Raw genomic sequence first — 57,299 nt, forward strand, 5'->3', positions numbered from 1 at the left:
GCGCTCGGCAACATGCCGCCGGCCGAGTTCGCAATGAAATCCACGCTGGAAAAACGGGCCGCCTAAGGCCAGAAACGAAACTCAGGACTCTCCCTCAGGCTGGAGGAGAAAAGGGTCTCAGGTCACCAGTTGCATCATATGTTTTGCATAACTTAGAACTCTTTGTGCGCTCCGACGAAGCAATGAAATCAGTGGTTTAGCCACTGCGAAAGTCCGGTGCGAAATCTCGTCCAATAGATGCTCTTGAGGATGCTGCGGTTCCCGGTGACGCGCATGCGCAAGCGTCCGCTTTTGGCATGGCGCTGAACGTCAGGAATAGAGGCGCGAAGCAGCCGTTGGTCGCTGGCGACGGAAATCTTCTTCGATCACCGCGCATTCGACTGGACTGCTGGCGCGAAGAGAGCGTGTGTGTCACCGGCGCTAAGGCGCGCGGGTCAGGCAGGACGACGATGGCAGCGAAGCGGAAGGATCGGAACGAGCGCGCGGATGCGGCGGGGTCGGCTGGCGTCGAGCCGAAGCTCGATCGTGTTACCAGGGCTTCCCAGCGCTCGCGCGGCGAACTGGTGCCAGCCTTGTCGGTGGCGATCCGCGTCGCGCGCGCCGAGATCGAGGAATGCGCGCTGATCCTCAAACACGCCAAGAGTTTCGCCGATGGCGGACGGTTGAAGGCTGCCAACGAGGGTGTGCTCGATGTCGAGCCGAAGCTCTACGAGGTGCAGCATCTCCTGAACGCCGGGACACTGCTGGACGGACGGATGAAGGAGCTGGCCGATCGCGACTAATCGATCGCTGCCGCAAACGAATGCCTGATTGAGATCGCCCCGCTGAGGCCTGTCGCCTCGCGGGGTCGTGGTGGTGCCGGCAAAGGGCTGGCGAACCAGCCTCAAGAGGGCCACCACCATGACCACGAACTCCACCTCCGCCATCAAGCTGACCGATGCCCAGCACGTCGCACTCTCGGCAGCGAGCCAGCGCGCAGATCGGTGCATCGTCCCGCCCGCGCATCTGAAGGGCGGCGCTGTCCCGAAGTTCACCGGCAGCCTGATCGCCAAAGGCGTTGCCGGGGAGATTGAAGCCGACGCTGGAATGCCGATCATTCGCCGCGATGTTGAGCGGGCCCGGGCGCTGGTGATTACCGCTGCCGGCTTCGCCGCGCTCGGCATTGAGGCGCCGGATGTTGCCGATGCGCTGACCGCTGAACCTGCCGAGCCGCGCGCCGCATCGCAGGACGATTGCGATAGGCCTTCTGCCAACGATGGTGCACGGGAAGGCGATAGCCTGGTCGCTGCCGATGCTGACAACGCACCGTCTGCCGGAACCTCATCCAGCACCGTGCGATCCGCGACGCCGCGGGAGGGCACCAAGCTCGCTCAGGTGATCGCGCTGCTCGAGCGAGCGGAAGGTGCTGCCATAAGCGAGCTGATGACCACGACCGGCTGGCTCGCTCATACGACGCGAGCGGCGCTGACTGGGCTGCGCAAGCGTGGCTTCATGGTTGAGCGGGAGAAGGGAGCGGACGGCAAGGAGAGCCGCTACCGGATCGCGGCCATCCGGATCGTTGCGAAGGCAGCGTGATTCCCATGGGTTCCGGCAAGCCCGATCGACGCAGCGTTGATCAGATCGCAGACGAGATCGCGCGCCTACGCGATCTCGATGCTTCAGCCCTTCGACTGCGCTGGCGGGAGGTGACCGGCAAGCCTGCCGCTCCCGGTCTCAGGGGCGAACTGCTCGTCCGGGCGCTCGCCTATTCCATCCAGGGGAAGGCTTTCGGTGGATTGTCGCTGACCGCGACGAAGCGCCTGCAGGCCATTGCGCGGGAAGGCAAGGCATCGAAGGCGGTTCCGGTGACCGAGAGCCGATCTTCCGCAGCGCCGCGGCGGCTGATGCCGGGCTCGCGGTTTATCCGGGAGTGGCGGGGCGTCATGCACGAGGTGATCGTGATCCCCGAGGGGTTCCTCTGGCATGGTGCGACCTACACGTCGCTCTCGACCGTCGCCAAGGCGATCACGGGCACGACGTGGAACGGCTGGGTGTTCTTCGGAGCAAAGCCCCCTCCGAAGAAGCCAAAGCCGCCGAGCACAGGACCGACGCCGTCCGCTGCTGTCGGTGCGACCGAACGCCAGTCTTCAGGGAGCGATGTCCATGCGTAGCGCTCGATCGACCGAACGATCAGGCGTTGGGAAGGCGCAGGGCGCGGGTGCAAAGCGCTGTGCCGTCTATACGCGCAAGTCCAGCGAGGAGGGCCTGGAACAGGACTTCAACTCGCTGCATGCCCAGCGTGAGGCCTGCGAGGCCTACATCGCTTCGCAGCGCCATGAGGGCTGGTCGCTCATTCCCGCCCATTACGACGATGGCGGCTACTCCGGCGGCTCGATGGAGCGGCCTGGCTTGGCGGCACTGATGGCTGATGTCGACGCCGGACGCATCGACATCGTCGTCGTCTACAAGGTCGATCGGCTGACCCGCTCGCTCGCCGACTTCGCCAAGATCGTCGAGCGCTTCGATGCCAGGGGCATCTCCTTCGTGTCGGTGACGCAGGCCTTCAACACGACCTCGTCGATGGGACGGCTCACCCTCAACGTCCTGCTATCCTTCGCGCAGTTCGAGCGCGAGGTCACCGCCGAACGGATCCGCGACAAGATCGCGGCATCCAAGCGCAAGGGCCTCTGGATGGGAGGTAACCTTCCGTTCGGCTACCGCGTCGAGAGCCGCAAACTGGTCATCGACGAAGCTGAAGCCGAACAGGTCAGGACGATCTTCAATCTGTACCTGAAGCTTGGATCAATCGGAGCGCTCAAGAAGGAACTCGACCATCTGGGAATGCGAACGCGCGTTCGTTCTCTCACCAGTGGCGTGGTGGTGGGCGGCATTCCGTTCGGCATCGGACCTCTCCAGGCGATCTTGCGGAACCGAGTCTATGTCGGTGACCTCGTCCATCGCGGCGTCCATCACGACGGTGAGCATTCGGCGATCCTCGACGGCCCGATCTTCGACGAGGTGCAGCGCCGATTGGATGCGCGGCGCGTGGCAAAGCACGAGCAAGCGACGAACGGCGGCTCTCTGCTGGGTGGCCTGTTGTTCGATTCCAAAGGCAACAGGATGTCGCCGAGCCACTCGCGCAAGGATGGCGTTCGCTACACCTACTACGTCTCCCGCGCCCTGCTCGACCATCGACCAAGCGAGGCCGGCTCTACTAGCCGTGTGTCGATGCCTGCGATCGACGAAGCGGTGATGGATGCCTGTGTGCCCCGGATATCCGCCAACCCAATAGACGTAAGCGAGCGACGCCTGTCCGTCAGGTCCGCCATCGAACGTGTTGAAGTGCACTCGGACCACTTGGTCCTGGCGCTCAAGACCGACCGCCTTCAGGAGCCGCACACCGCTTCGGGCAACATGCAGGTCGAGACGATCTCGGTTCCTTGGCGCCCGACATCCAGTCGACCTGCAAGGACGATCGTGGATGCTGCGACGCACGATCTCGGCGCATCTTCGTCGCGCCAGAAGGACCAACAACGGCTTCTCACAACGATCACTCGCTCGCGCAACTGGATGGACGAGTTGTTGAGTGGGCGGGTGGCAGACCTGGAAACCATCGCGCAGCGCGATGGCTTATCGGTTCGCGGCGTGCGGTTGATGCTGAACCTTGCCTTCCTCTCGCCCCGACTCATCGAGGCGGCGCTGCAGGATCGTTGGCCGGCTGGGATCACGGCTTCGGATCTCGCACGTGACCTGCCGATGAACTGGAGCGACCAGCACGGGCTGATCGGCCTGGCGGCTCCCTGATCCCTATTCAGCTACATCGGGATACGCGGCGCGGTCTAACGCCGGCGGCGTTTGACCGTCAGCACGGGTATGCGTCGAACCGGTCTGCAAGGCTGATCGAAACCGTCTCGTGCAACTGGCGCATTGCAATTTCGGAAACTGCCATTGGCGCGCGGAGAATGGTGCATACCGCAGGCCGGCGCCGCCCGCCGGAGAGCCTCTCCGCAGAGGCTCGACGTGCTGCATTTATGGCTAAGTCGCGGAGGTCTCGAGACAAAATAAAAGCCCGGTCAATGGACCGGGCTTGCGCAGTGCGGGCTGGTGGAGCTAGGGGGATTCGAACCCCCGACCTCTGCAGTGCGATTGCAGCGCTCTCCCATCTGAGCTACAGCCCCGCCCGCGAGCCGGCCTTGTAGGTTGCCGGGCTCTTGATTGTCAAGCACGGCGGCCATTCTCCGGGCCATCGGGAACAACCCTACCGAAGGGTCCCCGACGCCGCGCGCGCCTCAAAAAAAGCTTCCCATCGGCGCCCGCTGCTTGTTAACAATTTCTTGCGTGGAGCATGGCCCCCGAGTGCGATCCGCCGCGATGGTATCCCCATGGACGGGATCGGCCGTCGCGTCGTTCAACAGAGAGCACGCGAGGAGATTGGCGTGAAAATGGGCTCCCACCTCAAGCGATTGGCCTGCGTCGCGGTCGTGTCGGCATCGATGGTCGGCCTGCATGCCGGCCGTGCCGATGCGGCTGCGCCACCTGTTCCCGCTCCGGCCACTTCGGGTGTGCTTGTCGGAGCGGCGGCCGGCATCATCGGCGTCGCCGCATTCCTCGGCATCTATGATCTGGTGCGGCGCAGCGGGTGCACGGGCGACGTCCTCAAGCTGGGCGGGCCGGGCTTCGGCCAGCCGATCCGGCCGTCAGACAACGTGATGCCGCCGCAGAACTGTCGCCGCTAGATCGGCGTCAGCGTCTGCCGAAGGGCTTCCTGAGGAGGGGGACGAAAGCCAGGTCCTCCTCCTTCATATCGTCAAGCCCCATCCGGAAGTCATCGCCCTCGCGCGCCGCCCTTGCCCTGTAGGTGCCGAACAGGCGGTCCCATACGGACAGGATCTGCCCGAAGTTGGAGTTGCCCTCGGCCGGGTCCACCGAATGATGGATGCGGTGAATGTCCGGCGTGACGATCAGCATGCCGAGAATCCGACCAATCGCGCCCGGCAGCCGCACGTTGCTGTGGGCAAAGACCGAATGCAGCGCATTGACCGCCGCATAGATCATCAGCGCGCCGACCGGCACGCCGAAAAACACGGCTCCCGCCAGGATGAATCCATAGAGGAACAGGGACTCCAGCGGATGATGCAGGAGGCCAGTGGAGGCCGTGACGAAGGTCTCGGCATGATGAACCTGGTGCAGGCGCCACAGCAGCGGCACCTTATGGCTGAGGTAATGGCTGGCATAGGCCAACAGGTCGATCAGCACGACGCCCAGCGCGATGGTCCAGACCGCTGACAGCGGAAGGTCCGAAACGCTGACGATCTGGACCTGATAGGCGATCCTGGTGATCGGCTCGGAGATCGCGAAAGAGCCGAAGAGCAATGCGACCAGTGTCGTGATGCCGAACAGGATGTTCGGTGGGCGGGCGATGGCGGGCTTCTGCAAGCGGGGGAAGATCCCCTCCAGTCCTGACATTACGGCGACCATGACGAAGGCGCCGACCCACGACGCGTCGATCAGGAAGGCTGTCCAGCTATACATCCCTCACCCCCGTGGCGTCGCCCGGTGTCGCCAGCCTCGCATCGTGCTGACGCCGTCAGGGACGACCGGCCGCCGGGGGGACGACGGCTTGAGGCCTTGCGCCTACACATACTGCCCGTGGCAGTGCTTGAACTTCTTACCCGAGCCGCAGGGGCAGGGGTCGTTGCGGCCGACCTTGCCCCAGGTGGAGGGATCGTTCGGATTGCGCGCCGCCGTGGCGTCGCCCGCCGCCAGGGCCTGGAACGAACCGCCGGAGGCAGCGCCCATCTGGGCGAACTCGTCCATGCCCGTCGTCGGGTCGATGTGGTGGGCGGTCATCGGCGGCAGGTCCGGCATGGGCGGCGGCTCCTGCAGCTCGACGAGGGCGAGTTGCTGCGTCGTCATCTCGCGGAGTTTCGCCATCAGCCCCTCGAAGAGCTGGAAGGCCTCCGACTTGAACTCGTTGAGCGGGTCGCGCTGGGCATAGCCGCGCAGGCCGACGACCTGACGCAGGTGGTCGAGCTGCACGATGTGCTCGCGCCACAGGTGGTCGAGCACCTGCATGACCACCGCCTTCTCGATCTGGCGCATGATGTCCGGGCCGAAGCGGGCGGCCTTTGACGCCATCATCTCGTCCGCCGCCCGGGTGATGCGCTCGATCACCTCCTCGTCGGCGATGCCCTCTTCCTTGGCCCAGTCCGGGATCGGCAGGTCGAGGTTGAGGACGCGGTAGATCTCGTCCTTGAGCGTGGCGGTGTTCCACTGCTCGGCATAGGCGTCCGGCGGGATGTAGGTCTGGACCAGGGCCTCGATCACGCCATGGCGCATGTCCTGCGTCATGTCGGAGAGATCCTCCTGGCTCATCAGTTCGATGCGCTGCTCGAAGATGACCTTGCGCTGGTCGTTGGCGACGTCGTCATACTTGAGGACGTTCTTGCGCAGATCGAAGTTGCGCGCCTCCACCTTCTGCTGGGCCTTCTCCAGCGCCCGGTTGATCCAGGGATGGACGATGGCCTCGCCCTCCTTCAGCCCGAGCTTGGTGAGCATGCCCTCCATGCGGTCCGACCCGAAGATGCGCATCAGGTCGTCCTGCAGCGACAGGTAGAACTTGGAGCGGCCGGGGTCGCCCTGGCGACCGGCGCGACCGCGCAGCTGGTTGTCGATGCGTCGGCTCTCGTGGCGCTCGGTGCCCATGATGTAGAGGCCGCCGGCGTTGAGCGCGCGCTGCTTGAGTTCGGCCACCTGCACGCGGATGGCCTCGGCCTTCGCCTGCTTCTCCGGCCCGTCCTCCATGCTCGCAAGCTCGGCCGAGATGCGCATGTCGGCATTGCCGCCGAGCTGGATGTCGGTGCCGCGGCCGGCCATGTTGGTGGCGATGGTGATGGCGGCGGGAACGCCGGCCTGGGAGACGATGAAGGCCTCCTGCTCGTGATAGCGGGCGTTCAGCACGGCGAAGACCTTCTCCGCCGCGGTGCCCTGGTCGCCGTCGTAGAGTGGCGCGAAGGCCTGCGGGTCCTCGAGGTCGACCTGCTTGAAGCCGTGGCTCTTCAGCATCTCGGCGAGGGTCTCGGACTTCTCGATCGAGGTGGTGCCGACGAGCACCGGCTGCCCCTTGGCGCGGGCCGCCTCCACCTCGGTGATGATCGCCTGGTATTTGTCCTGGACGGTCTTGTAGACCTCGTCGTCCTCGTCGATGCGGGCGATGCCGCGGTTGGTGGGGATCTCCACCACCTGCAGCTTGTAGATGTCCATGAACTCGTCGGCCTCGGTCAGCGCCGTGCCGGTCATGCCCGCGAGTTTCTTGTACATGCGGAAATAGTTCTGGAAGGTGATCGAGGCGAGCGTCTGGTTCTCCGGCTGGACCTGGACGCGCTCCTTGGCCTCCAGAGCCTGGTGAAGGCCTTCCGAATAGCGCCGTCCCGGCATCATGCGGCCGGTGAACTCGTCGATGATCACGACCTCGCCGTTGCGGACGATATAGTCCTTGTCGCGCTGGAAGAGCTTGTGCGCCTTGAGCGCCTGATTGACGTGGTGGACGGTGGAGACGTTCTCGACGTCGTAGAGGTCGCCCTTGACGTAGCCGGCCTCGACGAGCGCCTGCTCCATCTTCTCGTTGCCGCTCTCGGTCAGCGACGCGGTGCGCTGCTTCTCGTCGACCTCGTAGTCCTCCTTGGCGAGAACCGGGATGAAGCGGTCGATGGTGGCGTAGAAGTCGGAGCGGTCGTCGAGCGGGCCGGAAATGATCAGCGGCGTGCGCGCCTCGTCGATCAGGATGGAGTCGACCTCGTCGACGATGGCGTAGAAGTGGCCGCGCTGGACCATCTCCTCCACCGTGTACTTCATGTTGTCGCGCAGGTAGTCGAAGCCGTACTCGTTGTTGGTGCCGTAGGTGATGTCGCAGGCGTAGGCGTCGTGGCGCTGCTGGTCGTCCATGCCGTGGACGATCGTGCCGGTGGTCATGCCGAGGAAGCCGTAGACGCGGCCCATCCACTCGGCGTCGCGCTTGGCGAGGTAGTCGTTGACGGTGACGACGTGCACGCCCTTGCCGGCGAGCGCGTTGAGATAGACGGCGAGAGTCGCCACGAGGGTCTTGCCCTCGCCGGTCTTCATCTCGGCGATGGCGCCCTCGTGCAGCACGATGCCGCCGATGAGCTGGACGTCGTAGTGACGCTGGCCGAGGACGCGCTTGGCCGCCTCGCGCACGGTTGCGAAGGCGGGAATGAGCAGGTCGTCGAGGCTCTTGCCGGCGGCGTACTGGGCCCTGAACTCATCGGTGCGGGCGCGCAGCGCCTCGTCGGAGAGCTTCTCCAGTTCCGGCTCCAGGGCGTTGATCGCCTCGACGCGGGGGCGGTAGCCCTTGATGCGACGGTCGTTGCCGTTGCCGAAAAACCTGCGGGCGAGCGCGCCGAACATGTGCGTTCCTTCACTTGGGGCGAGACGTCGGGGAGGACATCAGAACGGTTGGTCGCGCCGTCCGTTCCAATGGTTCACGCCGGAGACCCGCCCCACTGGGCGGGGGGTGAGGCGCCCCGTGCGCCCCATCCTCGATTCCCGGTGGGATGATCGCCGGACCGCCACAAATCCGCGTGTGGCCGGCAACCCGCGACAGATATGGACGGTACCGAGGGTTGTCAATTCGACGCGAAACGGGCATTCCTGCGGCCATCGGCGGAACCTGTCAGGCGTGCGGCGCGTACTCGCCGGCGGGTGGCTTCCCGCCGCCGACCTTCAAAGCGCCATACGTGCCCGTCAAGCACGCCTTCCCGTGACAAAAGGCTCGACCCCGCCATGACCGTCCGCCTGCTCCTTCCCCTGGCCGCCCTGACTGCGGCTCTGGCCGGGCCGCTCGCCGCCCAGACGCCGCCCGCGACACCCGCACCGGCGCCGCAGGCGACCCCGCAGGCGCTGCCGACCCCCGCCGACGGCATCCTGGCCCGGGTGCAGGGCGTCGAGATCCGCCAGGCCGACCTCGATGCCGCCGAAGAGGATATCGGCGGCCAGGCGACGGCCCAGATGTCCCCCGAGCAGAAGCGGGAATATCTCCTCAGCTTCGTCATCGACCTGACGCTGGCCGCCAAGGCGGCCGAACAGCGCAACGTCCAGAGCGGTCCGGATTTCGCCCGCAAGCTGACCTACTACCGCAACAAGTTGCTGGTCGAGACGCTGCTCAACGCCGAGACACGCGCCCGCGTCACCGAAGAGGAGATGCGCAAGATCTACGACGAGCAGCGCGCCCGCATCACGCCCGAGGAAGAAGTGCGCGCCCGCCACATCCTGGTGGAGACCGAGGACGAGGCCAAGGCGCTGATCGCCCAGATCCGCGGCGGCAGCGATTTCGAGGCGCTCGCCAAGGAGAAATCGAAGGATCCGGGCGGCGCCCGCAACGGCGGCGACCTCGGCTTCTTCACAAAGGGCCAGATGGTGCCGGAATTCGCCGAGGCGGCCTTCGCCATGCAGGCGGGGCAGTTGTCCGAGGCGCCGGTCAAGTCGCAGTTCGGCTGGCACATCATCAAGGTCGAGGAGCGCCGCCAGCGCCAGATCCCGAGTTTCGAGCAGGTCCGCGGCCAGATCGAGGACTTCCTCACCCGTCGCGTGCAGGCCGATCTCGTCCAGCGCCTGCGTTCGGAGGCGCAGGTGCAGCGCTTCGTCGAGCCGCCGGCCCGGCCGCAGATTCCCGGCATGCCCGGCGCACCCGCCCCGGCGACGCCGCGCCCCTGATCGGGCTCTCCCGAACATCCTCGACAGGCCGGCCGCGATCACGGCCGGCCTTTTGATTTCTCCAGACTGTTTCTGGTTATTTCTCGGGATCGAACCGTTTCTTAAGTGCCGCGACCGTATGCGTTGTCCATCAACGGCCGGATGTTCGGGCCGATGCGTCACGAGGGACGTGTCTCTTGTCGGTGATGGGTTCGGAGGAAGCGCAGATGGGGCGCGGCGCGAAAACGCTGCTGTCCCCCGCGGGGATTCTTGCGCGCCTGCGCGCTTTTCGCTCCGACGGTTCCGATCAGTCCGTCGCCCAGCGCATGGCCGGGGCCGCCTTCCTCATCCGCGTCTTCAGCGCCGGCATCGCCTATGTCAGCCAGGTGCTCATGGCGCGCTGGATGGGCGGTTCGGAGTTCGGCACATATGTGTCCGTCTGGGTCTGGGTGCTGCTGATCGGCCATTTCGCCAATGCCGGCCTCGCCTCCGCCGCGCAACGTTTCGTTCCCAACTATGCCGAGCGGCGGGACCATGACGGCCTCAGGGGCTTCATCGCGGGAGCGCGCCGCCTCGGCGTCGTCATCGCCACCGGCGTTGCGGCCCTCGGGCTCCTCGCCCTCTGGGTCTTCGGCGCCCATCTGAGCGGCCCGATGGTGATGCCGCTGGCGTTGGCGGCCCTGTGTCTGCCGATGTTCGTGCTGACCGACATCCAGGACGGGATCGCCCGCTCCTACAACTGGACCGACCTCGCGCTCGGCCCCCCCTATCTGATCCGCCCGCTGATCCTGCTGGCCTGCATGGGCGGGGGGCACCTTCTCGGCTTCGCCAGCAACGCCGTGACGGCCATGACCTGCGCGGTGGTCGCCACCTGGTTCGCCGCGGTCATCCAGTTCTGGTTGCTGAACCGGCGCCTCGCTGCCGAGGTGCCGGCAGGTCCCCGGCGGTCGGAGCCGTTGACCTGGCTCAGGACCAGCCTGCCGATCTTTCTCGTCGAGACCTTCTACCTCGCCCTGACCTATGCGGACGTCATTCTGCTCAAATATCTGCGCGGGCCGGAGGAGGTCGCGGTGTACTGGGCGGCTGTGAAGACGCTGGCGCTGGTCGCCTTCATCTATTTCGCGGTCGCCGCCGCTGCCGCGCACCGGTTCAGCGAGTACCATGCCGCCGGCGACCGGCAGAAGCTGGCGGATTTCCTGCGCGCTTCCATCCGCTGGACCTTCTTCCCCTCGCTTGCGGCGACCATCGTCATCCTGGCCCTGGGCAAGCCGTTCCTGATGATGTTCGGCCCGGACTTCGTCGCCGGCTATCCCGCCATGTTCGTGGTGTCGGTCGGGCTTCTCGCCCGCGCGGCGGTCGGGCCTGTCGAGCGGCTCCTGACGATGTCGGGCCACCAGGTGGCCTGCGCGCTCATCTACGGCATCGCCTTCGCCGTCGCAGTCGGTCTCTGCCTGCTCCTGATCCCGCGCTACGGCATGATGGGTGCCGCGATCGCCACGGCGGTGGCGCTGACCCTCGAATCGGCTCTGCTTCTGTGGATCACCACGGCGAGGCTCGGTCTCTCCATGGCCTTCTGGGGCCGGACGGTGGCGGCATGACCATGGGGACGCTGGCAAAGGACCGCGCCGGGAGCGGGGGACTGGTGGCCTCGCCGCCGATCCAGCCGTCGATCGCGCCGTCCGGGCTCGGCGCCGTCGAGGTCCGCTGGGTGCCCGCCGGCGACTGGCCCGAACTCGAAGCGCACTGGTCGCGCTTCTCCCAGATGTCCTCGCCCAACGCCTTCCTGTCGTCGGCTTTTGCGCTTGCCGCCCGGGCCGTGGACGCGAAAGCCGGTCTCGGCGCCCTCGTCATCACCCGTGATGGCGATTGGATCGGCTTTGTCGCGGGCCGGATGGCGATGGGCGGAGCGGTCTTCTCCGTCTGGACCCATGCCTATGCGCCCTATGGCGCGCCTCTCGTCCGCCCCGGCGAGGACGCGGCCGTCGTCGCGGCGCTGTTCGGCTTCCTGGAAGGGCAGGGTGTGGCCGCCCTCGACTGGCCCATGCTGGACACGGGCGAGCTTGCCGCCGCACTCGTCACCGCCACCGCTCGCCGCCGGGTCGACGTCCTCGATGCGCATGGCCGCGCCGTGCTGACGGAGGCGCCGCCCGCCCTGTCGAAGGAACACCGCCGTCTGTCCCGCCGCCTCGGCGAGCAGGGCGAGGTCCGCCTCGTCTCGACGGCGGAAGGCCATGATCCCGACGCCGCCGTCGCCGCCTTCCTCGCCCTCGAGGCCGAGGGCTGGAAGGGCCGCAGGGGCACGGCGCTGTCCGCCCGGCCGCAGACGCGACGGCTCGTCGAAGAGGGGATCGGCTCTCTCCTGCGCAGCGGTCAGGCGCGGATCGACAGCCTCCTGCTCGATGGTCGTCCGATCGCTGCCGGTGTGGTCCTGATGTCCAAATCGCGCGCCTGGTACTGGAAGACGGCCTATGACGAGGCCCTGTCGCGCTTTTCTCCCGGCGTCCTGCTGTCGCACGCGATCGGGGCGGAGGCGATCGCCGTTCCGGGCGTGACACTTGTCGATTCCTGCGCCATCGCCGGCCATCCGATGATCGACCGCATCTGGCCGGAGCGGATGACCGTGACGAGCCGGTTCATCGCCGTCGCGGAGGGAGCACCGGGCTGGCGCTACCGGGCGGCGCTGGCCGTCCAGAGCGGTCTCGCCGAAGGCAAGGCCCTCGCCAAGCGCCTCCTGAAACGCTGAGGCGTCAGGGCCTGTCGCGCAGCAGTCGGCGGATGATCTTGCCCGTCGTCGTCATCGGCAGTTCGTCGATGAACTCCACCTCGCGCGGGTAGGAATGCGCTGACATGCGCGTCTTCACGAAGTCGCGGATGTGGTCCGCCAGGTCCGTGGACGGTTCCACGCCGGTCTTCAGCACGACGAAGGCCTTGACGATTTCGGTGCGCAGCGGGTCGGGCTTGCCGACGGCGGCGGCCAGCGACACGGCCGGGTGCTTGATCAGCGTGTCCTCGATCTCGCCGGGACCGATGCGGTAGCCGGCCGAGGTGATGACGTCATCGTCGCGGCCGAAGAAGTGGATGTAGCCGTCCTCGTCGCGGATGCCCTGGTCGCCGGTGGTCATCCAGTCGCCGATGAACTTGTCGCGCGTCGCCTCCGGCCGCCCCCAGTATGCGAGGAACATGACGGGGTCCGGGCGCTTCACGGCGATCTGGCCCTGTTCGCCGGGGTCGCAGAGCGAGCCGTCGGCGCGAATGATGCCGACGGTGTGGCCCGGCACCGGTTTGCCGATGGCGCCGGCCCGCGACACCCCGATGGCGGCGCAGGAGCCGATGACGAGGTTGCATTCGGTCTGGCCATAGGCCTCGTTGATCGTCAGGCCGAGCACATCGTGGCCCCAGGCGAAGGTCTCGGCGCCGAGCGTTTCGCCGGCCGAGGCGAGGGTGCGGAGCTTCAGGTCGTAGCGGGAACGGGGATCATCGACGGCGCGCAGCATGCGCAGGGCGGTGGGCGGCACGAAGGCGTTCCGGATCTCCAGGGTCGCCATCAGCGCATAGGCCTCGTCGGGATCGAACTTCTCGAACTTCCGCGCCACCACCGGCACGCCATAGCGCAGGGCAGGCAGCAGGGCGTTGAGAAGGCCGCCGGCCCAGGCCCAGTCGGCCGGGGTCCACATGCGGTCGCCAGCTTGAGGCAAGAACTCATGCGGCATCCGGATGCCCGGCAGATGGCCGAGCAGCACGCGGTGGCCGTGCAGCGCGCCCTTCGGCGGACCGGTGGTCCCCGAGGTGTAGATCATCATCGCGGGGTCGTCGGGCGAGGTGTCCGCGGCCGCGAAGCGGGGGGAGGCCTGGGCCATCGCCTCCTGCAGGCTGTCGACCCCGTCGGCGCGTCCGTCGATGGACAGGACGACGGCGAGTTCGCCGAGGCCGTCGCGGATCTGCCCGAGCTTGGCGACGCCCTCCGCGTGGGTGAGGAGTGCCCGCGCCCCGGAATTGGCGAGGCGGAAGGCGAGGGCGTCGGGCCCGAAGAGCGCCGCCAGAGGCACGGCGACAGCGCCCATCTTGTAGATGGCGATGTGGGCGATCGCCGCCGCCGGACCTTGCGCGAGGATGATGGCGACCCGGTCGCCGCGGCGGACACCTCGGGCCGTCAGGACATTGGCGAGTCGGTTCGAGTCCGCCTCCAACTGGCCGAAGGTGACGGGCTCGACCTGCCCGTCCGGCCGCTGCCAGATGATGGCGACGCGGTCCGGATCGGCCTCGGCCCAGCGTGTGCAGACATCGACGCCGATGTTGTAGCGGGCAGGGATCCGCCAGCGGAAATCGCGAACGAGGGCGGCATAGTCGCGGGTATCAGGCAGCATGCACGGGCTTCGGGTCTCGGGCGGGGGCTTGGCGGGGAGGGCGGACCCTCGCACAGATGGCGCGGCGCGTCATCCGGGCGCCGCGTTACAGGGGGTCACGCGCCTCACGCCGCCCGTTTCGCGCCCGCCCCGACGATGCGCACGATGTCGGCCATGATGGCGTTGAGCTGGAAGTCCTTCGGCGTATAGACCGCCGCGACGCCCGCCTGCCGCAGCACGGCCTCGTCCTCGGGGGGGATGATGCCGCCGACGATGACCGGCACGTCGTCGAGACCCTCGGCCCTCATGCGCTCCATCACCTCGGTGACCAGCGGGATGTGGCTGCCCGAGAGGATCGACAGGCCGACGACGTGGACGCCCTCCTCGAGCGCTGCGTTGACGATCTCGGCCGGGGTGAGGCGGATGCCCTCATAGACCACCTCCATGCCGCAGTCGCGTGCCCGCACGGCGATCTGCTCGGCGCCGTTGGAGTGGCCGTCGAGGCCCGGCTTGCCGACGAGGAACTTGATGCGGCGGCCGAGCGCCCGCGAGACCTTCTCCACCTCGTCGCGGATGGGGGCGAGATCGCCGGCCTCGGCGCGTGCGGCGCGGCCGACGCCGGTCGGTGCCCGGTATTCGCCGAAGACCTCGCGCAGGACCTGACCCCATTCGCCGGTGGTGACGCCGGCCTTGGCGGCGGCGATGGACGGCTCCATGACGTTGCGGCCTTCCTGGGCGGCGGCGCGCAGATCGGCGAGTGCCTTCGCCACGGCCTTGGCGTCGCGGGCCTCGCGCCAGGCGCGGAGATTGGCGACCTGGTCGGCCTCGACGGCGGGATCGACCACCATGATCGAGCCTTCGCCGGTGGTGAGGGGGGAGGGTTCGGTTTCGGTGAAGCGGTTGACGCCGACCACCGTCATGTCGCCGCTCTCGATCGCCTCGAGGCGCCTGGAATTGCTCTCGACGAGCTTGGATTTCATGTAGGGCACGGCGGCGATGGCCCCGCCCATCTCCTCGATGAGCTTCATCTCGGCCGTTGCCTCGGCTTTCAGCGCCTCAACCTTGGCCGCCACCACGGGATTGCCGTCGAAGAGGTCGCCGAACTCAAGGAGATCGGTCTCGTAGGCAAGAATCTGCTGCAGGCGCAGCGACCATTGCTGGTCCCAGGCGCGTGGCAGGCCAAGCGCCTCGTTCCAGGCGGGAAGCTGGAGCGCACGGCAGCGCGCCTTCTTCGAGATCGTCACCGCCAGGGCCTCGATGAGGATGCGGTAGACGTTGTTCTCGGGCTGCTGCTCGGTGAGGCCGAGCGAGTTCACCTGCACGCCATAGCGGAACAGCTTGTGCTTGGGGTCGGTGACCCCGTAGCGGGTCTCGACTATCTCCTCCCAGAGATCGACGAAGGCGCGCATCTTGCACATCTCGGTGACGAACCGCATGCCGGCGTTCACAAAGAAGGAGATGTGGCCGACCACCTCGCCGAAGCCGCCTTCCGGCACCTCGCCGGAGGCCTTCACCGTGTCGAGGATGGCGATGGCATTAGCGAGCGCGAAGGCGAGTTCCTGTACCGGCGTCGCGCCGGCTTCCTGCAGGTGGTAGGAGCAGACGTTCATCGGGTTCCACTTCGGCATCTCGGCCGTCGTGAACAGGATCGTATCCTTCGTCAGGCGCAGGGACGGTTCCGGCGGGAACACGTAGGTGCCGCGGGAGAGATACTCCTTCAGGATGTCGTTCTGCGTGGTGCCGGAGAGCGTCGTCCGGGGCGCGCCGGTCTCGTCGGCCACCGCGACATAGAGCGCCAGCAGCCAGGCGGCGCATGCGTTGATCGTCATCGACGTGTTCATCTCCGCGAGCGGGATGCCGTCGAAGAGGGTGCGCATGTCGCCGAGATGGGCGACGGGTACGCCGACCTTGCCGACCTCGCCGCGGGCAAGGACATGGTCCGCATCATAGCCGGTCTGGGTGGGCAGGTCGAAGGCGACGGAGAGGCCGGTCTGGCCCTTGGCGAGGTTGGCGCGATAGAGGGCGTTCGATTTCGCGGCGGTCGAATGGCCCGCATAGGTGCGGATCAACCAGGGTTTGTCGCGCGTGTCTTTGGTGCGCAAGGTCGCCTCCCGAGCGGGTTATTGCCCGACATTCTGTGCCGGGAGGCGATTTATTGCAATGCAGCGAAAGCCGTAGCGGCCCGGCCATCCGGCGGATGACCGGGATTTCGCTGTCTCAGGCCCTTCGGACCACCCCGACGATCACGAGCAGGATGACCGCACCGATCGTGGCGCTGACGATGGAGGCTGCCAGACCGCTGCCAATCGAAACCCCGAGGCGCGGGAACAGCCAGGTGGCGATCAGCGCGCCGAGAATGCCGACGACGATATTGCCGACCAGCCCGAAGCCGAAGCCCTTGACGATGATCCCGGCGAGCCAGCCGGCGATGGCGCCGACAAGGATGAGTATGAGCAGACTTTCGATAGCCATGATGTAGTCCTCTTCGGGTGCGGACGGGCAGGGACCTGCCGCGTGGCACAACGCATCGTCCGGGCAGCCCGCAAGGCCTGACCAATGATCTCTAACGCACGCCGCGCGACTTGGTTCCAAACCGGCGCCAATATTTCCCGCAGCGACAGCCGTGACGATAGCCACACCAGATGCCGGGCGATAGGGGCGAGATCGTCCGAAAGTCGGGGCGTGGTGAGGCGGCGAGGGGCCGAATTCACGCTTGCGCAACCATGTTGCACTGCACATACTCCCCTGCCCACGCGCCCGGCCAAGAAGGCGCTCACGACCCCGAGGTGACACCATGGCAGCCGCTGCTCCCGCCCCCCAGTCCCGCCCCCTCAAGGATCTCTACGAGTTCGGCGAGGTGCCCCCGCTCGGCCACGTGCCGGCCAACATGTATGCCTGGGCCATCCGCAAGGATCGCCATGGCCCGCCGGAGCAGTCGTTCAAGGTCGAGGTCGTGCCCACCTGGACGCTCGGCGAGGACGAGGTCCTGATCTACGTGATGGCCGGCGGCGTGAACTACAACGGCATCTGGGCCGGCCTCGGTCAGCCGATCTCGCCGCTCGACGGCCACAAGCATCCCTTCCACATCGCAGGGTCCGATGCCTCGGGCATCGTCTGGGCGGTCGGCGCCAAGGTGAAGCGCTGGAAGGTCGGCGACGAGGTGATCGTCCACTGCAACCAGGACGATGGCGACGACGAGGAGTGCAACGGCGGCGACCCGATGTTCTCGCCCTCGCAGCGCATCTGGGGCTACGAGACGCCGGACGGCGCCTTCGCCCAGTTCTGCCGGGTGCAGTCGCGCCAGCTCATGGAGAAGCCCAAGCACCTGCCGTGGGAGGAGGCCGCCTGCTACACGCTGACGCTGGCCACCGCCTATCGGATGCTGTTCGGCCATCCGCCGCACACGCTGAAGCCTGGTGACAACGTGCTGGTCTGGGGCGCCTCCGGTGGCCTCGGCGTCTTTGCCGTGCAGCTCGTCGCGGCGGCCGGCGCCAATGCCATCGGCGTCATCTCCGACGAGACCAAGCGCGACTACGTCATGCAGCTCGGTGCCAAGGGCGTCATCAACCGCAAGGATTTCAACTGCTGGGGCCAGATGCCCACGGTGAACTCGGACGAGTACAACGCCTGGACCAAGGAAGCCCGCAAGTTCGGCAAGGCGATCTGGGACATCACCGGCAAGAAGGACGTCGACATCGTCTTCGAGCATCCCGGCGAGGCGACGTTCCCGGTCTCCTGCCTCGTCGCCAAGCGCGGCGGCATGATCGTCTTCTGCGCCGGCACCTCGGGCTTCAACATCACCTTCGATGCGCGCTACGTCTGGATGCGCCAGAAGCGCGTGCAGGGCTCGCACTTCGCCCACCTGAAGCAGGCCGCCGCCGCCAACCAGTTCGTGCTCGACCGGCGGGTCGATCCCTGCATGAGCGAGCTTTTCCCCTGGGACAAGATCCCGGCCGCCCACGCGCTGATGCATGCCAACAAGCACGCGCCGGGCAACATGGCGGTGCTGGTCAACGCGCCGCGACCGGGCCTGAGGACGCTCGACGACGTCATCGAGGCGACGGGCGGCTGAGGCCGCCCGGCACCTCCGGCTCAACCCGGCTGCGGGCCGTCATAGCCCTCGATGACGATGGCATCCATCTCGGCGCCGCCCTTCTGCTCGGCCTTGGCTGCCTGATACTCGGGCGAATGCCAGCAGGCGACGGCCTGCTCGTAGCTCGGAAACTCGATGACGACGTTGCGGGCGCGGCTCGAGCCGACCAGCGTCTCGAACTTGCCGCCGCGCACGACGAAGCGTCCGCCGAACTTGGCGAAGGCGATGCCGTTCTTGGCGACATAGTTCTTGTAGGCCTCGGTGTCGTTCACATCGACGCGGGCGATCCAGTAACCCTTGGGCATGCGCGTTCCTCCTTCGTTGAGGCGCGCATCTTCCGTGGCCGGCGGCCCCGCCGCAAGCCGGCGCGGCGCAGGGACGGACTTGCACAGGCCGCGGCGCGTCTCGGTCGCGGGCAAGACCGATGCAGACCTGCATCGCGCCGCTGACCTTGCAGATCGGCAGTCACAGGTCGATATTGAGGACGTTCCCCATTCCGGCGCGTTTCCGCGCCCGTTCCAACTGGCCTCGGGGGAGGCTTCCTTGCCGGCTCACGTCCTGTTCCTCGCCCGTCACGCGCTCATCGGATTCGCGCTCGCCGCCTGTTTCGTCGGGGCGATGGCGTGGTTCGACATTGCCGGGCTGCGCACGCTTGCGGCGAAGAGCGAGTCCACGCTGGTCGCCTTCCCGGTGCTGACCTTCTTCCTCGGGCTGACCTTCGCCAGCGTCCAGATGGGCGCCGCCATCATGCTGCTGCCCCACGACGAGAAGAGCGGCGGAGGAGGCGGCGGCTCGTCCCGCGTCGGCGCCTGGCTCATCCGCTTCGTCGCTCCGCCGCCGGCCCTGGCGCCGGTGAGGGCCGGCGCTCGTCGCTGAGCCTCACACCGGCCCCTTGCCGGGCACGCTCTTCTCCTGTATAGGCCCGGCTCTTCGGATCGACCGGCTGATCAGGGCTGCCGTGGCGATCCCGAAAGCTCAATCGCGAGCCTTCAGAGGAACTCCGCTTCTCCACAAGAGAGGCAGCGGGCGCCTCGCAACGAATGAAGAGAGCCAAATGCCCAAGATGAAGACGAAGTCGGGCGCCAAAAAGCGCTTCAAGATCACGGCAACCGGCAAGGTGATGTACGCCCAGTCCGGCAAGCGCCACGGCATGATCAAGCGGTCCAACAAGCAGATCCGCGAGCATCGCGGCACCACTGCGATGTTTGAGACCGATGCCTACAACGTCAAGCGGTACTTCCTCCCGAACGGCTGATCGGCCCGGTTCGAGAAGCACCCTCAGCGAAATTGTAAGAGAGATCAGCCATGGCCCGCGTCAAAAGGGGCGTTACGTCCCACGCCAAGCACAAGAAAGTCCTCAAGGCCGCCTCCGGCTTCCGGGGCCGCCGCAAGAACACCATCCGCGCCGCGAAGGCTGCCGTCGACAAGTCGATGCAGTACGCGACGCGTGACCGTCGCAACAAGAAGCGCAACTTCCGCGCCCTGTGGATCCAGCGCATCAACGCCGCGGTCCGCGAGCACGGCCTGACCTATTCGCGCTTCATCGCCGGCCTCATCGGCGCCGGCATTGCCGTCGACCGCAAGGTCCTCTCCGACCTCGCCATCACGGCGCCGGAGGGTTTTGCGGCCCTGGTCGAAAAGGCCAAGGGATCGCTGCCGGCGAACGCCTGACTTCTCACCTCTGAAGTCTGACAATTCGGCCCGCGCGACCCTCCCCGAGGGTGGCGCGGGCTTTTTTGTTCGCCGCTTGACCCGCCCGACGCCAGCCGCCACACGAACCCAGCCCTCAGCCCGCGTGATCCCGACATGACCGATCTTGCAACGCTCGAATCCGATCTGACGGCGCAGATCGCCGCCGCCGCCGACGAGGCGGCGCTGGAGGCCGTGCGCGTCGCCGCCCTGGGCAAGAAGGGCTCGCTCTCGGCCCTGCTCGCCACCCTCGGCCAGATGGCTCCCGAGGAGCGCAAGACGGCCGGCGCCGCCATCAATCAGGTGAAGGACCGCGTCAGCGAGGCGCTCGCCTCCCGGCGCGACGTGCTGAAGGCCGCAGCTCTCGATGCCCGCCTTGCGGCCGAGACCGTCGACGTCACGCTGCCCGTCCGGGAGAGCCCGACCGAAACCGGCCGCATCCATCCGATCAGCCAGGTGATGGATGAGCTCACCGCCATCTTCGCCGACATGGGCTTTGCCATCGCCGAAGGTCCGGACATCGAGACCGACGACTACAACTTCACCAGGCTGAACTTCCCCGAGGGCCATCCGGCCCGCGAGATGCACGACACCTTCTTCTTCAATCCGAAGGCGGACGGCGAACGCCTGCTGCTGCGCACCCACACCTCGCCGGTGCAGGTGCGCACCATGCTGTCGAAGAAGCCGCCGATCCGCGTCATCTGCCCGGGCCGCACCTACCGCTGCGACAGCGACCAGACGCACACGCCGATGTTCCATCAGGTCGAGGGCCTCGTCATCGACAAGGGCAGCCATATCGGCCACCTCAAATGGATCCTCGAGGAGTTCTGCAAGGCCTTCTTCGAAGTGGACAGCGTCAAGATGCGCTTCCGCCCGTCGTTCTTCCCCTTCACCGAGCCCTCGATGGAGGTCGACATCCAGTGCAACCGCCAAGGCGGCGAGGTCCGCTTCGGCGAGGGCGAGGACTGGCTGGAGATCCTCGGCTGCGGCATGGTCCACCCGAACGTCATCCGCAATTGCGGCCTCGATCCGGACATCTATCAGGGCTTCGCCTGGGGCATGGGAATCGACCGCATCGCCATGCTGAAATACGGCATCAACGACCTCAGGCAGTTCTTCGAGGCGGACGTGCGCTGGCTGTCGCACTACGGCTTCCGCCCGCTCGACCTTCCGACGCTGGCCGGCGGCCTGTCGAGCTGAGGAGAGACATCCGATGAAATTCACCCTCTCCTGGCTCAAGGACCATCTCGAGACCGAGGCTTCCCTCGCCGAGATCACCGAAACGCTCACCCGCATCGGCCTCGAGGTCGAGGGTATGGACGATCCCGGCGCGAAGCTGAAGGATTTCACCATCGCCTATGTCATCTCGGCGGAGCAGCACCCGAATGCCGACCGGCTCAGGGTGTGCATGGTCGATACAGGCGCGGGCGATCCCGTGCAGGTCGTCTGCGGCGCGCCGAACGCCCGCACCGGCATGAAGTCGGTGTTCTCGCCGCCCGGCACCTTCATTCCCGGGAAGGGCATCACGCTCGGGGTCGGCACCATCCGCGGCGTCGAGAGCCGCGGCATGCTGTGCTCGGCGGCGGAACTCGAGATCTCCGAGGACCATGACGGCATCATCGATCTGCCCGAAGATGCGCCGCTGGGCGCGCGCTATGTCGACTGGGCGCAGCTCTCCGATCCTGTCATCGAGATCAACCTGACGCCAAACCGGCCGGACTGCACGTCGATCCACGGCATCGCCCGCGATCTCGCCGCGGCAGGACTCGGCAGGCTGAGGTCCGACGTCGTCCAGCAGGTGAAGGGCACCTTTCCCAACCCGCAGAAGGTGGACCTCGCCTTCGCCAAGGGCGAGGAGAAGTTCTGCCCGGCCTTCGCGCTCCGCCTCGTGCGCGGCGTGAAGAACGGCCCTTCGCCGGAGTGGATGCAGCGGCGGCTGAAGGCCATCGGCCTCAGGCCCATCAATGCGCTGGTCGACGTCACCAATTACGTCACCTTCGATCGTGGCCGTCCGCTGCACGTCTTCGACGCGAAAAAGGTCGCCGGCACGCTGGTCGTGCGCCGGTCGAAGGCGGGCGAAACCGTCCTCGGCCTCGACGGCCGCGTCTATGGCTTCACCGGCAACGAGACGGTCATCGCCGACGAAAACGGCGTGGAATCCATCGCCGGCGTGATGGGCGGCGAGCATTCGGGTTGCGACGAGACGACCACCGACGTGCTGATCGAATCGGCCCTGTGGGACCCGATGGACATCGCCCGCACGGGCCGCAACCTCGGCATCGTCACCGATGCGCGCTACCGCTTCGAGCGCGGCGTCGACCCGAACTTCACGCTCTCCGGCGTTGAGCTGGCGACGAAGCTGGTCATGGACATGTGCGGCGGCAAGCCCTCCGAGGTGACGTTGGCCGGCGCGATCCCGGAAACCGGCGCGGTCATCAACTTCCCGCTGTCCGAGACCAAGCGGCTGACTGGCCTTGAGGTTTCGGACCGCGAGCAGAAGCGCATCCTCGAGGCCCTCGGCTTCGACATTTCCGGCAACGGGCCGATGGTGAAGGTGTCGCCGCCGTCCTGGCGGCCGGATGTTCACGGAAAGGCCGATCTCACCGAAGAGGTCATGCGCATCGCCGGCGTCGATCGCGTGCCCTCGACCCCGCTCGACCGCGGCGGCACGGTGCCGAAGCCGGTGCTCACCCTGATCCAGAAGCGCACCCGCATGGCCAAGCGCACGCTGGCCGGCCGCGGCATGGTCGAGGCGGTGACCTGGAGCTTCATCTCCAGGGCGCAGGCCGAGCTTTTCGGCGGCGGCCAGCCGGCGCTGGCGCTGGCAAACCCCATCGCCTCCGACCTCTCCGACATGCGGCCCACCCTCCTCGTCGGGCTCGCCTCCGCGGCCCAGCGCAATGCCGACCGTGGCTATGGCGACGTGGCGTTGTTCGAGGTCGGCCAGGTGTTCAGGGGCGACCGGCCCGAGGACCAGTTCATGGCCGCTTCCGGCATCCGCCGCGGACTGGCGAAGCCGGCCGGCGCCGGCCGGCACTGGCAGGGATCGGCGGTCGCAGACGTGTATGACATCAAGGCCGACGCCATGGCGGTGCTGGCTGCGGTGGGCGCGCCGATGGCGGGCATCCAGGTGGTGCAGGGCGGACCCGCCTGGTTCCATCCCGGCCGCTCCGGCACCTTCCAGATGGGGCCGCAGACGGTCTTCGGCTCCTTCGGCGAGTTGCACCCGCGCGTGCTGGAGGCGCTCGACGTGAAGGGGCCGGTGCTGGCCTTCGAGGTCCTGCTCGACAAGCTGCCGCCGCCCAAGGTCCGTCCGACGCGCACCAAGCCGCCGCTCGTCCTCTCGTCCTTCCAGCCGGTGGAACGCGACTTCGCTTTCCTCGTGGACCGGGCGGTGAAGGCGGGCGACCTCGCCAAGGCGGCGCAGGGCGTCGACAGGCAGTTGATCAGCGGCGTTCAGGTCTTCGACGTCTATGAGGGCAAGGGCATCGACGAGGCGAAGAAGTCGGTCGCCATCGCCGTGACGCTGCAGCCGAAGGACAAGACGCTCACCGACGCCGAGATCGAAGCGGTGGCGGCGAAGATCGTCGCCGAGGTGACGAAGAAGACCGGCGGCACGCTGAGGGCGTGAGTTGACGGCTCAGGCGGCACATGCCCCGTCGGCGGCCGGCGGGGCGCTATGCCGGGCAGTCCCGAAATGCCTTGCATGACCGGAGTGCGTCCTTCGAGGCTCCCGCGCTGCGCGCGCTCGCACCTCAGGATGAGGTGGGTTGAGGGTTGCACGACGGGCGACCGAGCGGCCGCCTCCCGGCTGAGCGTCGATCCACCGCGATGCAGATATCCAACCTCCTCATCCTGAGGTGCGAGCCCCGGCGATGCGACAGCATCGTCCGGAGGCGCGCCTCGAAGGACGCACGGCGTCAGTGCAGAGCGGGAGAGCGCCGCTTTAAACGATCTCGCTCGCCCTGAACACGCCCGCGAACCGGTCGGCCAGCGCCGCAAGCTCCGCCTCGTGCAGGCTTGCCGCACTGATCACGCCGCCGGCCGGCGTCGGCAGGTCGCGGGTGGCGCAGGCATCGGCCGCGATAGCCGTCTGGTAACCGAGGTCGAGCGCGGCGCGGGCGGTGGACGAGACGCACATGTGGGTCATGAAGCCGATCATGATCAGCGGTGCGCCGGGAGTTCCCACCACCTCGGCGAGATTGGTGCCCGAGAAGGAATTCGGCCGCGGCTTCTCGATCACCGCCTCGCCGGCGACGGGAGCGACCGCGTCGACGATGGCGCCGCGATGCGCCTCGCGATCGAAGAGCGAGCCCTTACCGCCCTTGTGGGCGACGTGGATCACCTTCGCCCCGGCCTTGCGGGCGCGCGCCAGCAGGTCGGCTGCCTGGTCCACCGCTGCCTTGGCGCCGGGCAGGGCGATGGGGCCGTCGAGATACTCGTTCTGGATGTCGATGAGGATGAGGATGCTCTCGGCGAGCGGCGGCGGCGCCGGCTTGCGGCCGGCCAGTTCAAGCAGAGTCTTCGGAGTGCTCATGGCGTGTCCTCATCGGCATTCAGCGCGGGCGCGCATATGAAAGCAGGATGCGCCGGACGTAAACCATGACGCGCGCGCCCCCTCCATGCACGGCAAGCGCGGGGTGACAGAGCCGGTGTGCAGGCTCTAGCCTGACATTCCATCCCCCGCCGTCGAAAGCCGCCCATGCATTCCCTGTTGAGACCTGCCGGCACGACCGGAGCCATTCCGATCACCTTCGTCACGGCGAAGACCTACGGCCCGGCGAAGATGAAGCTGAAGCCGCCGCAGCAGGCCTATCTGGACGCGATGGGCTACGAGCCCAAGGCGGGCCGCGCCGTCGTGGTTCCGGACGCCAAGGGCGCCATCGCCGCCGTGCTGTTCGGAATCGAGGCGGAGGATGCCGCCCACCGCGATCCGCTGCTCGCCGGCAAGCTGCCGGGGCAGGTGCCGCCGGGTCTCTACCGCTTCGCCAATGATCCGGGTGATGCGACACGGGCGGCGCTGGCCTGGATCACCGGGCAATACCGCTTCGCCCGCTACAAGGCGTCCTCCATCAAGCCGGCGCTGTTGGTCGTGCCGGAAGGCGTCGATGGCGAGGCCGTGAGCCAAGCAGCCGATGCGACCGAACTCGCCCGCGACCTGATCAACACGCCGGCAAACGATCTCGGTCCGGCAGAACTGGAAGCCGCCATCCGCGACATGGGCAAGCGTCATCGCGCCAAGGTGACGTCCATCGTCGGCATCGACCTGCTCAAACAGAACTTCCCGATGATCCATGCGGTCGGCGCGGCCTCTCCGCGCGAGCCCCGGCTGATCGATCTCGTCTGGGGCAACGAGAAGCACCCGAAGGTGACGCTTGTCGGCAAGGGGGTCTGCTTCGACACAGGGGGCCTCGACCTCAAACCCTCCTCCGCCATGCTGCTGATGAAGAAGGACATGGGCGGGGCTGCGGCGGCCATCGGCCTTGCCCACATGATCATGGCGGCGAAATTACCGGTGCGTTTGCGCCTGCTCGTGCCGGCGGTGGAGAACGCCGTCTCGGGCGCCGCCTTCCGGCCCGGCGACGTCTTTCCCACGCGCAAGGGCCTCACCGTCGAGATCGGCAATACCGATGCCGAAGGGCGACTCGTCCTCTGCGACGCACTCACCCTGGCCGACGAGGAGGCGCCCGCTCTCATCGCCGACTTCGCCACGATGACCGGCGCGGCGCGGGTGGCGCTCGGGCCCGACCTGCCGCCGGTCTATACCCATGACGATGCGCTGGCGGCAGAGCTGATGGCTGCCGGCCTTGCGGTGGGTGATCCCGTCTGGCGGCTGCCGTTGTGGAAGCCCTATGCCAGCGGCCTCGACAGCAAGATCGCCGATCTCAACAACGTCACCACCGGCGGCTTCGCCGGGTCGATCACGGCAGCGCTCTATCTCGACCGCTTCGTCGAGAAGGCGGCGATCTGGCTGCATGCCGACGTCTATGGCTGGGTGCCGTCCGAGAAGCCCGGCCGGCCCGTGGGCGGTGAGATGCAGGCGTCGCGCGCGCTCTTCGAGGTGCTGAAGGCGCGGTTTGGGTGAGCGAAATGGCGGCCTCGTCGATCCCTTGGTCTTCAGTGCCCGGCGGGTCTGACTTGCTGCGACAGCTCGGCGGCGAACCCAACTTCGGCGACGCGACGGTCGTCTCTGTTGAACTGACGGCACCCTCGTGTCGCGTCGTCCTGTCAATGGTGGCCCCAGAGGCCTCTAAGCACCTGCATATCGAATTTCGCTTCTCCGACGTCGCCGATCTCCAGCTCTCGCGTTTTGACAACCCGAACGTCCTGGATGCACTCACCCTTCGCGAGGTGGGTGGACCGCTCGTGCCAAGCGGCAGCCCACCAGGCTGGGTTGCTTCAGCTCTCGTCGAGCTCGAACTCATTCCGATCAGCGGGCTTGGCGGGAAAATTGTGGCACGTGCGGTCGAGGTGAGTTCCTTCACCCCTCCGCGCTGACCTCGCCCCGCTCGATCAGCATCTCGCGGATGAGCTTCTTCGGCACCTTGCCGTAGCCCGACTTCGGCAATTCCTCCCAGACGAAGACCTGGCGGGGCATCTTGTAGCGGGAGAGCTTGCCGTCGAGATGCCTCAGGATGTCGCCCTCGGCGACGCTCGCGCCCTGCCGGGCCACCAGCACGGCGACGCCGGCCTCACCCCAGCGCCGGTCGGGAACCCCGAGAACCGCCACCTCGGCGACCGCCGGATGGGTGAGGATCACCTCCTCGATCTCGCGCGGATAGACGTTGGAGCCACCGGATATGTACATGTCGGAGGCACGGCCGGTGATGTAGACGTAGCCGTCCTTGTCCTTGTGGCCGAGATCGCCGGTGCGGAAGAAGCCGTTGCGGAAGGATTTCGCATTGGCCTCCGGATTGTCGAAATAGCCGGCGAAGACGGCGGGGCCCGCGACGCAGATTTCTCCGGTTTCGAAAGGCGCGAGCTCCAGCCCGGGATCGTCGAGGATGCGCACGTCCATGGCGGTGCGCGGGAAGCCGCAGGTACCGATGCGTCCCTGCACCGCGTCGTCCATGTCGTGCTCCCGGGTCGGGAAGACGGTGATGTTGCCGGTCACCTCGCCGAGGCCGAAATATTGCACGATGCACTTGCCGAGGCGGGCGAGGGCCATCTGCTGGTCGGCGCGGTACATGGGCGAGCCGGCGTAGATGACGTGCTTAAGGCTCGAATGGTCATGCCGGTCCGCGGCCTCGTGTCCGGCGAGCATGGTGAGGATGGTCGGCACCGTGAACATGTTGGTCACGTGGTGCTGCTCGATGAGGCGGAAGGCCTCCTCGCAGTCCAGCCGCTCCGAGGACAGGAGGATCGTCCGCGCGCCGCGTGCCACCTGGGTCAGTTGATGGATGCCGGCGCCGTGCGAGAGCGGCGCCACCACGAGCGAGGCGTCGTGCTCGGTTGTACCCGGCACCAGGTCGGCGAGGTGGTTGGTGACGACGAAGCCCATCTGGCCGTGGGTGAGCACGGCGGCCTTGGGCCGGCCTGTCGTGCCCGAGGTGAAAAAGAACCAGCAGGGGTCGTCATAGTCGACGGCGGCGACGGGACAGGTGGCGCCGCGGGACCGCCCCTCGGCGACGAGGCCCTCCCATTCCACGGCGGCGAAATCGGCATCGCCGATGGAAATGGTCAGGGCGAGATCGGCGTCGGCCTCTTTCACGGCCGCGGCGTGGCCCGCGAAGATGCTTTCGCAGATCATCGCCTTCGCTCGCGCGGCCTGGGCGATGTAGGCGACTTCATGCGGCGTGTTGCGGAAGTTCGTCGGCACCCAGATGGCGCCGATGGTCCAGACCGCGAACATCGCCTCGAACATGGCATTGCCGTTGCGCGACTGGCAGACGACGCGGTCGCCCTTGGCGATGCCGCGTGCGGCGAGCGCGATGGCCGCCGCATCGACCCGCTCGGCCATGTCCTTCCAGGTCCAGATGGTGTCGCGCCAGACGAGGCCGGGGCGGTCGGGCAGGCGGCGGGCCGCGCCGTGCAGGAGATCGGCGAGGTTCATCACGCGCCGGCTCATCGGCGCGGGGATCACCGATCCATCGGCAGCAAGGCGGGGGCCGAGGGCAGGGGCATCGGACATGGCAGGCGTTTCCTATCGTTCTTGGGTGGAACGATAGCACCGTGACACCAGCGGTTAAGTCCCCCGGACGGCAGGGCCGGGATGCGTCACGCCGCGTGCCGCTCGGCGGTCGCGCCGAAATGGCCGATATAGCGCGGGCTGATGGCCGAGACCGGGAGAACGATCAGCACGTCCGTCGTGTTGAACTGCCGGTCCACCACCGCGCCGTCTCCCACATAGGCGCCGAGCCGGAGATAGCCCTTGATGAGCGGCGGCAGCGCGTGCAGCGCCTTCTTCATGTCGATGGCGTCCTGCGACAGGCGGCCCATGGCGACGTGGCGGGAGGGCAGGGCGGAGGCCGCCCATTCCGCCGGCGGCCGCGCGTGGTGATGCAGGAACGACAGTTCCAGCGACAGGCGCCGCGGATCGGTTCCCTCCAGGCTGGCGCAGCCGAACATGACGTCGATGCGATGGGTGAGCACATAGCTCCAGATGCCGTGCCAGAGCAGTTCCACCGTCCGCTTGTTGCGATAGGCCGGCAGCACGCAGGAGCGCCCGACCTCGAGGAAGCGCTTGCCCTTGTGGCGCGCGAGCAGACCGGACAGGTCGAACTCGCCCGAGGTGTAGAAGCCGCCATGCCGGTCCGCCACCTCCTGCCGCAGCAGGCGGTAGGTGCCGACGATGGCCGGCCGCGGGGCACCGAAGGGCGGGCGCTCGGTCACGGCGTGGTCGATGACGACGAGATGGTCGCAGATGGCGTCGAATGCGTCGATGTCGCGGCGGGCGAGGCGCGAGGCGCCGTCGGCAATGGCCTGCATCTCCTCGTAGAAGACACGCCAGCGCAGTTTCTGGGCACGACGCACCTCGGCCGCGTTGGCGGCGAGGCGCACCTCGAGGGTTCCGAGCCGGCCGAGGGTCTGCGGCAGGGCTGACCGCGCCTCACGCTGACGGATGCCGCCATAGGCGCGCATCATCGGGATGATCCGGCGGCCCTGGTCGGCCCACAGCGCCGGATTGAAGTGACGGGAGAAGGGATTGACGATGTTGGCGACCGGCTCGGTCATGGAGGACCCCCTCGCGCGATTCTAGCCGAATCGTCGGTCATCGCGTCAGGAGGCGTGGTGCCGCATCCGGTCGACAGTGCGATGACGGGAGCGCGACGGATCGGTGACGCGGCGGCGCTGCAGCCGGCGCACCACCTGGCCGTTAGTCGGCAATCTTCAACTGGGGAGCGCGAGCGGCAGCGGCATCCATGGCCTTGTGGGCCTCGCCGAGCGCGAAGAGATAGGCGTTGGTCGCGTCCATCATGCGGTTCGAGGCTTCCGCCAGTTCGGCCAGCACCTTCGACTTCTGGGCGTCCGAAATGGCGCTGACGCGCACGGCGCTGCCGAAGGCGGCGAAGCCGGCGGTGACCGACCGCAGGATCTCAAGCTCCGAGAGCCCGTTCGGGCGCTGCATGTTCTGGCTGACGGAAACGAGCTTCACGACTGACCCCCTCGGACCTGTCGCAAAGCTCGCATCACATGGTTAACGACCGGTGAAGACCTGACGTCAAACGGAAGGATGCCGTTCAGATTGTCTGGTTGTAGACGCCGACTTCCGGGTTCTCGCGCAGCACCGCGTCCACCGCGTGGAACATGGCGCGCATGCGCTCCTCCGAGGCCGGGCTTTCCACCACCACGACGAGTTCGGGCTTGTTGGACGAGGCGCGCACCAGACCCCAGGTGCCGTCCGCCGTTCCGACGCGGACGCCGTTGACGGTGACGAGCGAGGTGATCGGCGAACCTGCGACCGTCGCGCCCTGCTCCTGCATGTCCTGGAAGCGCTTCACGACGCGGTCGACCACCTCGTACTTGATCTCGTCGGCGCATTTCGGCGACATCGTCGGCGAGCCCCAGGTCTTCGGCACTTCGGCGTAAAGATCGGCCATCGACTTGTCGGGGTTGCGGTCGAGCATGTCGATGACGGCGATGGCGGTGACGAGGCCGTCGTCATAGCCGCGGCCGATCGGGGCGTTGAAAAAGAAGTGGCCGGACTTCTCGAAGCCGGCGAGGGCATTGAGGTCGCGCACCCGACGTTTGATGTAGGAGTGGCCGGTCTTCCAGTAGTCGGTCGTCGCCCCGAGCCGCTTCAGTTCGGGATCGGATTCGAACAGGCCGGTGGACTTCACGTCGACGACGAACTGCGAGGGACCGTGGACCTTGCAGAGGTCGCGGGCCAGCATCACGCCGATCTTGTCGGCGAAGATCTCCTCGCCGTGGTTGTCGACGACGCCGCAGCGGTCGCCGTCCCCGTCGAAGCCCAGCGCCACGTCGGCGCCGTGCTCCTTCACGGCCACCGCCATGGCATGGAGCATCTTCATGTCTTCGGGGTTCGGGTTGTAGCGCGGGAAGGAATGGTCGAGCTCCGCGTCGAGCGGGATGACCTCGACCCCGAGCTTCTCGAGGATCTGCGGCGCGAAGGCGCCCGCCGTGCCGTTGCCGCAGGCGGCGATGACGCGCAGCTTGCGCGTCACCTTCGGGCGGCTGGTGAGGTCGCGGATGTAGCGGGCGGCGAAATCCTCGACGAAGAGGTAGGAGCCGCCACCGATCAGGTCGAAATCGGCGTCGAGGACGATCTCTTTCAAGGCGCCCATCTCGTCGGGGCCGAAAGTGACCGGGCGTTGGGCGCCCATCTTCACGCCGGTCCAGCCATTGTCGTTATGGCTGGCCGTGACCATGGCGACGCAGGGAACGTCGAGTTCGAACTGGGCGAAATAGGCCATCGGCGACATGCAGAGCCCGATATCGCGCACCTTGCAGCCGGCGGCCATCAGCCCGGTGACCAGCGCCATCTTGATGGAGGACGAATAGCCGCGGAAATCGTGGCCGACGACGATCTCGCGCTTCACGCCCATGCGGCCGATCAGCGTGCCGAGGCCCATGCCGACGGCCTGCACGCCCATCAGATTGAGTTCCTCGCCGAAGAACCAGCGCGCATCGTATTCCCTGAAGCCCGTCGGCTTGACCATCGGCAGGGACTCATAGGCGGCGGTGTTGGGTTTCAGGCTGGCGAGCGGCTTCGGAAACATGCGGGAGAACGCCTCTGTCGACATGCGCGGGAGGGTGCGCTTATACCGTTGCGGCCGGGACATGCCCATGCCGCAAGCCATGGCTTGGCACGACAGGGATGAACGCCCGATGAGCGCCAGGGTTCCCCCGGTTGCCTGGTTCACCCTAGCAAGCTGGCCGCTGGCGGCGGGGGGCCGCCGCCCTGTCAGGCCGCCCGCTGCAGGGGCGGTGCGATGACATGGCGCGAGAGGACCCAGGGCGCCTCCTCCACCGTCATGATGCGGATTTCCGCGGCGCGGACGAAGACCTGCCGCACGTGATCCTCGATCGGGACGAGCGAGCCGGTGGACGAGCGCAGCGTCAGCCGGTCGGTGACGATCTCCAGCACGTCCCCCTGCAGGCGGGCGTAGAGGACGGGCTCTTCGGACATGACGGGCCTCGCGAGTCGCATGGGATGTCGACGCAACTCACCTCCATGGCTCCGCCGCCGCGCGCCATGTCGAGCCGTCGTCCTGTCAGGCACTGCAATATCGGCACACCGGGCAGCCCGCGTACGATGCCGGTCAGCGGGCGTCGTGGCGCCGCTCGTCGTAGATGACGCGGACGAGGTCGGCGGCATTCCGGGCGCCGAGCTTTTCCATGATGCGCGCCCGATGCACCTCGATGGTGCGCGGGCTGATGCCGAGGCTGCGGCCGGCCTCCTTGTTGGAGGCGCCGCGCACGAGTTCCTGCAGAACGTCGCGCTCGCGCGGCGTGAGCAGGCTCGCGCCGCCGGGGCCCAGGGCCGACACGGGGTCGGAGCGCTCGGCGCTGCGGCGGGCATAGGTGGCAAGGGCCTGGCCGACCTGGCGGACCACCTTGTCGGCGTCGACGGGCTTCTCCACGAGATCGGCGGCGCCGGCCTGGATGACGGCGACGGCCATGGGAATGTCGGCCCGACCGGACATCATGACGACGGGCCCTTCGAACCGTCGCATCGCAATCTGGCGAAGCAGTTCGAGGCCGTTTGAACCGGGAAGGCAGAAGTCGAGCAGCATCGCATCGGGGTGGCGTTGCTGGAGGGCAATCAGCAGGGCTGTGCCGTCGGTGAAGGAGGTCACGCGGTAGCCCGCCTGCTCGAAGACGAGGCCCAGGCTGTCGCGGACCGCCGCGTCGTCGTCGACGATGAAGAGGTCGCCGGACCTCACCGCTTCCGTCCGCATAACCGCTATCCCCCGCGGCTGCCTCGACACCGCCGGGCCACCTGGACCCAACGTCAGGGGGAAGTGTCCGTCGTGAACGGAGGATACCCTATGCGACAGATTGCCACACCTGCGGGCATCAACCCTGCCGGGCGACGACGCGCTCGCGATAGAGGAGATAGAGGCCGGATGCGATGACGATCGCCGCCCCTGCGAGCGTGTTGGCGGCCGGGACCTGGGCGAAGACCAGCCAGCCGAGGGCGGTCATCCAGACGATCTGGGTGTAGATGAACGGCGCCAGGATCCCCGCCGAGGCATAGCCGTGGGCGACGATCAACAGCCAGTGGCCGAAGGCTCCGAAGGCGCCGATGGCGATCATGCCGACGACGACGCCGAGGCTGGTCGGCGTCGTCCACACCATGGGCACGAGGACCGTGGCGACCACCGCGCCGAAGGCGACCGAATAGATCGAGGTCGTCGCCGCCGAGTCATGACCGGCGAGCATGCGGGTCAGCAGGTTGTAGACTGCATAGACGCAGGCTCCGGCAAAGGTGAGCAACATGGCCCAGTGCATGGAGCCGGCCCAGGGCTGGGTGACGACCAGCACGCCGAGGAACCCGAGGATGACAGCGGCCCAGCGCCGCCGGCCGATCCACTCGCCGAGGAAGGGACCGGAGAGGATGGCGACGATGAACGGCGTCGCGAACATGATCGACACGGTCTGGTCGAGCTGGAGGTACTGGAGCGCGATGAAGTTGAAGGCGGTCGAGCCGAACAGAAGCGCCGAGCGGATTGACTGGATCCAGGGCCTGCGCGTGACGAAGACGCCGGGGTTGCGCAGCGGGTTGAAGATGATGAGCACCATCACCAGGGCAGAACAGTAGCGCGTCCAGACCACCTGCATCGGATCCATCGACGTGCCCAGCCATTTGGCGAGAGCATCAAGGCAGGCGAAACAGGCGAGCGCCCCGCACATCAGGCCGATGCCCTTCAGGCGCGCCCGCGCGGCAGCGGCCTCCCTGGAGGCCCCGGTCGCTACACCTGATTGGCCTGCGGCCTCTTCCATGGTCACCCGCTCGCGGATCCGTATCGGATGCAGACCTAGCTGATTTGGGGGCGAGCGTCCCGTTGCCGCCGCATGGGAGCCGTGCGGGACTTGCCGCGCGCCCCGTCGGGTGACACTCTCCGCACATCGGGGCAGACGGCGGTCGCCCCGCCAGGCGGGTCTATTCTCCGCCCAAGCACCGCCTCCGGACCGCTCTGCGGTGGAGGTTTGCTTGTCCGATCGATCCTTCTTCATCTCTCCCGACCATCTCGCCGCCCGGCTCGGCACGCCGTCCTGGCCGCAGGTCATCGATGTTCGCGCGGCATCGGTCAGGGCCGTGCAGCCGGAGCTGCCGGCGACGCGCTGGACCGACGATCCGTCTGGCGCGGCCGTGGCGCGGCTGATCGATGCCTCGCGTCCGGTCGTGGTCGCCTGCAAAGCCGGTCACAACCGCAGCCAGCGGACGGCTGCCGAACTGCGGGCCATGGGGGTCGCCGCCCGTGTGCTCGAAGGTGGAACGCTCGCCTTCGCCGCTGCCGGCCATCCGATGCTGCCGCGCGCCAGCGCCGACCGCTGGGGCGGACCAGGCCGCGTCTGGGTGACGCGGCGGCGGCCGAAGATCGATCGCGTCGCCTGTCCCTGGCTGATACGCCGCTTCGTCGACCCCTCGGCCTCGTTCCTCTTCGTCGATCCTGATCAGGTCCTGGCCGTCGCGACGGATGTCGGCGGCATCGCTTTCGACACGCCCGGCGCGCCTATTGAGCATGATGGGCCACGCTGCTCCTTTGACACGCTGCTGGAGGCACTCGACCTCGGCCGCTTCGCGCCACTCGCGGCGCTGGCGACGATCGTCAGGGCCGCCGATACGGACAATCTGGCGGCGAGCCCTCAGGCGGCCGGCTATCTCGCGGTGTCTCTCGGCCTGTCCGCTCTGGCCTATGACGATGACGCGCAGATGCTTCGTCATGGATTTGTCATCCTCGATGGGCTTTTCGCATGGATCACCCGGGCCCGTTCGGAAGCCCACAGCTGGACGCATCGCGCATGACCGTCATCGATCATTCCCGGACCGATCACGCGGCCGTTTCCTTCTCGGAGGCCCTAGCCGTGTGGATAAAGGTCGGCTTCCTCTCGTTCGGCGGCGCAGCCGGCCAGATCGCCATGCTGCACACGATCATCGTCGAGGAGAAGAAGTGGCTGGACGAGAAGCGCTTCCTGCATGCGCTGAACTACTGCACCCTGCTGCCGGGCCCGGAGGCGCAGCAACTCGCCACCTATATCGGCTGGATGCTGCACGGCGTGCGCGGTGGGCTGACAGCAGGCCTCCTCTTCGTGCTGCCGGGCGCACTGATCGTCCTCGCCCTGTCCATGCTCTACGTCACGGCGCGAGGGGTACTCGTGGTCGACGGCATCTTCTTCGGAATCAAGGCCGCGGTCCTGGTCATCGTCGTCCAGGCGGTGATCAAAATGTCGAAGCGTGTCGGCGATTCCCCCGTGCTGAAGGCAGTGATCGCCGGGTCGTTCCTGGCCATCCTTCTGTTCAAGGTTCCCTACCCGCTGATCGTCGTCGCGGCGGCGGCCTGCGGCGCGCTGCTGCTGCCCGCCGCACCCGATGCCGAACCGGTGCCCGTGCGGGCGCCGGGTCGCTTCGCCGCCCTGCTCGCCAATACGGCGATTTGGGGCGGTCTATGGTGGGCGCCGGTTCTGCTCGCTGCGTTGCTGCTCGGGCCGTCCCATATCCTCACCCAGATCGGACTGTTCTTCTCGCAACTGGCCGTCGTCACCTTCGGCGGCGCCTACGCGCTGCTGGTCTGGCTGGCGCAGGCCGCCGTTGAACAGAAAGGCTGGGTGACGGCAGCGGAAATGGCGGACGGCCTCGGTCTTGCGGAGACCAAACCGGGGCCGACGATCCTCGTCACCCAGTTTGTCGGCTTCCTCGCGGCCTGGCGCATGCCCGAGCCCTTCACGCCGATGGTCGCGGCCGTCCTCGGCGCGGCGATGACCACGTGGGTCACCTTTGCGCCGTCGTTCCTCTTCATCTTCGCCGGGGCGCCCTTCGTCGAGGACCTGCGGCACAATCGCCTTCTCGCTGGAGCGCTGAAGGGCATCACCGCCGCGGTCGTCGGCGTGATCCTCTACCTCGCCATCTGGTTCGCCCTGCACGTCTTCTTCGGCAGGGTCGGCAGCCTGTCCCTTGGTCCGCTGAGCCTGCCGACCTTCGATCCGTGGGCTCTCGACTGGAAGGCGGCGGTGCTTGCGGCCGTGGCCTTCGTTCTGGCCTTCCGGGTCAAGCTTGGATTGCTGCCGCTGATCGGCACGATGGCGGCTCTTGGCGTCGCGGTGAAGCTCACCCTGGGCTGATTCTTGACGCTCCACGGAAAAGGCCGGCGCAAAGGCCGGCCTTCCGTTCATAGGTCGTTTCGCGATCAGGCGCGTCCTCGTCTTACGAGCCGCCGGAGAAGGTGCGCGGCGCCGGGCTGACGACGCGGCCACCCGCCTGGATGATGGCGAGGCCTCGCTGCGGCGTGCCGTCGGCGCGGAACCGGAACAGGCCGTCGACACCGTTGAAGCCCGAGGAGTTGGTGAGGATGGTCTCGGAGAAGCGCTGCGATCCCTGCGTGCGAACCAGCGCCGCGATCAGCGACACCGAGTCGTAGGTCAGCGAGGCGATACGCGCCGGGTCCTGGTTGAAGCGGGCGCGGTAGCGGCCGGCAAAGCTCTGGAAGCCGGCCTCGTCGGGCGCTGCATAGAGCGCTGTCGGGGCGGCCTGGGCCGCGCCGCGGTTGCCGACCCAGGGGCCGACGCCGAGGACCTGAACGCGGCGGGTGTCGATGCCGGCGGCCGACAGGGCGCGGATCGCGGCGCCGTCATAGGGGTCGGGCACGAAGATGGCGTCGATCTGGCCGGCAATGCCGGACAGGCGCGCGGCTGCGGCGGTCACGCCGGTCGGCTCGAGCGGAAACTTCTCGATGGCCACGACGCGGCCGCCGGAGCGGCTGACCGCTTCCTGGAAGGCGCCCTGCACGACCTGTCCGAAGGCGGAGTCGGGCACGAAGGCGGCATAGGAGCGCTTGCCGGTCTGGGCGGCGTGCTGGACGATGCGGTCCACTGTGTTCTGCGGTGTGAAGCTCATCAGATAGACGCCGCGCGTCGCCACGCTGGTATCGGTCGAAAAGGCGATCATCGGCTTTCCGGCCGGGCGGGCGACGGAGGCCGCACCGCGCACGGACTCGGCCAAGAGCGGCCCGAGGATGAGCTCGGCGCCCTCCTGGATCGCGGCCTGGGAAGCGGCGGCGGCGCCCTGAGCCGTGCCGCCATCGTCCTTGACGAGAATGGTGATGTCGGGGCCCTGGAATTCGGCCACCGCCATCTCGGCGGCGTTGCGCAGAACGGTCGCTGTGTTGCCGGCGGCGCCACCCGCCGACAGGGGCAGCAGCAGCGCAATCTTCACCGAACCGGTGCCGATGGTGGAACCGGAGGGCGCCGGTGTCGCGCCGGGAATGGGACCGAGGGCTGGGCCGGGACCCGAGACATTGGCGCCCGAGCAGGCCGCAAGAGCTAGGGCCGCGGCGCCGATGAGGAGCCCGCGCAGCGTCGTCCCGCCGGCGGCAGTGCCGCCCCGTTTCGCCGTTCCCGCCATGTCCGAATGCCTCCACATGCCCTGAACGCCCCGCCCGTGCACCGGAATAGCCCCCTGCCGGGGGCAAGGTCAAACCGGAAGGGCGGCTTTTGCGTGGCCCCAGGGCAACAGCACCCGTCCGCGTCGCGCGGCGGGCCGCGCCCGGCGGGCATGGACGCGCCGGTCCGGCAGCGCCTAATGTGCCTGAGAGAGAGCCGAGCATGACAGATAGCCCCGCGCCGCCGCAACCCGACCGGCACTATGTCCTTGGCGGAAAGCGCTTTCTGGCGCGTCCGCTGGATCCCGGCCTGCATGTGGTCGCGACCCCCATCGGCAATCTGCGCGACATGACCATCCGCGCCGTCGAGACCATGGCAGCCGCCTCGGTCGTCGCCTGCGAGGACACACGGGTGACACGCCGGCTTGTCGATCACTTCGTCCTCTCGACGAAGCTCTTACCCTACCACGAGCACAACGCAGCGGAGATGCGGCCGAAGCTCCTGGCGCGACTCGCGGCGGGCGAATCGGTCGCCCTCGTCTCCGATGCCGGAACGCCGCTCGTCTCCGATCCCGGCTTCAAGCTGGTGGAGGCGGCGCGCGAGGCCGGCCACCCCGTCATCCCGGTACCTGGGCCCTCCGCCGTCATGGCGGCGTTGGTCGCCGCAGGCCTGCCGACGGATGCCTTCTTCTTCGCAGGCTTCCTGCCGCCGAAAACGGTCGGCCGCCGCGGCCGGGCGAGGGACCTCGTCGCCGTGCCGGGCTCGCTGGTCTTCTTCGAGACCGGGCCGCGTCTTGCGGCCTCCCTCGGCGACCTCGCTGCGGAGCTCGGTGACCGTGAGGCGGCCGTCTGCCGGGAACTCACCAAGGCACATGAAGAGGTGCGGCGCGGCAGCCTCGGTGATCTCGCCGCGCACTATGCGGCAGCAAGCGAGCCGAAGGGCGAGATCGTACTGGTCGTCGCTCCTCCGGGCGATAAGCCGCCGCCCGAGGCTGACGACGTGGACGCCATGCTCAGGACGGCGCTGGCGAGGGGCTCGGTGAAGGATGCCGCCACTGCTGTCGCCACGGCCACCGGCCTGCCCCGCCGCGACGTCTATCAGCGCGCGCTCGTCCTTGCGAAGGTTGCGGGGTGAGGCGCGAGGCCGATCCGGGGCGGAGCGCCGCCTGGGGTCGCGGGCGGATCGCGGAGACGGCCGCCATGCTTCTGCTTCTCGCCAAGGGCTATCGCATTCTCGCCCGCCGCTGGCGCGCACCCGGTGCGGAGATCGACATCGTGGCGCGGCGCGGCGGAACGGTTGTCTTCGTCGAGGTGAAGGCCCGCAGCTCGATGGACCTTGCCGAGATCGCCCTGACAGCCGCCCAGCGCTGCCGCATCATCCGCGCCGCCGAGGTCTTCCTCGCCCGGCATCCCCGTCATGCGGGAGGTGATATGCGCTACGACATGATCCTGGTATCGAACGGCGGCTGGCCGCGCCATATACAGGGCGCGTTCGACGCGGATGTCTGAAAGGAATGCCCCATGCGCCTCAAGGTCGCGGTCCAGACCGACCCGATGGAATCCATCAAGATCAAGGGTGATTCCGGCTTCGCGCTGATGCTGGAAGCCCAGGCCCGCGGCCACGAGGTCTCCTACTACCACCCCGACAGCCTGGCCATGCACGACGGCGAACCCTCTGCGCTCGCCTATCCGCTCGCCGTGCGCGACGTGGAAGGCGACCACTTCACGCTGGGCGAGGGTGCTCGCGTGCGCCTCGACGGCTTCGACGTCATCCTGATGCGGCAGGATCCGCCCTTCGACCTGCACTACATCACGGCGACGCATTTCCTCGAGCGGGTTCACCCGAAGACGCTGGTGGTCAACGACCCGACCAGCGTGCGCAATGCGCCGGAGAAGATCTTCGTCACCCTGTTCCCGCAGCTCATGCCGAAGACGCTGGTGACACGCGACTTCGACGCCATCCGCGCCTTCCGCAAGGAGATGGGCGACATCGTCATGAAGCCGCTCTATGGCCACGGCGGCGCCGGCGTCTTCCGCATCCGCGAGGGCGACGAGAATTTCGGCTCCTTCCTCGACACCTTCGCGGCGCTGACACGCGAGCCCTGGGTGATCCAGCAGTACCTGCCGGCGGTGCGCGACGGCGACAAGCGCATCATCCTCGTCGACGGCGTCTTCGCCGGGGCGGTGAACCGCGTGCCGGCGGCGGACGACCTGCGCTCCAACATGGTGCGCGGCGGGGCGGCGGAGACGACGCAGATCAGCGCGCGCGAGCGGGAGATCTGCGAGACCATTGGCCCGGAGTTGAAGGCCCGCGGCATCATCCTCGCGGGGATCGACGTGATCGGCGGCAACCTCACCGAGATCAACGTCACCGCACCGACGGGCATCCGCGCCATCCGCCGCCTGGGCGGTCCGGACATTGCCGCCGTCGTGTGGGACGCGATCGAGGCGAAGCGCCGCTAAGCCGTCAGGGCGCCGGAGCGGTCCCTATCCGGATGTTCCCTTATTGTTCCCTCTTCCGCCGCATGCACAATGCACGCGGGGGTGGACCATGGTGCAGCGCGTTGCAACCGTCGCATTCGAGGGCATCGAGGCCAAGCCCGTCGACGTGCAGGTTCATGTCCTCTCCGGGCAGATCGTCTTCAACATCGTCGGGCTGCCCGACAAGGCGGTGAGCGAGGCGCGCGAGCGGGTGCGCTCGGCGCTGGTGGCCTCGGGTCTCGCCCTTCCCGGCAAGCGCATCACCGTCAACCTCGCCCCGGCCGACCTGCCGAAGGAGGGTTCGCATTTCGACCTGCCGATCGCCCTCGGCCTGATGGCGGCGATCGGCGCCATCCCGGCGGATGCGCTCGGGGGCTTCGAGGTGCTCGGGGAACTGGCGCTCGACGGGCGGATCACGCCGGTGGCGGGTGTGCTGCCGGCAGCGATGGCCGCCAATGCGCTCGGCCTCGGCGTCATCTGTCCCGCGGCCTGCGGTCCGGAGGCGGCCTGGGCCGGCGAGGACGTGGAGGTGCTGGCGCCGGACAATCTCGTCCAGCTCGCCAATCATTTCAGGGGCACGCAGGTGCTCACCCGCCCGAAGCCCGGCATCCGCACGGTGGACGCCGCGCTGTCGGACCTGAAGGACATCAAGGGGCAGGAGAGCGCCAAGCGGGCGCTGGAGATTGCCGCAGCGGGAGGCCATGCCCTGCTGATGAACGGTCCGCCGGGCTCGAGCAAGTCGATGCTGGCGAGCCGGATGCCGTCGATCCTGCCGCCGCTGATGCCCTCGGAACTCCTGGAAGTGTCGATGATCCATTCCGTGGCGGGCGAACTGGAGGGCGGCCAACTGACGACGCGCCGGCCCTTCCGCAATCCGCACCATTCCGCCTCCATGGCGGCGCTGATCGGCGGCGGGCTCAGGGTCAAGCCGGGCGAGGTGTCGCTCGCCCATCACGGCGTCCTGTTCCTCGACGAGTTGCCGGAGTTCCAGCCTCAGGTGCTCGATGGCCTGCGGCAACCGATCGAGACGGGCGAGGCGGTGATTGCCCGGGCCAACCAGCGGGTGAGCTTTCCGGCACGGTTCCAGCTCGTCGCCGCCATGAATCCGTGCCGCTGCGGACGCGCCACCGAACCCGGCTACGCCTGCCGGCGCATGCCGAACGAGCGCTGCATGGCCGATTACCAGGCGAAGATCTCCGGGCCGCTCATCGACCGTATGGACATGGTGATCGAGGTGCCGGCGGTCTCGGCCGCCGACCTCATCCTGCCGGCGCCCGCGGAGGGCAGCGCCGAGATCGCCCTGCGGGTCGCCGCGGCGCGAGCGCTGCAGGGCGAGCGCTATCGCGCGCTCGGCGTGCCCGTGCTGCTCAATGCGCATGCCCCGCCGGCCGTGCTCGATGCGGTGGCGACGCCGGATGCCTCAGGCGCCGCCCTGCTGCGGGACGCGGCGGAGGCGATGCGGCTCACCGCCCGCGGCTACCACCGGGTGCTGAAGCTCGCCCGCACCATCGCCGACCTGGATGGCACGGCGACGATCGGCCGGCTGCATCTGGCCGAGGCGATCAGCTACCGCGGCGCGACCGACCGGGTGCGCGCTGCGGCGTGACGCTCACGCCCTCGGTAACCCGGCGTCAACCCTGTCTCTTTACGCTCGCTTGGTCGTTCGGTCGCGCGTGGAGAGTTGCCGTGGATGCTTTCGCCCTCGTTGCGGGTGGTCTCGCGGCTCTCGGCGTAGCCGGTCTCGCCGTGCTCCTGCATCTCGTCCACGGCCGTCGCGCCCTGCTGCGCAAGACGGCCGCACTCGAAGACACGATCGAGGTGCTGACCGACCGGGTGTTCGAACTCGCCGAGAGCGAGGAACGCCATCGCGGCCTGATCGACGCGCAGGGCGACCTGATCGTGCGCCGCGACCGCGCCGGAACCATCACCTTCGCCAATCGCGCCTATGGCGATCTGGTCGGCCGCCCGGCGGCCGACCTCGCCGGCCTCGCCACGGCGCACGAGGTTCTCACCCGGTCCGAGGAGCGGCAGGAGCCCGACGGCTCGCGCAGCGTCGACGAGTGCATCGCGGCGCCCGCCGGCCTGCGCTGGATCGCCTGGCGCCACCATCCCATTCGCGACGCCGAAGGCCGCTGCGAGGAGATGCAGTCCGTCGGCCGCGACATCACCGACCGCAAGGCCGCCGAAGCGGCCCTGGCCCTGTCGAGCGCGCGCGCCGAGAGCGCCAACGAGGCCAAGTCGCGCTTTCTCGCCACCGTCAGCCACGAGATCCGCACGCCCCTCAACGGCATCCTCGGAATGGCCGATCTTCTTCTCGACACGCGGCTGACGCCGGAACAGAAGGCCTATGCCGACGCGGTGAAGACCTCCGGGGATGCCCTGCTGACACTGATCGACGAGATCCTCGACTTCTCCAAGATCGAGGCGGGCCGGCTCGATCTCGATCCCGCGCCCTTCGATCTCCTGCCGCTCGTCGAGGGGGTCGCCGAGCTACTCGGTCCGCGCGCGCACGCGAAGGGCCTCGACATCATGGCGGCGATCGCCCCCGACGTGCCGCTCCGCCTCGTCGGCGATGCCACCCGCCTGAGGCAGGTCCTGCTCAACCTCGCCGGCAATGCCGTGAAGTTCACCGAGGCCGGCGGCGTGTCTGTCACCGCGGAACGGGACGGCGGCCACCTCATCCTCGCCATCCGGGATACCGGTCCGGGCATTGCGCCGGCCGATGTCGACCGCATCTTCGGCGAGTTCGAGCAGGGCGAGACCACCTTTGCGCGACGTCACGCGGGGACCGGTCTCGGACTTGCCATCTCGCGCCGCATCGTCGCCCGCATGGGAGGCACGCTCTCTGTCGTCACCGATCCGAAGCAGGGCTCGACATTCACTGCGCGCCTGCCGATGACGGTCGCCACCGAGCCGGCCGCCGATCCCGAGAGGCTTGACGGCCTTGCCGTTCTGATCGTTTCGCCCTCGGTCATCGAACGGGAGGGGCTCGCCCGACGCCTTGCCGCCCGCGGCGCCGTGCCGACACCCTGTTGCGTTCTGTCGGAGGTGCCGGCCGGGGCCCGCTACGACACGGCGATCCTCGATCTTCGTCTGGGCGAGGAAACGCTCGCCGAGGCTCTGGGAGTGCTGGGCGGTCGTGTCCGCCGCACGGTTCTGCTCGTCAGGCCCTCGGAGCGCTCGGCGGTCTCGACCTGGCGTGAAAAGGGCATCGGCGGATGGCTCGTCTCGCCGGTCCGCGAGGCCTCGTTGCTCCTGCAGATGCGCCCGAAGGCCGCGCCGGACGCCGGGGATCCGGTCGTCGAAAGCCTCCGGGCGGCCCAGCCGGCGCCAGCAGGAACTGCGATCACGGTGCTCATCGCGGAAGACAACGACATCAACGCCCTGTTGTGCCGCAGGCTGGTCGAGAAGCTTGGTCACCGGGCGGTCTGGGTGAAGGATGGCCGCGCCGCGGTCGCCGCCGCCCTCGATCCGGCATCGGGGATCGACCTCGTCCTGATGGACATGCAGATGCCCGATTGCGACGGACTGTCCGCCGCCAAGATGATCCGCGCCGGCGAGGGCGAGGGCCGGCGCCTGCCGATCATCGCGCTGACCGCCAACGCCTTTGCTGAGGATCGCGCGGCCGCCATCGCCGCCGGGATGGACTCGTTTCTGACCAAGCCGCTCGACAGGGATCGTCTGGCCGAGGCGATCGATCAGTATGTGACGATCACCAGGCAAGCCCCCGATCGCGCAGCGAAGCGGAAAGCGAAGCCGCGTCGGTGAAGTGAACCGCGGCCATGCCGTAGTCGCGGGCGGCCTGCACGTTGCGCTCGCTGTCGTCGATGAAGACGCAGGCCGCAGGGTCGAGCCCGTGCCTTTCGCAGAGGATGGCGTAGATGCGCGGGTCCGGCTTGTTGATGCCGACATCGCCCGACAGCACCAGTCCCGCGAAGGCGCCGAGGAACGGATAGGCCGGCACGGTGCGGTCGAAGAGCTCGCGCGAGAAGTTGGAGATGCCATAGACCGGACCGCGCGCCGCGAGCCCCTCGAAAATGGCCCGCGTGCCCGGTACTTCGCCCGGCACTGACCGGAGCCAGTCGTCGTAGAAGGCGGCGAAGACGGCAGCGTGATGCGGGAAGCGGGCGGCATGCTCCTCCACCGCTTCGGTGACGGGCCGGCCAGCATCCTGCCGGGTGTGCCAGTCCATGAAGCCGACCTCTGCCATGAAGGCGTCGATGGCCACGTCATCCTCGAAATGGCGTTGCAGCGATGCCCTTGGCTGCCATTGCAGGAGCACCTGGCCGATATCGAAGACGGGAACGGGCGCGAAGCGGGACATCTGCAACCTCTGTACGGTGGAGCCGGGAGCATCTATCTCAGCCGTAACGATCTGATAAGGCGCCGGAGCGACAATCCGTCCTGGAAAATCCAGGTCTGCATCCAATGGCCGGCAACAAGGCAAAGTCACGGCGCGGCGGCACATCGCCGCCTGTGACACCTGCAAGGGAGGCGAACCTGCTCAGGCGGGCGATGGCCATCGCCCATATGGGCTATTGGCAATCGGATTCCGTCGACAGTCGGACGTTCTGGATCTCTCCCGAACTCACCGAGATGTACGGCCTTGTCGCAGAGGACGGGCTCATCGCCATTGCGGAGATCCGTTCGCGCTACCTCGGTTCGGCGCCGGAGGACCTCTTCCGGCACTACTGCCGGTGCTGGGAGGATGGCCAGCCCTATGCGGTGCGCGGACAGTACCGCCACCCCGACGGCCGCATCATCGACTATTCGGTCCATGGCGAGGCGGAACGGGATGCCGCCGGCCGGATCGTCAGGGTCTCCGGCATCGTGCGCGACGTCACCGACGAGGTCGCGGCCATCCGCTCCTCGGCGGCGGCCGAAAGACAACTGGCCGACTTCCTGGAGACGGCGTCCGACTGGTGCTGGGAGACCGATACCGACCACCGCTTTTCCCAGCTCGAGCGCGGCTCCGAATGGGCCAGGTCGATGCTGGGCGTGCCGGGCTTCGGTCTGACCAGATGGGATCTGCCGCTGATTCCCGAAGACGTCAGCCGGATGCGCGAGCACAAGGCGGATCTCGACGCTCACCGGCCCTTTCGCGCCTTCGACTATTCCATCGTGACAGGCGATGGCACGATCAAGACGCTTCGCAGCAGCGGCAAGCCGGTCTTCGACTCATCCGGCGCCTTCATCGGTTATCGCGGCACGGCCTCCGACATCACCGCGCTCAGGCAGGCGGAGCAGTTGTTGCTGCAGCGGACGGCCGCCCTCGCCGAGGCCCACCGGCTGGGTCGTATGGGGTCCTGGTTCTACCGGCTGGGCGACGATCAGGTGGTCTGGAGCGAGGAGCTGTTCGCGCTGGCGGGCTACGACCCGGCGACCTTCGATATGTCGCACGCGAACGTCCTGGCCCATTTCGAACCGGATGATTCCGTCCGCCTGGTCGAGATGCAGCGCCAGGTGCTGAAATCGGGCGGTACGGCGACGGCGGACCTCAGGTTCCGCTGTGCCGACGGCCGGGTCAGCGATTTCATCGTCAACTGCAAGGCGGAACTTCGCGACGGCAAGGTCATCGGACTGGTCGGCACGGTTCAGGACATCACCGAGCGCAAGCAGGTGCAGCGCCAGCTCGAGCACCTCGCGTTCACCGATCCGCTGACCGGCCTCGCCAACCGCGCCCTGTTCAAGCGCTCGCTGACGGACATGATCGGTCGCGCCCTGCTCGAAGACAGGTTCGGGGCGCTTCTGCTGATCGATCTCGATCACTTCAAGGAGGTCAACGACTCGCTCGGCCACGCCGCGGGCGATGAACTCCTGTGCCGGGTCGCGGCGGTGCTGCGCCGCGAACTCGGCCCCTCGGCCTTCATCGCGAGGCTCGGCGGCGACGAATTCGCCGTGCTGGTCGAGCGGTCGTCGGCCGGCGAGAACCTGACCGGGGTTGCGGAGGGCCTGATCGAAGCCATCACGGGGTCGATCGACCTGGCCAACGGGGAGGCCTTCGTCAGCGCCACCGTGGGGATCGCCAACCTGCCGGAGGACGGAACCTCGACGGAACAGGCCATGCGCAATGCGGACCTCGCGCTCTACATGGCGAAAGCCGCCGGCCGCAGCCGCAGCATCGTCTTCGAGCCCATCTTTGCCCAGGCGGTCGAGCAGCGCCACGATCTCGCCCGGCATCTGCGCCACGCGGTTCAGGAGAACGCGCTCCATGCGCACTACCAGCCGCAGGTCGATCTGCGCAGCGGCAAGGTCGTCGGCTTCGAATCGCTGCTGCGATGGAACCACCCGGAGCGTGGCCCGGTGCCGCCGAGCGAGTTCATCCCCGTTGCCGAGAGCTGCGGGCTGATCGTCGAACTCGGGCTGTGGATCCTGCGCGAATCCTGCCGGCAGGGGCGCGCCTGGCTCGACGCCGGTTTCCCGGCCCGGACGATCTCCGTGAACGTGTCGCCGGCGCAGTTCTGGAACATGGATTTCGAGACAGCGGTCTCCGCCGTGCTTGCGGAATCCGGGTTTCCGCCCACCCTGCTATGCCTCGAACTGACGGAAAGCCTCTTTGTCGACCAGAGCGAGCATCGCATCAGCCGCACGCTGACGGCGCTTTCGGCGCTGGGCGTGCGCCTCGCGCTCGACGATTTCGGGTCCGGCTATGCCTCGCTGGGCTATCTAACGCGGCTGCCCTTCGACCGGCTGAAGGTCGACCGCTCCTTCGTGGACGGGATCGCGACGCGGCCCGACAAGCGCAAGCTGCTCGGCGGCATCATCGCCCTGTCGCGCGGTCTCGGCATGACCGTGATCGCCGAGGGCGCCGAGCGGCCGGCCGAGGTCGACGTCCTCGCCGATCTCGGATGCGATATCGTCCAGGGCTATGTGTTCTCGCGCCCGGTGGTTCCGGATGTGGCTCCGGTCGTCGCCGCCTCAATCGAGCGGGAGACCCTGCGGGGCCAGACCGTCAGGTCGCTTCTTGAGGAGAGGGCCGTCTTCGCGGCGGCCCCCGTCGGCGTCTGACCGGGGGCGGCGGCTGTCAGCCGCCGATGTTGTACGCGGCCAGCGCGGCCATGTTGACGAGGTCGGAATCGCGCGCGCCGAGCGGCACGATCTGGACCGGCTTGTCGAGGCCGACCAGAAGCGGGCCGATGACCGTTGCGCCGCCCAGTTCCTGCATCATCTTGGTCGAGATGGATGCGGAGTGGAATGCGGGCATCACCAGCACGTTGGCGGGCCCGCTGAGGCGGCAGAACGGATAGGCCTGCATCAGATCCGGATTGAGGGCGACATCGGCCGACATCTCGCCGTCGTACTCGAAGTCGACGCGGCGGCCGTCGAGGATCTTCACGGCCTCGATGACCTTCTCCGAGCGCTCGCCCCTCGGCTGTCCGAAATTGGAGAAGGCGAGAAGCGCGACGCGCGGCTCTGTGCCGAGCCGGCGGGCGGCATGCGCCGCCTCGATCGCGATCTCCGCGAGATCGACCGCCGACGGCATCTCGGTGATGGCGGTGTCGGCCACCAGCACCGTGCGCCCGCGCGAGAGCACGATCGAGACGCCAATGAGCCGGTGCCCTGGCTTCACGTCGATGACGCGCCGCACTTCCTCAAGGGCCGAGGAGTAGTTGCGGGTGACGCCGGTGACCATGCCGTCAGCATCGCCGGCTTCCACCATGGCGGCGCCGAAGACGTTGCGGTCCTGGTTGACCATGCGCTGGCAGTCGCGGAACAGGTATCCCTCGCGCTGCAGGCGCTCGTAGAGCTGATTCGCGTAGTCGGCATTGCGCGTCGACAGCCGGGCATTGGCGATCTCGATGCCGTCCTTCAGGTCGATGCCGGCGGCCTGGGCCGTGGCGCGGACGCGGTCCTCGCGGCCGACGAGGATCGCCGTGCCGAGGCCCTGGTTGACGAAGCTCTGGGCGGCGCGGATCACCTGCTCCTCCTCGCCCTCGGCGAAGACGACGCGGCGCGGCTGGCGGCGGGCGCGTTCGAAGATGCGGGCGAGGACGCCGGCGACCGGATTGAGGCGCGCGGTGAGCTGGGCCTTGTATCCGGCCATGTCGACGATGGGACGGCGGGCGACGCCGGTCTCCATCGCCGCCTGGGCGACAGCGGTCGGGACGGCGATCATCAGGCGCGGGTCGAATGGCACGGGGATGATGTATTCCGGCCCGTATTTCGGCCGGCCCCCGCCATAGGCGGCGGCGACGTCGTCCGGCACGTCCTCGCGCGCGAGCGCGGCGAGCGCCTCGGCGGCGGCGATCTTCATCTCCATGTTGATCTGCGTGGCGCGCACATCGAGCGCGCCACGGAACAGGAAGGGGAAGCCGAGGACGTTGTTGACCTGGTTCGGATAGTCCGAGCGGCCCGTCGCGACGATGGCGTCGGTGCGCACCGCATGGACCTCCTCGGGGGTGATCTCCGGGTCGGGGTTGGCCATGGCGAAGATGATCGGCTTCGGCGCCATGGTCATGACCATCTCGGGCGTCAGCGCGCCCTTCACCGACAGGCCGAAGAAGACGTCGGCACCCTTGACCGCCTCCGCCAGCGTTCGGGCGTCCGTGGTCACGGCATGGCCGGACTTCCACTGGTTCATGCCCTCGGTCCGGCCGCGCCAGATGGTGCCCTTGGTGTCGCAGAGCATCACGTTGTCGGGCGTGAAGCCCATGGCCTTCAGGAGCTCGACGCAGGCGATGCCAGCCGCGCCGGCGCCGTTGACGACGAGCCGCGTCGTCTTGATGTCGCGGCCGGTAATGTCCATGGCATTGATCAGTCCGGCGGCGGCGATGATGGCCGTGCCGTGCTGGTCGTCATGGAACACCGGGATGTCCATGAGCTCCTGCAAGCGCTGCTCGATGATGAAGCACTCGGGCGCCTTGATGTCCTCGAGATTGATGCCGCCGAAGGACGGGCCGAGGTAGCGCACGGCATCGATGAACTTGTCGGCGTCCTCGGTGTCGATCTCCAGGTCGATGGAATCGACGTCGGCGAAGCGCTTGAACAGGACCGCCTTGCCTTCCATCACGGGCTTGGAGGCGAGTGCGCCGAGATTGCCGAGGCCGAGGATGGCAGTGCCGTTGGTGATCACCGCCACCATGTTGCCGCGCGTCGTGTAGTCGAAGGCCCGCGCCGGGTCCTCGGCGATGGCGAGCACGGGCACGGCGACGCCCGGCGAATAGGCCAGCGACAGGTCGCGCTGTGTCGCCATCGGCTTGGTCGGTACGACCTCGAGCTTGCCGGGCTTGCCGACCTGATGGAAGGCGAGCGCCTCCTGGTCCGTGATGGTCGGGCGGTTGCGTCGGCCGTTCGTGTTGTCGGTCGCCATGTCGGTTCTTCTTGAGCGTTCCTCGGAAGGGAGGGGGACCATAGGGTGTGACTTCCCGCGCGGCAACGGGCCGTGAGGGGGACGCAGCCTCGACCGTCAGACCGCCTGACCGGCGGCCCAGCCCGACGACCAGGCCCACTGGAAATTGTAGCCGCCGAGCCAGCCGGTGACGTCGACCGCCTCGCCGACGAAATGCAGGCCGGCGACGGCCTTCGCCGCCATGGTCTGCTGGTCGAGGCCGACGGTGTCGACGCCGCCGAGCGTCACCTCGGCCGTGCGCCAGCCCTCCGAGCCGTTCGGCCGGATGCGCCAGCCGTTCACCGCGGCGTCGATGCGGGCGAGCACCTTGTCGGAGCAGTCTGCGAGATTGCCGGAGATGCCCTCCGCCTCGACGATGGCCTGTGCGAGGCGCTTCGGCAGGATGTCCGCCAGCACGGTCTGCACCGCCTGCCGGCCATGCCGGGCGCGAGCGGCGCGCAGGCCCTCGAGGACGTTCACGTCTGCCGCCAGCGACACGACGATGTCGTCGCCCTCCCGCCAGTAGCTCGAGATCTGCAGGATCGCCGGTCCCGACAGCCCGCGATGGGTGAAGAGTACGGCCTCGCGGAAGCGGGTCTTGCCGTGGCCGACCACCGCCTCGTCGACGGTGATGCCGGCGAGCGGCGTCATGCGCGCCAGCAGGTCCGGTGCAAAGGTCAGCGGCACGAGGGCCGGGCGTGGCGGGACGATGCCAAGGCCGAAACGCTCCGCCACCTCGTAGGCAAAGCCGGTGGCGCCCATCTTCGGGATCGACTTGCCGCCCGTGGCGATGACGAGGGAGGCACAGCGCAGCTCGCCGGATGACAGGCGGACCACAAAGCCGCCCTCCGTCTTGACGACGTCCTCGACCGCCGTGCCGAGCGCCAGCCTCGCACCGGCGCCTGCCATCTCGTCGGTGAGCATGGCGATGATCTGCTTCGCCGAGCCGTCACAGAAGAGCTGGCCGAGGGTCTTCTCGTGCCAGGCGATGCCGTGGCGGTCGACCAGGGCGATGAAGTCGTGCTGGGTGTAGCGCGACAGAGCCGAGATGGCGAAGCGCGGGTTCTTCGACAGGAAGTTCTTCGGCGAGGTGCCGAGATTGGTGAAGTTGCACCGCCCGCCGCCGGAGATGCGGATCTTCTCGCCGGGGGCGTCCGCATGGTCGACCACAAGAACGGAGCGGCCACGCTTGCCGGCCTCGATGGCGCACATCATTCCGGCCGCGCCGGCGCCGAGCACGAGAACGTCACAGGTCGTCGTGGCCTTGCGGCCGGGCGGGGGAGGTTGGGTCATCGCCGAGCGGTAGCCCCGAAACGCCCCGCCTGTCGAGCGCTGCCGTCCGCCGGCCATGCCGAACGGCGGATGGCGAAAGGCCTCCCGAGCGGAGACGATGGCCTATTCCTGCCCGATGCGAGCCCAGCCATGAGCGAGACAGCCACGCCCCCCGACGCCGCCGCCTTCGACCGGCTCATGACCGCGCGCCATTCCTGCCGCGCCTTCCTGCCCGAGCCGCTGCCGCGACAGACGATCGAGGCGATCCTGCGCATCGCGCAGAAGACCGCCTCCTGGAACAACACCCAGCCCTGGCAGGTGCTGATCGCGAGCGGAGACGCGGTCGAGCGCTTTCGCACGCTGATGCTGGAACTCGCCGGCGGCGGATCGATCCCCGGCCACTACACGGTCGAGCCGCAGAGCGATTTCCCCTTTCCCCGCGAGTACCGCGGCGTGGCGCTGGAGCGTCGCCGCGCCTGCGGCTTCCAGCTCTACGATGCGGTAGGCGTCCAGCGCGGCGACAAGGCCGGCTACGCCCGCCAGTCCATGCGCAACTTCGCCCTGTTCGACGCGCCGCACGTGGCGATCATCACGACCGACGAGGCGCTCGGGGTCTATGGGGCGGTGGATTGCGGCGCCTATGTCACGAACTTCATGACCGCGGCGACAGCGCATGGGGTCGGCACCATCGCGCAGGCGGCGCTCGCCGTGCACTCGACGTCGATCCGGCAGCATTTCGGCATCGCCGAGGACCGCCGCGTTGTCTGCGGCATTTCCTTCGGACGCGCGGACACCTCCCATCCGGTCAACGGCTATCGGACGACCCGCGCGCCGCTGGAGGAGGTGGTGCGCTGGGAGGGGTGAGGGGCGTTCCTTCACGCTGTTTCCCAGTTGCCCTGCACGACTGAAGTGCGTCCTTCGAGGCTCGCTGCCGGACGATGCTGGCGCATCGCCGGGTGCTCGCTCCTCAGGATGAGGAAGGTGGTGGCTGGCATTCGGCTCGGACGAGCCACGAACGGTCCCGCTTCGAGCGGAGCGTCCTGCAGTCCACTCGCCTCCTCATCCTGAGGTGCGAGTGGCAGCGAGCCTCGAAGGACGCAATTCAGATGTGCAACGCAATGGTTCCGCTCTGGCAGCCCCGCGACTTGCGCCACCGCGGCGAATCTGTGCTTCCCCTCAGAACGCCGTGCCGGCCTCATCACCCTCGCTCACGACAAGCCGGTCGCCCACCGCGATGTGCCCGCCGCCGGCGACTGCGCAGTAGATGCCGCAATCGGCGTGGCCGTAGCTGCGCATCAGCACGGCGGGGATCATCAGGTCGCGCACGGCGGTGGCCGGATTGACCGTGGTGGCGGCGCAGCGCTCGGTGCGCTTCAGCCCGGTCAGGGCGACGTCGCCGATGGTGATGCGCCTGCCGACCCAGTCGAATTCGGAGAAGGCGGGAACCCCGTCGACATAGATATTAGCGCGGAAGCGGATCGGGTCGATGGCGACGCCGGTCTCCTTCTCCAGCGCGCGAACGCTGGCGAGATTGATGATGGAGAGGAAGCCGGAGCGGGAATCCATGAACCGGAAGCCGGGCGGGCCTTCCAGGACCTTCGGTGCTCCCGCCAGTTCCTTCGCGAGGAAGATGCGGAAGAACTCCTCGATCGCGGAGCGCCCCTCTGATGTTGTCAGGTCACCGCGCGCCACCTCGGTGTTGTCGGCGACGATGGTGAGGGTGTGGCTCACGTCGTCATAGCGGGTCTTGAGCTTCGCCAGCGCCGCCTGGCGGGCGAGGACGAGGAACTTCTGCTTGGGTTGGTGCTCCGGATGCGCCGGATCGAAGCCGGACGGGCCGTTCTCTATGGCGAACACGCGGTCGCCGGGAAAGTGCTGCCCTGCGGTGAGGAGGGCTTCGGCGAGCGGTTCGGCGGAGAGGCCCTTCACCGGATAGCGGTAGAGGGCGGTGATGCGGGCGGAGGCGGGGGGAGCGTCGGTCATGCAAAGAGGTGGCCCGAGGCGGCCGGGCCGGTCAAGCCAAGGCGGCGCGGATCACGCCTGTGGGCTCGCCGGGGTGACGGTCTGGTGCTCCGGCGGCCGGAGGAGGCCGATCCTGCCAGGGCGGGCATGGCCCCGTTTGACACGCCTCAAAAAGTGTCGGTGCCAGCCCTTCTCACAGCCGCGTGACGCCCCCATATCCGCGGAAAGCCGGTCGCTTCGGGACCGGGAAACCATTGGTCGGACGTTCCTTCCGGGCTCATGCGAGACGACGGGAACGGGCATCAGGAGTGGCCCATGAATATCGAGAAATATACCGAGCGCTCGCGCGGTTTCATCCAATCGGCGCAGTCGCTGGCGCTTCGTGAGGGACATCAGCAGTTCCAGCCCGAGCACCTGCTCAAGGTGCTGCTGGATGATACGGAAGGTCTCGCCTCGGGCCTGATCCGGCAGGCGGGCGGACAGCCGCAACTGGCGCTTCAGAAGACCGAAGAGGCACTGAAGAAGATTCCGAAGGTGCAGGGCTCGGGAGCCGGCCAGGTCTATCTCGGCCAGGGGCTTGCCCGCGTCTTCGACGCCGCCGAGAAGACCGCCGAGAAGTCCGGTGACAGCTTCGTCGCCGCCGAGCGGCTGCTGCTGGCGCTGGCGCTTGAGAAGGACACGGAGGCCGGCAAGGCGCTGGCCGCTTCCGGTGTCACGCCGCAGTCGCTGAACGGCGCCATCGAGGCGCTGCGCAAGGGCCGCACGGCGGATTCGGCCTCGGCCGAGAACGCCTATGACGCGCTGAAGAAGTATGCCCGCGACCTGACGGCGGCGGCGCGCGAGGGCAAGCTCGATCCGGTCATCGGCCGCGATGAGGAAATCCGCCGCACCATCCAGGTGCTGTCGCGCCGCACCAAGAACAACCCCGTCCTGATCGGCGAGCCCGGCGTCGGCAAGACCGCCATTGTGGAAGGTCTTGCTCTCCGCGTGATCGACGGCGACGTGCCGGAGAGCCTCAAGGACAAGGCGATCCTCTCCCTCGACATGGGCTCGCTCATCGCCGGCGCGAAATATCGCGGCGAGTTCGAGGAGCGGCTGAAGGCCGTCCTGTCCGAGGTGACGTCGTCGGATGGCGGCATCGTGCTGTTCATCGACGAGATGCACACCCTCGTTGGCGCCGGCAAGGCGGACGGGGCGATGGACGCCTCGAACCTCCTCAAGCCTGCGCTGGCGCGCGGCGAACTGCACTGCATCGGCGCGACCACGCTCGACGAGTATCGCAAGCACGTCGAGAAGGACGCGGCCCTCGCCCGGCGTTTCCAGCCGGTCTTCGTCGACGAGCCGTCGGTGGAGGATACCGTCTCCATCCTGCGCGGGCTGAAGGAGAAGTACGAGCAGCACCATCAGGTGCGCATCACGGACTCGGCCATCGTCGCGGCGGCGACCCTGTCGAACCGCTACATCACCGACCGCTTCCTGCCCGACAAGGCCATCGACTTGGTCGACGAGGCCTCGGCGCGGCTGCGCATGCAGGTCGATTCCAAGCCCGAGGAACTGGACGAACTCGACCGGCGCGTCATCCAGCTCAAGATCGAGCAGGAGGCGTTGAAGAAGGAGAACGACACGGCCTCGAAGGACCGCCTGAAGCGGCTCGAGAAGGAACTCGCCTCGCTGGAGGAGCAGTCGGCGGAGATGACCTCCCGCTGGAAGGCGGAGAAGGACAGTCTTGGCCGCGCCGCGGAGATCAAGAAACAGCTCGACGAGGCGCGCAACACCCTCGCCAACGCCCAGCGCAAGGGTGACTGGGCGAAGGCTGGCGAACTCTCCTACGGCACCATCCCCGCGCTGGAGAAGGAACTCGCCTCGGTCGAGCAGCAGAACGAGCAGGCCATGGTCGAGGAGGCGGTGACCGCCGACCACGTCGCGCAGGTCGTCTCGCGCTGGACCGGCGTGCCGGTCGACCGGATGCTGGAGGGCGAGAAGGACAAGCTCCTGCGCATGGAGGACGAGATCGCCCGCCGCGTCGTCGGCCAGGGCGAGGCGGTGAAGGCCGTCTCCACCGCCGTGCGCCGCGCCCGCGCCGGTCTGCAGGACCCGAACCGGCCGATCGGCTCGTTCATGTTCCTCGGCCCGACCGGCGTCGGCAAGACCGAGCTGACCAAGGCGCTTGCCGAATTCCTGTTCGACGACGAGACGGCAATGGTCCGCCTCGACATGTCGGAATACATGGAGAAGCACTCGGTCTCGCGCCTCATCGGCGCGCCTCCCGGCTATGTCGGCTACGACGAGGGCGGGGCGCTGACGGAGGCGGTGCGGCGCCGGCCCTACCAGGTGGTGCTGTTCGACGAGATCGAGAAGGCCCATCCGGACGTGTTCAACGTCCTTCTGCAAGTGCTCGACGATGGGCGGCTGACGGACGGGCAGGGCCGTACGGTCGATTTCCGCAACGTGCTCATCATCATGACCTCGAACCTCGGGTCCGAATTGCTGGTCATGCAGGGCGAGCACGAGGAGGTGGATGCGGTGCGCGACGGCGTCATGTCCATCGTACGCGGCCACTTCCGGCCGGAGTTCCTCAACCGTGTCGACGAGATCATCCTGTTCGGCCGCCTGAAGCGCGAGCAGATGACGACCATCGTCGACATCCAGCTGAAGCGCCTGCAGAAGCTGCTCGACGAGCGCAAGATCGTCATCGACGTCGACCTGGCCGCCAAGGCCTGGCTCGCCGACAAGGGCTACGACCCCGCCTATGGCGCGCGCCCGCTGAAGCGCGTGATCCAGAAATACGTCCAGGACCCGCTGGCCGAGAAGATCCTCGGCGGCGACATCAAGGATGGCGACAGGGTCAGCGCCTCGGCAGCGGGCGACCGGCTGATCTTCGAGGCCGCGCCGCAGGCCCTTGCCGCCGAATAACTCCCGGCTGCATCGCATCGGGAATGCAACCCTCTTGCCAGGCCGTCCGATCGGGTATCCGATCGGGCGGCCTGTCGCTTGCGGGGAGGAACGTGATGGCCGGCGCGTCTGTCGAGAAGGACCAGGACAAGACCGTCCCGGCACCCGCGCCGCGGACTGCCGTGCTTGTCTTCCACGGCATCGGTGACCAGCGGCCCATGGAGACGATGCTCGGTGTGGTGAACGCCGTCCTCGGGGAGCCGGGCGAGCCGGGCGCCATCGGCCGGTGGATCAAGCCCTATGTCGGCAAGGACGGCTCCTTCGACCTCAAGTCGGTTTCGACCAAGGCCGTCGGCAGCGAGGGGCGGCGCTACGACTTCTTCGAGCTCTACTGGGCGGACCTGATGTCCGGGACGCGGCTCGTCGCCGTGCTGCTCTGGCTCTGCGACCTGGCCAAGCGCGACCGCAGCGCCCTGCCGCGCGACGCCACCTGGCTGTGGTACGCCGTCGTCGGCCTGATGACCGGCGCGATGATGGCCTCCGTCCATCTCCTCTGGGTCATCGGGCTGAACCTGACCGGCACCTCGCCGCATGTGCTGCAGCAGCGCGCCATCGACGCGGCGGAGCCGGTGGCCGCCGCATTCGTGGCCATCGGAATCGTGGCGGCGGTCGTCGTCGGGCTGTGCTTCGCCAAGGGGCTGCGTGCAGGGCTCGCCGTGTTCCTGGTCTTCGCCGTTCTCGCCTTCATCGGCTACTGGAACGGCATCGCGCTCCTGACGCTCATCCCGGTGGTGGCCGGCCTGTTCATCTTCCTCGGGGCCCGCGCGGCGCTCGGCGGCATGGCGGTGGTGGCGGCAGTCGCCCTCGTCATCGTGCTCTGGGGGCCGGTGCTGGCCCTGGTCCTCGGCATCCGCTCTGCGGCGGGGTCCCTCACCGATATTCAGACCGCCTTCGACCTCGTCTTTCTCACCGTGACGTTCACGGCGGCCGCGCCCTGGCTCATCGGCTTCCTGGCGCTGTTCCTCGCCCTCGCGGCGATCTTCCTCGTGCCATATGTCGGCGACTGCGCCCGCTATCTGCGCGATGCGCCGGACAATATCGAGGCGCGCAACCGCATCCGCCAATTGGGGCTGGAGGTGCTGACGGATCTGCACAAGCGTCAGTCGGACGGCCGGCCGCGCTACGACCGCATCGTCGTGGTGTCCCACAGCCTCGGCACCATTGTCGCCTACGACGTGCTGCGCGCCTTCTTCGTGAAGCAGATGTCGAGCCTGCAACTGACGGACACCATGATCGAGACATTCCGCCCGATCGACCAGATGAAGGACGGCGCGCTTCGGGCCACGACCTTCCGTCTCGCGGAAAAAGACGGCGGGCTCGCCTGGGCACCCGAGAACGGCTCGGCCGCGGGAACGGCGCTGGACTATCAGGCGGGTGTGCGCTGGGCCTTCAGCACCTTCTGCCGGGAGCAGCAGTCCGGCTTCGACAATGGCCTGACGGCATCGCCCTGGCGCATCAGCGATTTCGTCACGCTTGGCTGCCCGCTGACCCACGCCGCCCTGCTGATGACGGAGGACGGCGATCCGACCAGTCTCGCCAGGAAGGTGGAACTGCGTGAGTTTCCGGTCGCACCTCCCGCCCATAGCCCGGGCGAGACAGGCCGCGTCCTGTTCGGCCGTAATGTGGCCGGCGACAGGCGTGCGCCCGAGAGCCGGCCGCGCCTTCAGCATTCGGCCATGTTCGCCCTGACCTGCTGGACGAACCTCTATTTCGCGCAGCGTTTCGTCGTGAAGGGTGACTTTATCGGCGGACCGATCAACGACAAGCTCTCGCCGGGCACGCTGAACGTGCCGCTCACGACCACGCTGCTCGGCGGCTACTTCAACCACACCCACTACTGGCAGCGCGAGGCGGACCAGAAATCCGCAACCGTCCATATCAGCGCGCTGGCGCTGGCGACGCTGGGCGAACCGGCCTTCCGGCGCGTGAATGCCGAACGCGGTCGTGTGTCAAAAAAGCTAGTGTCTTCAGGTAATGAGCTTGAGACGCGCTGATGTTTGCACACAATAATTGCCGAATTGTCGTTCTTATCTGTGAATGTAGTTTTTAAAGAAGCCAGAATCACCCCTCCGAGGTCGATATGTATTTTTTTGGCGCCCCGCCACCGGAGTGGCTGAAAATATTTATGAATGATTTTACATGGCGTATATTCGGAGACGGGGAAATCGAACCTGACAGTGACAATCGACTCGAGGAGTTCATTGTTGAGAACTCGATTCCAAACGGCTCTGTCATATATCTGCATTCGCCAGGTGGGAGCCTTGAAGGCGGCATGAAGCTTGGGCGCCTGATCCGATCGCATCGGCTTCAAGCCTGTGTCGGGCAGAAGGGGGTATGGACTGCGCATGGCCAATGGGAGGTCTTGCCAGGGCACTGTATGAGTGCCGCGGCAATCGCCCTTCTCGGTGGTGAGTTTCGCTTCGTCGGTGATGGAAATTTTTACGGAGTGCATCGTTTCGTACTTCGCGGTGATGATAAAAATGTAGCGA

Annotated in this window: 47 protein-coding genes and 1 tRNA gene (1 of these 48 running past the window's edge); 28 read left to right on the forward strand and 20 right to left on the reverse strand. The window is 67.6% G+C overall.

Annotation, left to right across the window (positions count from 1 at the left end):
- The first annotated feature begins 449 nt into the window (after positions 1-449).
- From ACJ4V0_RS20235 to ACJ4V0_RS20250, 4 genes are all read left to right on the forward strand, one after another.
- Positions 450-782: a hypothetical protein gene (locus tag ACJ4V0_RS20235; protein ID WP_448301419.1), complete on the forward strand. Its 333-nt coding sequence runs from the start codon at positions 450-452 to the stop codon at positions 780-782.
- A 118-nt stretch (positions 783-900) separates the two neighbouring features.
- Positions 901-1,575: a DUF3489 domain-containing protein gene (locus ACJ4V0_RS20240; RefSeq protein ID WP_448301420.1), complete on the forward strand. Its 675-nt coding sequence runs from the start codon at positions 901-903 to the stop codon at positions 1,573-1,575.
- Between the two features lie 5 nt (positions 1,576-1,580).
- Positions 1,581-2,150 (forward strand): DUF2924 domain-containing protein, encoded by a 570-nt coding sequence (locus ACJ4V0_RS20245; protein WP_448301421.1) that lies wholly within the window; start codon positions 1,581-1,583, stop codon positions 2,148-2,150.
- Entirely contained in the window at positions 2,143-3,783 is a 1,641-nt protein-coding gene (locus ACJ4V0_RS20250) for a recombinase family protein (RefSeq protein WP_448301422.1), read from the forward strand. The genes ACJ4V0_RS20245 and ACJ4V0_RS20250 overlap by 8 nt, the downstream gene beginning before the upstream one ends.
- Before the next feature lie 298 nt (positions 3,784-4,081).
- Here ACJ4V0_RS20250 and ACJ4V0_RS20255 read toward each other — a convergent pair.
- A tRNA-Ala gene (locus ACJ4V0_RS20255) sits at positions 4,082-4,157 on the reverse strand.
- Between the two features lie 204 nt (positions 4,158-4,361).
- On the opposite strand from ACJ4V0_RS20255, the gene ACJ4V0_RS20260 reads away from it, so the two are divergent.
- Complete coding sequence (locus tag ACJ4V0_RS20260) at positions 4,362-4,715, forward strand: hypothetical protein (protein ID WP_448301423.1); 354 nt, start codon at positions 4,362-4,364, stop codon at positions 4,713-4,715.
- Positions 4,716-4,722: 7 nt separating this feature from the next.
- On the opposite strand, the gene ACJ4V0_RS20265 is transcribed toward ACJ4V0_RS20260, so the two are convergent.
- Together ACJ4V0_RS20265 and secA are read right to left on the reverse strand one after the other, a co-directional pair.
- Entirely contained in the window at positions 4,723-5,511 is a 789-nt protein-coding gene (locus ACJ4V0_RS20265; RefSeq protein WP_448301424.1) for a sterol desaturase family protein, read from the reverse strand.
- 102 nt (positions 5,512-5,613) lie between these two features.
- Positions 5,614-8,403 carry a preprotein translocase subunit SecA gene (secA, locus tag ACJ4V0_RS20270; protein ID WP_448301425.1) on the reverse strand — a complete coding sequence of 930 codons (2,790 nt, stop codon included), beginning with the start codon at positions 8,401-8,403 and terminating at the stop codon, positions 5,614-5,616.
- A gap of 375 nt (positions 8,404-8,778) precedes the next feature.
- Here secA and ACJ4V0_RS20275 point away from each other — a divergent pair, with 375 nt between their 5' ends.
- The 3 genes from ACJ4V0_RS20275 (at position 8,779) to ACJ4V0_RS20285 (ending at position 12,430) form a co-directional block, all read left to right on the forward strand.
- Positions 8,779-9,708, forward strand: coding sequence for a peptidylprolyl isomerase (locus tag ACJ4V0_RS20275; protein WP_448301426.1), 930 nt, complete (start codon positions 8,779-8,781; stop codon positions 9,706-9,708).
- Positions 9,709-9,893: 185 nt separating this feature from the next.
- Entirely contained in the window at positions 9,894-11,285 is a 1,392-nt protein-coding gene (locus tag ACJ4V0_RS20280) for a lipopolysaccharide biosynthesis protein (protein ID WP_448301465.1), read from the forward strand.
- Positions 11,282-12,430, forward strand: coding sequence for a GNAT family N-acetyltransferase (locus ACJ4V0_RS20285; protein WP_448301427.1), 1,149 nt, complete (start codon positions 11,282-11,284; stop codon positions 12,428-12,430). Before ACJ4V0_RS20280 ends, ACJ4V0_RS20285 begins: the two co-directional genes overlap by 4 nt.
- A 4-nt stretch (positions 12,431-12,434) precedes the next feature.
- Here ACJ4V0_RS20285 and ACJ4V0_RS20290 read toward each other — a convergent pair whose 3' ends face one another.
- The 3 genes from ACJ4V0_RS20290 to ACJ4V0_RS20300 all read right to left on the reverse strand — a co-directional run bounded on the left by ACJ4V0_RS20290 (position 12,435) and on the right by ACJ4V0_RS20300 (position 16,502).
- Positions 12,435-14,051 carry an AMP-binding protein gene (locus ACJ4V0_RS20290; RefSeq protein WP_448301428.1) on the reverse strand — a complete coding sequence of 539 codons (1,617 nt, stop codon included), beginning with the start codon at positions 14,049-14,051 and terminating at the stop codon, positions 12,435-12,437.
- Between the two features lie 104 nt (positions 14,052-14,155).
- Entirely contained in the window at positions 14,156-16,132 is a 1,977-nt protein-coding gene (locus tag ACJ4V0_RS20295; RefSeq protein ID WP_448301429.1) for a methylmalonyl-CoA mutase family protein, read from the reverse strand.
- A gap of 115 nt (positions 16,133-16,247) precedes the next feature.
- Positions 16,248-16,502, reverse strand: coding sequence for a GlsB/YeaQ/YmgE family stress response membrane protein (locus ACJ4V0_RS20300; protein WP_448301430.1), 255 nt, complete (start codon positions 16,500-16,502; stop codon positions 16,248-16,250).
- Positions 16,503-16,824: 322 nt separating this feature from the next.
- Here ACJ4V0_RS20300 and ccrA point away from each other — a divergent pair, with 322 nt between their 5' ends.
- Positions 16,825-18,102, forward strand: coding sequence for a crotonyl-CoA carboxylase/reductase (gene ccrA / locus ACJ4V0_RS20305; RefSeq protein WP_448301431.1), 1,278 nt, complete (start codon positions 16,825-16,827; stop codon positions 18,100-18,102).
- Positions 18,103-18,122: 20 nt separating this feature from the next.
- On the opposite strand, the gene ACJ4V0_RS20310 is transcribed toward ccrA, so the two are convergent.
- Positions 18,123-18,428, reverse strand: a complete 306-nt coding sequence (locus ACJ4V0_RS20310) for a DUF1330 domain-containing protein (RefSeq protein ID WP_448301432.1) — start codon at positions 18,426-18,428, stop codon at positions 18,123-18,125.
- Between the two features lie 238 nt (positions 18,429-18,666).
- Between ACJ4V0_RS20310 and ACJ4V0_RS20315 the strand changes: the two genes are divergently transcribed.
- From ACJ4V0_RS20315 to pheT, 5 genes are all read left to right on the forward strand, one after another.
- Positions 18,667-18,999, forward strand: a complete 333-nt coding sequence (locus ACJ4V0_RS20315) for a hypothetical protein (protein ID WP_448301433.1) — start codon at positions 18,667-18,669, stop codon at positions 18,997-18,999.
- Between the two features lie 178 nt (positions 19,000-19,177).
- The gene (rpmI, locus tag ACJ4V0_RS20320) at positions 19,178-19,378 is read left to right on the forward strand and encodes a 50S ribosomal protein L35 (protein WP_444749551.1); all 201 of its coding nucleotides are present in this window, start codon (positions 19,178-19,180) and stop codon (positions 19,376-19,378) included.
- 50 nt (positions 19,379-19,428) lie between these two features.
- On the forward strand, positions 19,429-19,794 hold the full coding sequence (rplT, locus tag ACJ4V0_RS20325; RefSeq protein ID WP_448301434.1) for a 50S ribosomal protein L20: 366 nt from the start codon (positions 19,429-19,431) through the stop codon (positions 19,792-19,794).
- A gap of 135 nt (positions 19,795-19,929) precedes the next feature.
- Positions 19,930-21,012: a phenylalanine--tRNA ligase subunit alpha gene (gene pheS, locus ACJ4V0_RS20330; protein WP_448301435.1), complete on the forward strand. Its 1,083-nt coding sequence runs from the start codon at positions 19,930-19,932 to the stop codon at positions 21,010-21,012.
- 13 nt (positions 21,013-21,025) lie between these two features.
- Positions 21,026-23,443 (forward strand): phenylalanine--tRNA ligase subunit beta, encoded by a 2,418-nt coding sequence (pheT, locus tag ACJ4V0_RS20335; RefSeq protein ID WP_448301436.1) that lies wholly within the window; start codon positions 21,026-21,028, stop codon positions 23,441-23,443.
- 315 nt (positions 23,444-23,758) lie between these two features.
- On the opposite strand, the gene ACJ4V0_RS20340 is transcribed toward pheT, so the two are convergent.
- On the reverse strand, positions 23,759-24,349 hold the full coding sequence (locus tag ACJ4V0_RS20340; protein WP_448301437.1) for a cysteine hydrolase family protein: 591 nt from the start codon (positions 24,347-24,349) through the stop codon (positions 23,759-23,761).
- Between the two features lie 165 nt (positions 24,350-24,514).
- Between ACJ4V0_RS20340 and ACJ4V0_RS20345 the strand changes: the two genes are divergently transcribed.
- On the forward strand, positions 24,515-25,897 hold the full coding sequence (locus ACJ4V0_RS20345) for a leucyl aminopeptidase family protein (RefSeq protein ID WP_448301438.1): 1,383 nt from the start codon (positions 24,515-24,517) through the stop codon (positions 25,895-25,897).
- Positions 25,898-25,950: 53 nt separating this feature from the next.
- Positions 25,951-26,310, forward strand: coding sequence for a hypothetical protein (locus ACJ4V0_RS20350; protein ID WP_448301439.1), 360 nt, complete (start codon positions 25,951-25,953; stop codon positions 26,308-26,310).
- On the opposite strand, the gene ACJ4V0_RS20355 is transcribed toward ACJ4V0_RS20350, so the two are convergent.
- The 7 genes from ACJ4V0_RS20355 to ACJ4V0_RS20385 all read right to left on the reverse strand — a co-directional run bounded on the left by ACJ4V0_RS20355 (position 26,294) and on the right by ACJ4V0_RS20385 (position 33,219).
- Positions 26,294-27,943, reverse strand: coding sequence for an acyl-CoA synthetase (locus tag ACJ4V0_RS20355; RefSeq protein WP_448301440.1), 1,650 nt, complete (start codon positions 27,941-27,943; stop codon positions 26,294-26,296). The genes ACJ4V0_RS20350 and ACJ4V0_RS20355 overlap by 17 nt on opposite strands.
- Positions 27,944-28,029: 86 nt before the next feature.
- Positions 28,030-28,986: a l-ornithine N(alpha)-acyltransferase gene (olsB, locus tag ACJ4V0_RS20360; protein ID WP_448301441.1), complete on the reverse strand. Its 957-nt coding sequence runs from the start codon at positions 28,984-28,986 to the stop codon at positions 28,030-28,032.
- A gap of 142 nt (positions 28,987-29,128) precedes the next feature.
- Positions 29,129-29,407 (reverse strand): hypothetical protein, encoded by a 279-nt coding sequence (locus tag ACJ4V0_RS20365; RefSeq protein ID WP_448301442.1) that lies wholly within the window; start codon positions 29,405-29,407, stop codon positions 29,129-29,131.
- Positions 29,408-29,492: 85 nt separating this feature from the next.
- Positions 29,493-30,992: a phosphomannomutase/phosphoglucomutase gene (locus ACJ4V0_RS20370; protein ID WP_448301443.1), complete on the reverse strand. Its 1,500-nt coding sequence runs from the start codon at positions 30,990-30,992 to the stop codon at positions 29,493-29,495.
- A gap of 185 nt (positions 30,993-31,177) precedes the next feature.
- On the reverse strand, positions 31,178-31,402 hold the full coding sequence (locus ACJ4V0_RS20375; protein WP_448301444.1) for a hypothetical protein: 225 nt from the start codon (positions 31,400-31,402) through the stop codon (positions 31,178-31,180).
- Between the two features lie 133 nt (positions 31,403-31,535).
- Positions 31,536-32,174, reverse strand: a complete 639-nt coding sequence (locus tag ACJ4V0_RS20380) for a response regulator transcription factor (protein WP_448301445.1) — start codon at positions 32,172-32,174, stop codon at positions 31,536-31,538.
- Between the two features lie 118 nt (positions 32,175-32,292).
- The gene (locus tag ACJ4V0_RS20385) at positions 32,293-33,219 is read right to left on the reverse strand and encodes a DMT family transporter (protein WP_448301446.1); all 927 of its coding nucleotides are present in this window, start codon (positions 33,217-33,219) and stop codon (positions 32,293-32,295) included.
- 211 nt (positions 33,220-33,430) lie between these two features.
- Here ACJ4V0_RS20385 and ACJ4V0_RS20390 point away from each other — a divergent pair, with 211 nt between their 5' ends.
- Both ACJ4V0_RS20390 and chrA read left to right on the forward strand, forming a co-directional pair.
- A complete protein-coding gene (locus ACJ4V0_RS20390; protein WP_448301447.1) occupies positions 33,431-34,246 on the forward strand; it encodes a chromate resistance protein ChrB domain-containing protein in 816 nt (271 codons plus the stop codon).
- Complete coding sequence (gene chrA, locus ACJ4V0_RS20395) at positions 34,243-35,559, forward strand: chromate efflux transporter (RefSeq protein ID WP_448301448.1); 1,317 nt, start codon at positions 34,243-34,245, stop codon at positions 35,557-35,559. Before ACJ4V0_RS20390 ends, chrA begins: the two co-directional genes overlap by 4 nt.
- Before the next feature lie 82 nt (positions 35,560-35,641).
- On the opposite strand, the gene ACJ4V0_RS20400 is transcribed toward chrA, so the two are convergent.
- Positions 35,642-36,838, reverse strand: a complete 1,197-nt coding sequence (locus ACJ4V0_RS20400) for a penicillin-binding protein activator (RefSeq protein WP_448301449.1) — start codon at positions 36,836-36,838, stop codon at positions 35,642-35,644.
- A 200-nt stretch (positions 36,839-37,038) separates the two neighbouring features.
- Between ACJ4V0_RS20400 and rsmI the strand changes: the two genes are divergently transcribed.
- From rsmI to ACJ4V0_RS20425, 5 genes are all read left to right on the forward strand, one after another.
- A complete protein-coding gene (rsmI, locus tag ACJ4V0_RS20405; protein WP_448301450.1) occupies positions 37,039-37,950 on the forward strand; it encodes a 16S rRNA (cytidine(1402)-2'-O)-methyltransferase in 912 nt (303 codons plus the stop codon).
- Positions 37,947-38,324, forward strand: a complete 378-nt coding sequence (locus tag ACJ4V0_RS20410) for a YraN family protein (protein ID WP_448301451.1) — start codon at positions 37,947-37,949, stop codon at positions 38,322-38,324. The genes rsmI and ACJ4V0_RS20410 overlap by 4 nt, the downstream gene beginning before the upstream one ends.
- A 12-nt stretch (positions 38,325-38,336) precedes the next feature.
- The gene (gene gshB / locus ACJ4V0_RS20415; RefSeq protein ID WP_448301452.1) at positions 38,337-39,278 is read left to right on the forward strand and encodes a glutathione synthase; all 942 of its coding nucleotides are present in this window, start codon (positions 38,337-38,339) and stop codon (positions 39,276-39,278) included.
- Positions 39,279-39,366: 88 nt separating this feature from the next.
- The gene (locus ACJ4V0_RS20420; protein ID WP_448301453.1) at positions 39,367-40,902 is read left to right on the forward strand and encodes a YifB family Mg chelatase-like AAA ATPase; all 1,536 of its coding nucleotides are present in this window, start codon (positions 39,367-39,369) and stop codon (positions 40,900-40,902) included.
- Between the two features lie 80 nt (positions 40,903-40,982).
- Positions 40,983-43,064, forward strand: coding sequence for an ATP-binding protein (locus tag ACJ4V0_RS20425; protein WP_448301454.1), 2,082 nt, complete (start codon positions 40,983-40,985; stop codon positions 43,062-43,064).
- Here the strand turns inward: ACJ4V0_RS20425 and ACJ4V0_RS20430 are convergent.
- Positions 43,009-43,620 (reverse strand): HAD family hydrolase, encoded by a 612-nt coding sequence (locus ACJ4V0_RS20430; RefSeq protein ID WP_448301455.1) that lies wholly within the window; start codon positions 43,618-43,620, stop codon positions 43,009-43,011. The genes ACJ4V0_RS20425 and ACJ4V0_RS20430 overlap by 56 nt on opposite strands.
- A gap of 191 nt (positions 43,621-43,811) precedes the next feature.
- Between ACJ4V0_RS20430 and ACJ4V0_RS20435 the strand changes: the two genes are divergently transcribed.
- Positions 43,812-46,304 (forward strand): sensor domain-containing protein, encoded by a 2,493-nt coding sequence (locus tag ACJ4V0_RS20435; protein ID WP_448301456.1) that lies wholly within the window; start codon positions 43,812-43,814, stop codon positions 46,302-46,304.
- A 16-nt stretch (positions 46,305-46,320) separates the two neighbouring features.
- Here ACJ4V0_RS20435 and ACJ4V0_RS20440 read toward each other — a convergent pair whose 3' ends face one another.
- Together ACJ4V0_RS20440 and ACJ4V0_RS20445 are read right to left on the reverse strand one after the other, a co-directional pair.
- Positions 46,321-48,606: an NADP-dependent malic enzyme gene (locus tag ACJ4V0_RS20440; protein ID WP_448301457.1), complete on the reverse strand. Its 2,286-nt coding sequence runs from the start codon at positions 48,604-48,606 to the stop codon at positions 46,321-46,323.
- Between the two features lie 96 nt (positions 48,607-48,702).
- A complete protein-coding gene (locus tag ACJ4V0_RS20445) occupies positions 48,703-49,917 on the reverse strand; it encodes a BaiN/RdsA family NAD(P)/FAD-dependent oxidoreductase (RefSeq protein ID WP_448301458.1) in 1,215 nt (404 codons plus the stop codon).
- A 129-nt stretch (positions 49,918-50,046) separates the two neighbouring features.
- Between ACJ4V0_RS20445 and ACJ4V0_RS20450 the strand changes: the two genes are divergently transcribed.
- Positions 50,047-50,760: a nitroreductase gene (locus ACJ4V0_RS20450; RefSeq protein WP_448301459.1), complete on the forward strand. Its 714-nt coding sequence runs from the start codon at positions 50,047-50,049 to the stop codon at positions 50,758-50,760.
- A gap of 312 nt (positions 50,761-51,072) precedes the next feature.
- On the opposite strand, the gene ACJ4V0_RS20455 is transcribed toward ACJ4V0_RS20450, so the two are convergent.
- Positions 51,073-51,879, reverse strand: a complete 807-nt coding sequence (locus ACJ4V0_RS20455; RefSeq protein ID WP_448301460.1) for an MOSC domain-containing protein — start codon at positions 51,877-51,879, stop codon at positions 51,073-51,075.
- A 294-nt stretch (positions 51,880-52,173) separates the two neighbouring features.
- On the opposite strand from ACJ4V0_RS20455, the gene clpB reads away from it, so the two are divergent.
- The 3 genes from clpB to ACJ4V0_RS20470 form a co-directional block, all read left to right on the forward strand.
- Positions 52,174-54,771 carry an ATP-dependent chaperone ClpB gene (gene clpB, locus ACJ4V0_RS20460; protein ID WP_448301461.1) on the forward strand — a complete coding sequence of 866 codons (2,598 nt, stop codon included), beginning with the start codon at positions 52,174-52,176 and terminating at the stop codon, positions 54,769-54,771.
- A 95-nt stretch (positions 54,772-54,866) separates the two neighbouring features.
- Positions 54,867-56,804: a hypothetical protein gene (locus ACJ4V0_RS20465; protein ID WP_448301462.1), complete on the forward strand. Its 1,938-nt coding sequence runs from the start codon at positions 54,867-54,869 to the stop codon at positions 56,802-56,804.
- Positions 56,805-56,890: 86 nt separating this feature from the next.
- Positions 56,891-57,299, forward strand: the start of a protein-coding gene (locus ACJ4V0_RS20470) for a COG3904 family protein (RefSeq protein ID WP_448301463.1). It continues 602 nt past the right edge of the window; the window shows 409 of its 1,011 coding nt (coding positions 1-409); it begins with the start codon at positions 56,891-56,893; its stop codon lies beyond the right edge, outside the window.

The sequence above is a fragment of the Phreatobacter aquiterrae genome, from assembly GCF_053471285.1.

Coding starts and splice junctions, on each gene's coding strand:
- secA (WP_448301425.1), bottom strand. CDS start 8,403: ATGTTCGGCGCGCTCGCCCGCAGGTTTTTCGGCAACGGCAACGACCGT.
- ACJ4V0_RS20450 (WP_448301459.1), top strand. CDS start 50,047: ATGAGCGAGACAGCCACGCCCCCCGACGCCGCCGCCTTCGACCGGCTC.
- ACJ4V0_RS20420 (WP_448301453.1), top strand. CDS start 39,367: ATGGTGCAGCGCGTTGCAACCGTCGCATTCGAGGGCATCGAGGCCAAG.
- ACJ4V0_RS20370 (WP_448301443.1), bottom strand. CDS start 30,992: ATGTTTCCGAAGCCGCTCGCCAGCCTGAAACCCAACACCGCCGCCTAT.
- ACJ4V0_RS20280 (WP_448301465.1), top strand. CDS start 9,894: ATGGGTTCGGAGGAAGCGCAGATGGGGCGCGGCGCGAAAACGCTGCTG.
- ACJ4V0_RS20260 (WP_448301423.1), top strand. CDS start 4,362: ATGGACGGGATCGGCCGTCGCGTCGTTCAACAGAGAGCACGCGAGGAG.
- ACJ4V0_RS20250 (WP_448301422.1), top strand. CDS start 2,143: ATGCGTAGCGCTCGATCGACCGAACGATCAGGCGTTGGGAAGGCGCAG.
- rpmI (WP_444749551.1), top strand. CDS start 19,178: ATGCCCAAGATGAAGACGAAGTCGGGCGCCAAAAAGCGCTTCAAGATC.
- ACJ4V0_RS20380 (WP_448301445.1), bottom strand. CDS start 32,174: ATGCGGACGGAAGCGGTGAGGTCCGGCGACCTCTTCATCGTCGACGAC.
- ACJ4V0_RS20300 (WP_448301430.1), bottom strand. CDS start 16,502: ATGGCTATCGAAAGTCTGCTCATACTCATCCTTGTCGGCGCCATCGCC.
- ACJ4V0_RS20385 (WP_448301446.1), bottom strand. CDS start 33,219: ATGGAAGAGGCCGCAGGCCAATCAGGTGTAGCGACCGGGGCCTCCAGG.
- ACJ4V0_RS20310 (WP_448301432.1), bottom strand. CDS start 18,428: ATGCCCAAGGGTTACTGGATCGCCCGCGTCGATGTGAACGACACCGAG.
- ACJ4V0_RS20435 (WP_448301456.1), top strand. CDS start 43,812: ATGGCCATCGCCCATATGGGCTATTGGCAATCGGATTCCGTCGACAGT.
- chrA (WP_448301448.1), top strand. CDS start 34,243: ATGACCGTCATCGATCATTCCCGGACCGATCACGCGGCCGTTTCCTTC.
- ACJ4V0_RS20345 (WP_448301438.1), top strand. CDS start 24,515: ATGCATTCCCTGTTGAGACCTGCCGGCACGACCGGAGCCATTCCGATC.
- rsmI (WP_448301450.1), top strand. CDS start 37,039: ATGACAGATAGCCCCGCGCCGCCGCAACCCGACCGGCACTATGTCCTT.
- rplT (WP_448301434.1), top strand. CDS start 19,429: ATGGCCCGCGTCAAAAGGGGCGTTACGTCCCACGCCAAGCACAAGAAA.
- ACJ4V0_RS20340 (WP_448301437.1), bottom strand. CDS start 24,349: ATGAGCACTCCGAAGACTCTGCTTGAACTGGCCGGCCGCAAGCCGGCG.
- clpB (WP_448301461.1), top strand. CDS start 52,174: ATGAATATCGAGAAATATACCGAGCGCTCGCGCGGTTTCATCCAATCG.
- ACJ4V0_RS20445 (WP_448301458.1), bottom strand. CDS start 49,917: ATGACCCAACCTCCCCCGCCCGGCCGCAAGGCCACGACGACCTGTGAC.
- ACJ4V0_RS20375 (WP_448301444.1), bottom strand. CDS start 31,402: ATGTCCGAAGAGCCCGTCCTCTACGCCCGCCTGCAGGGGGACGTGCTG.
- ACJ4V0_RS20465 (WP_448301462.1), top strand. CDS start 54,867: ATGGCCGGCGCGTCTGTCGAGAAGGACCAGGACAAGACCGTCCCGGCA.
- gshB (WP_448301452.1), top strand. CDS start 38,337: ATGCGCCTCAAGGTCGCGGTCCAGACCGACCCGATGGAATCCATCAAG.
- pheS (WP_448301435.1), top strand. CDS start 19,930: ATGACCGATCTTGCAACGCTCGAATCCGATCTGACGGCGCAGATCGCC.
- ccrA (WP_448301431.1), top strand. CDS start 16,825: ATGGCAGCCGCTGCTCCCGCCCCCCAGTCCCGCCCCCTCAAGGATCTC.
- ACJ4V0_RS20235 (WP_448301419.1), top strand. CDS start 450: ATGGCAGCGAAGCGGAAGGATCGGAACGAGCGCGCGGATGCGGCGGGG.
- ACJ4V0_RS20355 (WP_448301440.1), bottom strand. CDS start 27,943: ATGTCCGATGCCCCTGCCCTCGGCCCCCGCCTTGCTGCCGATGGATCG.
- ACJ4V0_RS20245 (WP_448301421.1), top strand. CDS start 1,581: ATGGGTTCCGGCAAGCCCGATCGACGCAGCGTTGATCAGATCGCAGAC.
- olsB (WP_448301441.1), bottom strand. CDS start 28,986: ATGACCGAGCCGGTCGCCAACATCGTCAATCCCTTCTCCCGTCACTTC.
- ACJ4V0_RS20400 (WP_448301449.1), bottom strand. CDS start 36,838: ATGGCGGGAACGGCGAAACGGGGCGGCACTGCCGCCGGCGGGACGACG.
- ACJ4V0_RS20275 (WP_448301426.1), top strand. CDS start 8,779: ATGACCGTCCGCCTGCTCCTTCCCCTGGCCGCCCTGACTGCGGCTCTG.
- ACJ4V0_RS20430 (WP_448301455.1), bottom strand. CDS start 43,620: ATGTCCCGCTTCGCGCCCGTTCCCGTCTTCGATATCGGCCAGGTGCTC.
- ACJ4V0_RS20290 (WP_448301428.1), bottom strand. CDS start 14,051: ATGCTGCCTGATACCCGCGACTATGCCGCCCTCGTTCGCGATTTCCGC.
- pheT (WP_448301436.1), top strand. CDS start 21,026: ATGAAATTCACCCTCTCCTGGCTCAAGGACCATCTCGAGACCGAGGCT.
- ACJ4V0_RS20455 (WP_448301460.1), bottom strand. CDS start 51,879: ATGACCGACGCTCCCCCCGCCTCCGCCCGCATCACCGCCCTCTACCGC.
- ACJ4V0_RS20240 (WP_448301420.1), top strand. CDS start 901: ATGACCACGAACTCCACCTCCGCCATCAAGCTGACCGATGCCCAGCAC.
- ACJ4V0_RS20265 (WP_448301424.1), bottom strand. CDS start 5,511: ATGTATAGCTGGACAGCCTTCCTGATCGACGCGTCGTGGGTCGGCGCC.
- ACJ4V0_RS20440 (WP_448301457.1), bottom strand. CDS start 48,606: ATGGCGACCGACAACACGAACGGCCGACGCAACCGCCCGACCATCACG.
- ACJ4V0_RS20285 (WP_448301427.1), top strand. CDS start 11,282: ATGACCATGGGGACGCTGGCAAAGGACCGCGCCGGGAGCGGGGGACTG.